Consider the following 57,671-nt stretch of genomic DNA (forward strand, 5'->3'; position numbering starts at 1 on the left):
AGAAGGCGGCTGCTTCGACTGCGCACACCCCATGTGGCGAGGTGTTGCGGGCTATGCGATTGGCTTCCTTGCCGGCCTCACGGGACCGGTATTAAAGGTCGCACCGAGAGTACCAGGAGACCGGACGCGGGACAACCCTACCGTTCGTCACCGGACAGCGGCAGCCGCACCACGAAGGCCGCGCCGCCCAGATCGCTGGGATGAGCGCCCACCCGGCCGCCGTGACGCTCCACGATCTCGCGCACCACCGCCAGGCCGATGCCGAGGCCACCGCTCGCGCGGGTGCGGGCCGGATCCGCGCGCCAGAAGCGCGTGAATACCTTGTCGCGGTCGTCCTCGGCCACACCGATGCCCGAGTCGGCCACCTCTATCACGGCCTCCGCGCCCTCGCGGAGCAGACGTACGCGCACCACACCGCCTTCGGGCGTGTACCGGGCCGCGTTGGAGAGCAGGTTGCCCACCGCCTGGATGAGGCGATCCGCGTCGCCGTGGGCGCGCAGACCGGGAGCCACCGACTCCTCGAGCCGGTGGCCGGTAGACTCCATCAGCGCGCGCGAGTTCTCCACGGCGAGCGCCACCGTGGCCGAGAGGTCGATCGGCGAGAGGGTGAACGGCGCCGCACCCGTCTCCAGACGCGACAGCTCGAGGATCGACTGCGTGAGACGGCCGAGCCTCACGGTCTCGTCGTGGATGAGGGACAGCCGCTCCTCGTCGGTGGGCAGCACGCCGTCCTGCATGGCTTCCACGGTGGCCTGGATCGCCTGGAGCGGCGTCCGAAGCTCGTGGGCCACGTCGGCGGTGAGCTGCTGCTCGAACCGCCGCTCGGCCTCCACCGCGTCGGCCATCTGATCGAAGGTCGCCCCGAGATCCGCCACCGGATCGCCGCCGCTCATGCCCGTGCGTGCCGAGCGGTCGCCGGCCCTGATGCGCTCGGCGGTCCGCGTGACCGCTTCGATGGGGCGTGCGATGCCGCGTGAGTAGAGCGCGCCGGCCACCGACGCAAGCGCCACGGCGATCGCGGCAGCGAGCCCCAGCGCCCAGAGCGACGTCTGACGCAGCCACTCGTCGCGCTCGGTGAAGATGCCGCCGCGGGTACGCTGCGTCACGATCGCGGTGCCCACGACCTCGCCGCTCACCACGATGTCCGCCTCGGCCGTGACCTCGGTCCAACCGGCCGACGGCTCCTCCTCGGCAGACCCGTCCACTGTGCGCGCGATCAGCTCACCCGTGTCGTCGAACAGCTGCACCCGCAGGTCCGCCGAGACGGCCACGTGCAGCAACCCCGTGCTCGCGGCGGTGTCCCAGTCGCCCGCCCTCTCGTACTGCACCGCGAAGTAGTCGGCGATCTCGGCGGCGCGGTCCTGCAATCCGCGCTCGATATAGCGCTCGAACTGGCGCTGCCAGGTGACGGTGAGCACCACCGCCGCGATCACCGCTGTGGCAACGGCCACGGCGGCGAACGCCACCGCCAATCGGAACGGCAGGCTCCTGTGCCTCATCACGCCAGCGCCGGAGGCTCGAAGCGATACCCCACGCCGAAGACGGTGTGGATGAACCGCGGTTCCTTGGGATCGTCGCCGAGCTTGGCCCGGAGGTTCTTCACGTGGGAGTCTATGGCCCGCTCATACCCCTCGAAGTCATAGCCGAGGACCTTCTCCACCAGCTCCATGCGCGAGTAGACCCGGCCCGGGTAGCGTGAGAGCGTCACCAGCAGCTTGTACTCGCTCGCGGTGAGATCGATCTCGGCGCCGTCCACGAACACCTTGTGTCCAGCGAGATCGATGTCGAGCGGGCCGTACTCCAACCGCGAACGCTGCGGCTCCACGTCGGCCTTCGCGCGTCGCAAGAGCGCCCGCAGACGGGCCACCAGCTCGCGGGGCGAGAACGGCTTCACGAGGTAGTCGTCGGCTCCGAGGTCGAGACCGGCGATCCGCTCCTCCTCGGCGCCCTTCGCGGTGAGCATGATGATCGGCACGTCCGACACGTCGCGGATCCGGCGGCAGACCTCCTCACCGGGCACCCTCGGCAGGTTCAGGTCGAGCACGACGCCCTCATAGACGTGCGCGGCGAACGCCTCGAGCGCGGCCGCGCCGTCGGCCACTGCGGTGACCCAGTACCCCTCGCGTTCGAGGTAGGCCTCCACCACCGAGCGCGTCTGCGCCTCATCCTCCACAACGAGTATCCTGCGGGTGTCCGCTGCCATCACGCCTCCTCCATATCACCCACACGATAGCACCGCCCTGCGGGTGCGGCGCGCAGCGGATGTGGAGGTCCCGTGGAGAGTGAGGCTATCCTCCCGGCAGGACGAGCGGCATGACCTCGTCACCCGCCGCGGTCCGTCCCATCGACTCCGGCTGCAACCGGGAGAGCGGCTCGGCCAGGTCGGCGGGCAGCGGATCGAGCAGGTCGATCGTCTCGCCGGTGGCGGGGTGCTCGAACGCTATCCGGTATGCGTGCAGGAACTGCCGCTCCAGGCCGAGGTCGGCCTTCGGCCTTCTCCGCCCGTACATCGGGTCGCCCACCACGGGGTGGTCGATGTAGAGCATGTGCACTCTGATCTGGTGCGTCCGGCCGGTGTAGAGCTTGCATTCCACCAGCGTATAGCCGTCGTCGTGCGTGCCCGCCATGTACCGGTCGAGCACCCGGAAGGTGGTCACCGACTGCTTGGCGTCCGGATGGTCGCTCACCGCCATCCGCAAGCGGTCCTTGGGGTGGCGGGCCAGCGGCGCGTCGATGATGCCGGTATCGGGCGCGATGTAGCCGTGCACCAGGGTCACGTAGCGGCGCTCCACCGAGCGGATCTTGAGCGCCTCGGAAAGCGCGATCTGCGTCTCGTCGGTCTTGGCCACCATCATCAGCCCCGACGTGTCCTTGTCGAGCCGGTGGACGATGCCGGGACGCTCCTCGCCCGCCTGTGTGCCGAGGTCGTCGGTGTGCGCGAGCAACGCGTGCACGAGCGTCCCCGACGTATGGCCGCGAGCGGGATGCACCACGAGCCCCGCGGGCTTCGACAGCACGAGGAGGTGCGCGTCCTCGTACCGGATGTCCAGCGGGATGTCTTCGGCCTCGAGAACGGTCTCTTCCTCAGTCATCACGAAGACCTCGATGCGCTCGCCCGCCCGCACGAGATGGCGCTTGGTGGCGACGTCGCCGTTGACCCGCACGGCTCCCTCGGCCAGAAGACGCTGCGCGGCGGAGCGCGAGTGTGCGAGATCGGCCTGCGCCATCAAGACGTCAAGCCGGGTGCCGGCCTCCTCGGCACGGACGTTATGCGTCAGGCGTTCCGGCATCGTTGCCGAGCACCTCCCGCGACATGTCGGCGCCCGGGACGCTGTCTTCGGTGGCCGCAGCGGACACGGAGAGCGGCCCACGGCCGAACAACAGGACCCCTACGAGGATGGCCACACCCACGTCGAGCGCGATGTCCGCCACGTTGAAGACCGGGAACCAGCCGAGGTCGAAGAAGTCGGTGACCGCACCGGCGCCCGCGCGATCGATCAGGTTGCCGATGGCGCCTCCCGATACGAGAGCGAGCGCGATGCGCGCCCACCCGCTTTCGAGCCGCACGGTCAGCACCACGTAGGCCACGACCGCAAGCATCGCCACCGCGGTGGCGATCAGGAACCACTGCTGGCCCCGGAGCATGCCGAAGGCGGCTCCGGTGTTCTCGATGTGCGTGAGCCAGAGCACACCGTCGATGACCGGGATCTGCTCGTAGACGTCCATGGACGCGCGCACGACCGCTTTGGTCGCCTGGTCGATCGCCACGACAGCCGCGACGATAGCGGCGAACGCCAGCCCCCGACGGACCGTCACTACGCGTTCTCCTCGCGTTCCTTGCAGGCGATGCACAGGTCCGCCTCGGGCATGGCCTCGAGGCGCGCCGGCGCTATCGGCTCGCCGCAGCGGACGCAGATGCCGTACGTCCCGTCCTCGATGCGGGCAAGCGCCCGATCGATCTGCGCGAGCCCCTCGCGTGCCTGGTGCTCGAGGCTCAGATCGAGCTCACGCGAGAAGGTCGCCGAACCCTGGTCGGCCATGTGATCGCGATAGTTGTTCTCGCCGGAGACGTCCGAGAGCGTCTCCGAGTCAGAGCGCTCATACTCGGCGATCTCCTCGAGCACCCGTTCGCGCTCGCGCTCCAGCGACTCCTTCAGCGCGGCGATATCAAGCGCCTTCATCGTCTATCCTCCCTGCGTGCGGGGGTTATACTACGGCGCCTCCCCGCAGGAGGCGCCGGTCAGGTCCACGTTCCCGAGTATATACCACGGGGCTGTGACGCGCCCCGCGCCCGCGGCTCAGCCGAGCTCCGCGACCACTTCCGAGCAGCGCCCACACAACCCGTCCGGACCGAGCGCGCGCAGGTTCCAGCACCGCGGACACTTCTCCCCGGACGCACGCTCCACCCGTACGGAGATCTCCGACGACTCGGCGCCGAGGGCGACCTCTGAGACGATGAAGAGCTCCGCGAGCACGCCGCTGTGACGCGCGCCCAGCACCTCGAGCACCTCGGCCGGGGCGTCGACGACGAGCCGCGCCTCCTGGCTCTTGCCCACCGTCCCGGCGTTCCGCGCTTCCTCGAGCGCCTTGGTGGCAACGTCGCGCACCGCTAGCACGACACCGTACTGCTCCCGCAGGACCGCCGCATCATCGGCAGGAACGTCCACGGCAGGCCAGCCCGCGAGCTGCACGCTCACCACGTCGCCGCGCAGCGCTTCGGGCATGAACTGCCATACCTCCTCGGTGGTGAACGTCAGCACCGGCGCGATCAGGCGCACCAGCGTGGTGAGGATGGTCGCGAGCACCGTCTGCGCGCTCCTGCGGCCCGTGGAGTCGGCGGCGTCGGCGTACAGCCGGTCCTTGAGCACGTCCAGGTAGTACGAGGACAGCTCTGTCACGCAGTAACCATGCACCGCGTGGAACACCTGATGGAACCGCCATCCGTCGTACGCGGCCGTCACTTTGGCCGTGAGGTCCGCGAGCTGCACCAGCGCGAACCGGTCCATCTCCTCCATCTCGCTCCATGCCACCTCGTGCTCCGGGCTGTAGTCGTAGAGGTTCGACAGCAGGAACCGGAAGGTGTTGCGGATGCGGCGATACGCCTCGCCGGTCCTGTCGAGGATCTCGTTGGAGACGTTGATGTCCTGGCCATAGTCTGCCGAGGCGACCCACAGCCTGATGATATCGGCGCCTGACTTCTCGATGACATCGAGCGGCGAGATGGTGTTGCCGAGCGACTTGGACATCTTGCGGCCCTCGCCGTCCACGATGAACCCGTGGGTGAGCACGCGCTCGTAGGGAGCGATACCGTACGCTCCCACGCTCGTGAGCAGCGCCGACTGGAACCATCCGCGGTGCTGGTCGGACCCCTCGAGGTACAGCTCGGCCGGGCGGTGCAACTCATCACGGGCCTCAAGCACCGCGGTGTGCGACACACCCGACTCCCACCACACGTCCACGATATCGTCCTCGGGCTTGAGGTCGTCCACACCCGCGCCGCATCGGCCGCAGACCGTGTCCTGCGGCAGGTAGTCGGCCGGCTTGTGCGTGAACCACGCGTCCGCGCCTTCGGTGCGGAACAGGTCGATCACCGCGTCGAACGTCGCCTCCGTGGCCACGGTCTCTCCGCACTTGGCGCAGGTGAACACGGGTATCGGCACCCCCCATGCGCGCTGGCGGCTGATGCACCAGTCGGGCCGGTCGGCCACCATCGAGGACATCCGGTTGACGCTCCACCCGGGGATCCATTGCACCTCGCCGATCGCACGCATGGCGTTCTCGCGAAGACCGGTCTTCTCCATGCTCACGAACCACTGCTCCGTGGCGCGGAAGATCACCGGCTGCTTGCATCGCCAGCAGTGCGGATAGCTGTGTGAGATCCTCGCCGACGCGACGAGCGTCCCGCGCTCGCCGAGCCATTCGATGATCCTGGGATTGGCGTCCCACACGCGCATCCCCTCGAAGGGACCCCCGCCTGCGTCGAACGTGCCGTCGTCCTGCACGGGCATCGGCATCGGCAGTCCGTGCCGGACGCCCATGATGTAGTCCTCGTCGCCATGGCCCGGCGCGGTATGGACGGCGCCGGTACCTGTGGAGAGCTCCACGTGCTCGCCCGTCACCACAACACCGCTCACGCCCTCGTGGACCGGCTGGGCATAGTGCAGTCCGGCGAGATCGCGCCCTTTCACCCGCGTGTCGAGCACCTCGTAGGACTCCCAACCCGCGGCCCCGGCCACCGATGGCACGAGCACCTCGGCCATCACGAGAACGCGCCCGTCGGGCGTTCTCACGCCCACGTAGTCGGCGTCGTCGGCAAGCGTGACGGCGACGTTGGCCGGAAGCGTCCACGGCGTTGTGGTCCAGATCAGCAGCGACACCGGGCCGGCCGCGTCCCACGGCGTCTCATCCGTGAAGGCGAACGCCACGTAGATGGAGTCCGACGTCTCGTCCGCGTACTCGATCTCCGCCTCGGCGAGAGCGGTGTGGCAACGCACGCACCAGTGGATCGGCTTGGCGCCCTTGTGTATGGCGCCGTCGAGGTACATCGTCTTGAAGATCTCCACGTTGCCGGCCTCGTACTCGTGCGCGAGCGTCAGGTACGGGTCGTCCCAATCCCCGCGCACGCCGAGCCGCTTGAACTCCTCGCGCTGCACGTCCACGAACTTGAGCGCGTAGTCGCGGCACAGTTCGCGCAGCTTGGCCTGACTGATGGCGGCCATCTTCTCCGGGCCGAGGTTCTTCTCCACCTGGTGCTCGATCGGCTGACCGTGGCAGTCCCAGCCCGGCACGTACGGCGAGTAGCAGCCACGCATGCTCTTGTACTTGACGATGAGGTCCTTCAGCACCTTGTTGTAGGCGGTGCCCATGTGGATGTGGCCGTTCGCGTACGGGGGGCCGTCGTGCAGCACGAAGGGCTCGCCATCACGGGTCGCCTCAAGCGAGCGCCGGTAGATGTCGTTCTCCTCCCAGAACCGCAGCCAATCAGGCTCTCGGGTACTGAGGTTCGCGCGCATCGGGAACTCCGTGCGCGGGAGGTTCATCGTGCTCTTGAAGTCCTGCTTCTCGCCCATCCCACCGGTCCTCTCACCGTTGACCATCCATGCCGCGCAACGCAAAGGCGCGCCCGTCCGCGTCTGGGACGAAGCGCGCCTCCATGAGGTCTACTCCGCGGTACCACCCAGCTTGCGCACCTCGGATGAGGCCGCGCCACTCGGTCGCCCGATAACGGGGGCTGCCGTCGACGTCTACTTGTCCCTGCCGGGCCGTTCGGGCCGAGGCTCTAGGGTGATCTTCGGAACCGCCGCGCCACGCGGGCTCCCACTGTCCCCGCTCGCTTGATGAGGCCGGTATCGGTCCTACTCGTCCCTGTCGTCGCCATGGTCGTGCCGGCGAGCCTCCCGGCTCGCGTAGCTGCGATGGTATCCCCCTCGGGCGCGGGGGTCAACGCACGCACGTACTCCTCACGCTCGAAGAACGCGGTGAGCACCTCTACGCATTCGGCGGCCTGCGCTCCCGTCATCCCGGCCCCCAGCCGTATGGCCGAGCGCCATGCGCTGATCTCGATGCGCGGATGCGGACGGCCTTTGGGATGCGCTGGCAACGATCTCGCGCTCTCGATGGCATGGCGGGGGATGTGAAGCCCGATCGGCACCCTGCCCGCCTGACGGCGGACGGTGATCCGGGCCGGATCGATGGTGAGCGTCTCCACACCGCTCCGGGCGTACACCGTGCCCCAGAACGTGAGGAACGCGATGGCGTGCAGCGCGGCAGTCAACAGCATCAGGACCACCCAGATGAGCAGGCGATACCAGAAGCCGTCAGGGAACCCCCAGCCCAGATACCACACGCTCGCGACCACTACGGCCGCCGTCCATGGGGCGCCATACAGGATAGCGGCCGTCCGCCAGCCCGTGTGCGCCGGTGCGGGTGCCACGATGGTGAGCACGTCCTCGCCCACGGTGACCACCGGCCGATCCGGACGGGTGCACCCCGAGTCGTCGCGCTGGACGGTCACCGGACGATGCTTCGCCGACATCTCAGCCGGACCCTTCCGGCGGCCGCCCGAACACCCGGACGACGTCGGCGTCCGTGACACCCTCCACCTCGACCTGCTTGTGACGGCTCGCGCCCCCGCGAATGACGTCCACCGCCGACTTGGGGACTCCTAGTGCCTTGGCGACGGCCGTGCACACCGCCGTGTTCGCCTTGCCGTCTTCCGGCACCGCCCGCACCCGTACAAACAACTCACCCCCACGCCAGCCCGCGACCTCGTCGCGAGCGGACCTGGGGGTGACATGGACCGCGATACGCATGATCCGGCGCCTAGTCGATCTCCTCGATGTCGGTATCGTCCTCGCGTTCACCGAAGCCGAACTCGGCCACGTCGAACTCCACGGTCGCATCGGGCTCGATCTCGGCCTCGCCAAGATCGCCGAGGTGCAGGCTTGCCACGAAACCGCTGCTCGGGGGCTCAGGCGACTCGTCGACGGCGCGCTCCGTCGGCGCGGGCGCCTGTGATGCGGGGGCAACGGCCGGGGCCTCCGGTTCCCGGACCGGAGAGGCCGGGATGTCCCACGACTCCTGCCGGGGTGCGCCGCCCGTCTGGACGTCCTCGGCCGCCTCTTCCACGACAGCCTGGACGTCATCGGGCAAGCCTACCTCGGCAAGCGTGGCAAGGTGCTTCTCGAGCAACGCCCTGAACGACGAACGGAACTCCTCCTCGGCCTGTTTGATGCGGCCGAGCTCGGCTGTCGCCTTCTGCTTGTTGGTGAGCGCCGAGTGGATGATGTCCTTGCCCTTGACCTCGGCTTCCTTGAGTACGGCATCCGCTTCGCGCTGCGCCTTCTGCGTGATCTCGTCTGCCGACTTCTGCGCCGAGAGCAGGGTGTTGTGGAGCGTGCGCTCCATGTCCTGATAGGTGCGCACCTTCTCCTCGAGCGCTTCGATCCTCTCCGAGAGGTCGATGTTCTCCTTGAACAGCCGCTCGAGCTCGTCGGCCACCTGGTCGAGGAACTCGTCGACCTCCGCCTCGTTGTAGCCGCGGAGGGCGTGGTTGAACTCCTTGTGATGTATGTCGAGAGGTGTGAGTCTCATGAAACGATCCTTCCTCGAGACCCGTCTGGTCTACTCCGGCATTCTAACCTAAAGCGTGGTCATCACACGTATCAGGGCGTTGGCGACGAGCCGCAGGACCAGCAACGCCACGATCGGTGAGAAGTCGATCCCGCCCATCGGCGGGATGAACCGCCGGAATATCCCCAGCCACGGCTCGGTGATCGTGCCGAGCACACGGTAGATGTCCAGCAGCATGCCGCTGCTCGGACGGAACCACGACATCAGGATGTAGGCGATGATGAGGATCTCGTAGAACCTCACGAGCTGGCTGAGAAGGGCGGCGAGCGTCACGAGCCCAGCTCCTCGGAGCGGGCCACCGCGGCCGCCACCGCGTCATCGATCGCCGCGCGGAACCCGCCCGACTCGAGCGCCGCGAGGGCGGCGATCGTGGTGCCTCCCGGACTCGCGACCCAGTCGACGAGCTCCTCGGCGTGCATCTCCGTGCGGGAGAAGAGGTCCATCGTGCCCCTGATCGTCTGGACGGCAAGCGCCTGCGCCACGTCATGCGAGAGACCCTGCCGTACTCCGGCACGGGCGAGCGCGCCCACGAACATGGCGGCGTAGGCCGGCCCGGAACCGGAGATCGCCCCGGCCGCATCCTGGGCCTGCTCGGCGATCACCACGGCTTCACCCACCGCCTGGAACACCCCGCGCACGCGCTCCACGTGTTCGTCGGTCGCGGCGGAGCCGCCGCTGATCGCGGCCATACCCTGTCCCACCATCGTGGGGGTGTTCGGCATCACGCGCACCACCGGCGTGCCGGTGGGAAGCAGCGCTTCGAGCCGCGCGGTGGGGACGCCAACGGCGATGGAAACGACCACCGTGCCCTCGCCCACCTCATCGGCGATGTGCGCCACCACGGCATCGATGATCTGCGGCTTCACGGCGAGAAGGAGCATCTCCGCCCGCGACGCCACCTCGTGGCCGTCCACGACCGTGGCGATCCCCTGCCGCTCGAACACCTCGCGCCGCTTCGCCGAGGGCTCGGCCACCACGATCTCATCGGCGGCGAGCTCACCGGCGGCGATGAGACCTGCGGCGATGGCTTCTCCCATCCGCCCGCCACCCACGATGGCGAGCGTGTATGTATCGCTCATCGGCTACCTCACCTCTCGATCCCGAAGAGACCCCTGTCGCGAAGCGCGGCACGCTGAGCGTCACTCACGTCCACGTTGGCCGGAGTGAGCATGAAGACCTTCTCGGACACCTTCTGAAGGCCGCCGTTGAGGCCGTACGTGAGCCCGGACGCGAAGTCGATGAAGCGCTTGGCGAGCTCGGGGTCGGTCATCGTGAGGTTCATGATGACCGGCATCCCGCTCTTGAACTTGTCGGCGATCGACTGAACCTCGGCGTACGCCCGGGGCTCCACGATCTGCATCTTCACCTGAGGGACGGCCTGCACGCCGGGTCCCGGAACCACCGAACCGGCACGCGCTGCGTCGCGCGCACGGTCGACATCGGGCTCGCGCGCCACGCGCCGCACCGACGTCGGCTCTTCATCGTACGGACTGCGGTACTGCGGACGCGCATCGAACTCCGCGCCCTCGTCGACGTCATCGTAATCGTCGTAGTCGTCGTAGTCGTCGCCGAACCCGAGCCTCGCCTTGATGTCACGCCACACGCTCACGGTCTGCTCCTTGCATCGGGTACGCGGGTCCTATCTGCCGAAGATCGCCCGACCGATACGCACGATCGTGGCACCCTCCTCGATGGCGACCTCGAAGTCGTTCGTCATGCCCATCGAGAGCTCGGTCAACTCTACGCCATTGAAACGCATACCGCCGAGGGATTCAAACAGCGTGCGCATGTCGCGGAACACCCAGCGCACGCCCTCGGCGCGCTGCAGCGGTGCGATCGTCATCAACCCCTTCACGCGCACGTTGGGCAGCTCGATCGAGGCGGTGAGCATCTCCTCCACCTCCGAGCGGTCGATACCGTGCTTGGAGGCTTCGTGCGAGATATTCACCTGGAGGAGCACCGGCTGCACGACCCCGCGCGTGCCGGCGATGCGATCTATGCGCTCCAGCAGGCTCAGGGAGTCCACCGAGTGGATCAGCGCCGCCGACCCTACCACGTGCTGCGCCTTGTTGGATTGAAGCGTGCCGATGAAATGCCAGCGCACGTCCGGGAACAACCCGCGCTTGGCAACGAACTCCTGCACGCGGTTCTCGCCGAAGTCGGTCACCCCGGCCGCGATGGCCGCGCGCACCTCGGGCGGACCCACCGTCTTGGCCACGGCGACGATGGTGATATCGTCGGCGTCGCGCCCGGCGCAGTCGGCCGCGTCACGGACGCGGCGGCGGACCGCCTCGTATCGCTCGGCGATCTGGCTCACGCCTCTGGCGACCCCGATTCGTCCCCGAAACCGTCTTCGAACACCTCGAACTCTCCGGTGACCATATACACCAGCCGCTCACCGATATCCACTGCGTGGTCGGCGATCCGCTCCAGATACCGTGAAGCGAGCACCATGCTGCTCACCCACTCGATCTCTTCCTCGTCCTGCAACCTGCTGAGCTCCCGGAAGAACTGCTTGAACAGGTGATCGATGGGTTCGTCCATCTCCTTGAGCTTGTACGCGAGCTCCAGATCCTTCGTCTCGAGCGCCTCCAACATGGCCTCGAGCACGCGGTGCACGAGATTGCCCTGCGCCCGGATCAGGTCGTACATCGTACGGGGGCCCGTGCGGGCCGCCGTGCGGCGGGTCGCCTTGGAAATGTTGACCGCCAGGTCGCCCATACGCTCCATGTGCATGTTGATGTGGCCGAGCGAGTACAGCAGCCGCAGGTCACGACCCACCGGGAACTGCGTGGCGATCGTCTCGATCATCCGCTCCTCGAGCTGGATCGTGCGGCTGTCGAGTTCATCATCGGTGGCGATCACCCGCTCGGCGAGATCGACGTCGCCTTCCACGAGGGACACGGTGGAGTCGCGCGTCATCTCGATGACGAGGCGGCCGATGTCCACGACCTCGGCTTTGATGGCCTTGAGTTCGTTGCGATAGGTCTCACGCATGGTGATCGTCGTCTCCTTCGATGGCCGCCGCGAGCGTGCAGCCAGTATAGCCGTCCCGTACCGGCACACATGTGACGTGTCCGTTACACCGTGCCTACCCGTCTCCCGCCTCGCTCACCCGCGCGTGGACGGACCCTAGCCGAACCGTCCGGTGATGTAATCCTCGGTCCGCCGGTCGTGCGGGCTGGTGAAGATCTCGGCGGTCCGCCCGAACTCGATCAACTCGGCTGGCTCGCCCTGCCTCTCCTGCAGGAAGAACGCGGTCTCATCGGAGACGCGCGCAGCCTGCTGCATGTTGTGCGTGACGATGATGATCGTCACCGAGCTCTTCAGGTCGGCCATGAGGTCTTCGACCTTCTGCACGCTCGTGGGGTCGATCGCCGAGCACGGTTCGTCCATCAGGAGCACGTCGGGCTGCACCGCGAGCACACGTGCGATGCACAGCCGCTGCTGCTGGCCGCCGGAGAGCGTGAGCCCGCCGCGTCCCATGATGTCCTTGACCTCTTTCCACAGGTTCGCGCGCACGAGCGCCTGCTCCACGATCTCATCCAGCTGCCCCTTGTTCTTGATGCCGTGCAAGCGCGGGCCGAATGCGACGTTGTCGTAGATGGACATCGGGAACGGGTTGGGCTGCTGGAAGATCATCCCCACGCGTCGCCGAAGGTCCACCGGATCGACGCCGGGGCCGTAGATGTCCTCATCGTCGAGGGTGATCGTCCCGTCGATGCGCGTTCCCGGAATGAGGTCGTTCATGCGGTTAAGGCACCGCAGGAACGTCGACTTGCCGCAACCCGACGGGCCGATGAACGCGGTGACGGCGTTCTCGCGCACGTCGATAGTGATGCCGGTGAGCGCGTGGAAGTCACCGTAGTAGAAGTCGAGGTCGCGAACGCTGAACTTCGCGGCTCCCGTGAGGGCATCGGTGTGCGCGGGAGCGGGCATTGCTGTCATCCCTTGAGCCTCCTGTTCCGGGCGGCGAGCCACCGGGCGGACAAGTTGAAGATGAGGATCATGACCATCAACAGCAACGCGGTCCCGTAGGCCGCATCCATGTTGATGCCCTCCATCGCAAGCGTGTACAGGTGGACCGTCATGGAGCGACCGGGGTCGAGCGGCACCAGCGGCATGTAGATGGCCTGGCCCATGGTGAAGATCACGACCGCCGTCTCACCAACGGCACGGCCCATCGCAAGGATGAGGCCTGTGAGGATGCGCGGCAGCGCGGCGGGCAGCACGATCCTGCTCACCGTCTGCCACTTGCTGGCGCCGAGTCCGTAGCTGCCCCAGCGGATGAACCGCGGCACTGCGCGGATGGCCTCCTCGGTCGCGCGCATAACGATGGGCAGCATCAGGAACGAGAGCGCCAGCGCGCCCGAGAGCACCGAGAACCCGAGTCCCATCGCCTCGATGAACAGCGCGAAGCCGAAGAGGCCCATAACGATCGACGGCACGCTCGCCAGGGTGTCGGCGGCGAACCGTATCGTGTTCACGAGGCGTCCTTGCACCGCATACTCGGCAAGGTAGACAGCCGCCAACACCGCCACCGGCGTCACGATGAGCATCGCAAGACCCGTCACGTAGATCGTGGCCACGATCGTAGGCCCGATGCCCCCCTCGGCGTTCACACCATGCGGCGCCGTGAAGATGAACTCCGGCGTGATCTGCCCAATTCCCTGCACGAACACATAGACGATCACGGCGCCCAGGACGAGCACGGTGGTGAGGCCGCACAGCCACAGCACCCCTACCGCGATCCTGTTGGTCAACCGCTTTCCCATGACCGCCTACGCCTTCTTCGCGTTCAGCCGGGACAGCGCGCGAACGAGCGCGACGAGCCCCATCGATATCAGGAACAGGATGATCGCAAGACCGAAGAGCGCGGTCTTGTGGGTACCGGTGGCATAACTCATGTCGATGACGATCTGGCTCGTGAGGGTGGCGATCGGCGCCCCGAGACCCTTGAAGAACTGTGGCGCGTTGCCGGCCACCATGACGACCGCCATCGTCTCCCCGATGGCGCGTCCCATGCCCAGGATCGTGGCGTCGATGATGCCGATCTTGGCCGCGGGCAGGAGCACCTTGTAGATGGTCTGCCAGGTGGTGGCCCCCATCGCGTAGCTCGCCTCGCGGATGCCCGGAGGCACCGAGCCCAGCGCATCTTCCGTGAGCGTCGCGATCGTCGGCACGATCATCACCGCCAGGATGATCGAGGCGGTGAGCGTGCCAAAGCCCATACCCCCGGTCATCTCGGCCACGATGGGCCGCAGGATCACGAGCCCGAAGAAGCCGTATACCACCGAGGGCACGCCTGCCAGCATCTCCACGGCCGGACGCACGATCGCCCGCATCCTCGGCGATGCGATCTCCGAGAGGAAGACCGCTGTACCGATGGCGAGCGGAGCGCCCAGCACGAGCGACCCGATGGTGATGGCGAGCGTGCCCACCACCAGCGGCATGATGCCGAACCGCCCGAGCGTGGCCGACCACTCGCTCCCGCCGAGGAACGCGACCAGACCGGGGTCCTTCACGACCTCCCACCCGCGGGCCATGGTGAAGACGAAGATGAGCGCCACGGCGGCCACGGCCACCACGGCGCAGACCAGGAACAGGTTCTTGAGGAGCGCCTCCCGGAGGTAAGTGGCACGGGACATCATCTTCAGGCCGCTGGCCGCGGCCGGTGCGTCCGTGCCCCTCCCGGCGTCAGGGGTCTGTCCGGGCTCAGCCACCGAGACCCTCCTTCGCCGTGATCGGGATGAAACCGGCTTCGCGCACTATCGTATCCTGCACCGCCGGGGACAGCACATAGTCGATGTACTCCCGCGCCACGCCCTCAGGCTCTCCGTCGGTGAAGAAGTGCAGCACGCGCTGCACGGGATAGTCGCCCGAGACGACCGTCTCCTCGGTGGGCTCTACACCATCGATGGCCACGGCCCGCACGTCGTCGGTCACGAAGCCGAGCGAGATGTACCCCACGGCGCCTTTCACATCGGCGATGACCGACCGGACCTGACCGGTGCCTGGAAGCACCACCGCACCCCGGTCGAACTGCGCGTCGTCCATGACGATCTTCAGGAACGCCTCACGGGTCCCGGATGCTTCGTCGCGGTTCACGATGCCGATCTCAAGGTCAGGACCACCCACCTCGCTCCAGTTCGTGATCACGCCGGCGAATATCGCGCGCACCTCCATCGTGGTGAGATCGCGGACCGGATTGTCAGGATGCACGATCACCGCGATGGCGTCGTAGGCCACCGGGGTATCCACGAGCCCCAGCTCGAACTCGTTCTCTTTAAGCTCGCGCGATGACGTCCCGATATCGGAGGAGCCGGTGGACACGCTCTCGATACCTGCCGAGGAGCCCATGCCCGAGACGAGCACCGTCGTGCCCTCGTGCTCCTCGGAGAACATCTCCCCTGAGACCTCGGTGATGGGCAGCAGCGTAGTCGATCCCGTGACGATCACCTCGGTGCGCCCCGTTCCCCCACCGGTGCACCCCGACGCGGTCAGCGCCATCATGAACGACAACACAAGAAGGGTCAGATGATGACCGCGAGCGCGCCGTGCCGTCCGGTCGGGCCTTCGGCGCGGTGCGAGTAGAAGCGATCCGTGTTGTGTGCGGTGCAGATACCCAGGTGCCACTGGCGCCCTTCCGGGATTCCTGATCGCTCGAGCGCGTCCGCGATGACCGCCCCCAGGTCCAGGCGGCTAGAAGCCGCGGTAATCGTAACAAACGAGTTATCGAAATGCGACACGCAGTCGGCCCCGACTTCGTAACAACACCCGCCGATATGGGGACCCACGAACGCCTCCATGTCGTCCGGCCCCGGCAGCGCATCCAAAGCGGCCACCGCCGACTCGACCACGCCGGCGGCGGCGCCGCGCCATCCCGCGTGCACCACAGCGACAGCGGGAACCGACGGCCGCACCAGCACCACAGGCACGCAGTCGGCGAACATCAGCAGCAGCGGGATGCCTCGCTCGCGCGTCAAGAGCGCGTCGGCTCCGGGCACGGGTCCCGCTCCACCCGTGACGAAAGCTCCCGATCCGCTCTCGGCTGTCGTCACCTCGCTGACGACAGCGCCGTGTACCTGTTCCGCGGTCGTCAGCGCACTCCGGAGCGCATCGATGCCTATCGAGCCGAGCAGACGGGTCCGGTTCATGTCCACGAGCGCCGGCTCGTCCCCCACGTGGCCGGCGAGGTCGAGTGACGCGTACGCCCCCTTGCTCACGCCTCCGCCGCGCTCGGAGAAGGCGATGCCGACCCCGCACCGGGCGAACAGGTCTGGCACCGTATGGATCGCGATACCGTCCCGTTCGACGCGTTCGAACACCGTTCGTACCCCTTCCCGGCCGCACGTCGGTCGCACAGCCCCGCGCGACCCTTTTCGGCTAGTCAAACCGTCACCTATCCGTCACACTCTATCGCAGGACGCGGGCCGCACACCCGTCTCCTGCACGATAGTCTATGACTGCTCGCCGAGGGGGGTGATGCATATGAAGCGGTCATTCTCGTTTTCCGCGGCACTTGGAACCGCTGCCTACGTTCTCACTATGGCGGCACCGGCTCTCGCACAGGACTACTACAGCAGCGGTGAGGACGCGGCCGCAGGCGCTGTCGCGTGCGGTATCTGGGCATGCATCATGATCCCGGCGGTCCTTCTTGGCGTCTTCAACATCTGGATGCTCATCGACGCCATCCTCCGCCAGGAGCACGAGTACCCCAACTCCACCGGCAACTCCAAGCTGATCTGGATCCTGCTGCTCGTGTTCGTCGGCTTCATCGCGGCCGTCGTCTACTACTTCATGGTCTTCAAGAAGATCAAGCGTGGTAAGGGCGGACAGCCTCCTATGGCAGGGCCCACCGGCGGCTACCAGCCCCCGGCTCCCCCCGCGGCACCTCCGGCGCCTCCGGCGGCTCCCACGCCGCCCCCGGCGCCAGCGCCCCCCGCTCCGCCGGCGCCTCCCGCGCCGCCAGCACCTCCCGCGGAGTAAGGGACGAACGTCGTCTCCCGTCCGGCACGGACTCGCGCCGGACGAGCGAAGGCCCCGCCCGGCATCGGGCGGGGCCTTCGACGTAGACGGCAGCATGACCACCCTCGTCGCCTGTAACGGGGGCCGCCGTGTGACGAGCGCTCGACTCGTCACACGGCGGCCTGAACATCACGGGTCGTGCTCGTGCACGGCCCGGGTGTCTCTAGTAACTCCGGCGCTTCAGGAACGCGGGGATATCGAGATCGTCCTCCTGTGCGCTCGCGGGCAGGTCGAACGTCGGGATGCGTGGTCCTTCATCCTCGGTCAGCGCGTTCTCGAACTCCATCGTCTCCTGCTTCTTGCGCTGGCCGAAGCCGGTGGCGATGACCGTCACTCGGATCTCATCCATCATCGAGTCGTCGATCACGGCGCCGAAGATGATGTTCGCATCAGGGTGCGCCGCGGCCTGCACGACCTCGGCCGCCTCGTTGACCTCGAACAGTCCAAGGTCGCTGCCGCCCGAGATGGACAGAAGCACGCCGTTCGCTCCCTCGATGCTCGACTCCAGGAGCGGGCTGGCGATGGCCGCCTTCGCGGCCTCGTGAGCTCGGTTGTCCCCAGTGGCCACTCCGATGCCCATGAGCGCCGTCCCGGCATCCTTCATGATGGTCCGAACATCAGCGAAGTCGAGGTTGATCAGACCGGGAACCGTGATCAGGTCGGTGATGCCCTGGCAGCCCTGACGGAGGACGTCGTCCGCGATCCGGAACGCATCCAGGATGGACGTCTTCTTCTCCGCAACCTGGAGCAGCCGGTCGTTGGGGATGATGATCAGCGTGTCTACGTGATCCCGGAGGCGCTTGATGCCTTCCTCGGCCTGGATCGCACGCTTGCGGCCCTCGAACGCGAACGGCCTCGTCACAACGGCCACGGTGAGGGCGCCGATCTCCTCCTTGGCGATCTCGGCGATCACCGGCGCCGCACCCGTACCCGTACCGCCACCTTCACCAGCGGTGATGAAGACCATGTCGGCGCCCTGCAGCGCTTCCTTGATCTCCCCGCGATTCTCCTCCGCGGCGTTGAGGCCCACGTCGGGATCCGCTCCGGCGCCCAGCCCCTTGGTGAGGCCCACACCCACGTGAACGGTGTAGTCGGCATCGGACATCAACAGGGCCTGCATGTCAGTGTTCACCGCGATGAACTCGACACCCTTGACCCCGGCCTCGACCATCCGGTTGACGGCGTTCGTCCCGCCACCACCCACGCCGACGACCTTGATGACCGCCAGGTAGTTCGCCCCCGTCTCAAGCATCATGAGCCTCCTGAGCTGCCCGTTCTTCCTATAGCCTAAGCCTATACTTGACGTTTACTGTATCTGGGCAAAGGTCAATCTTCACACGAACCTTATACTAAACGCAAGGGGTTTGCAACGAGAATCTTCGTCATCTCGGGCCGCATCCCGCACGCGGACAGGATCTCGCCAACCCACGCTCGTACGCTCAGTCGGTGATGCCCCGTGAGATCGGACGCTCGAGCGAACGGACATCGATGAACACCACGCCGCTCCCCTGCTCTCGCATGATCTGCAGAGCGAGCGCCGACTTCTCGGTGAGCTGTTCGGCCCGCCCCAGCATCACCTCCACGTTCGCCTCCGTGAGCAGCGCGGTCTCCTCGGGGCTGGGGGCCGAGACCATGGCCGTCATCTCGAGCAGCTCCGGCGATATGCCCTTCAAGATCGCGAGTGCGTTCTTCACCGCTTCGGAGCCGGTCACCTCACCGGCAACCGGCTCGAACTGCACCACGTCGCGTATCACCGGCAACGACGTTCCGGTGTCCGGGATAGACTCGCCCAGCACTCGCCCCGCGCGATCGACCGACCAGAACGTCACGCCTGCGTCCACCATGGCGAACCGCTCGCGCTCCTCTACGCTGATCAGGAGCGTCGAGGGAAAGAGCCGCATGATATCCGCCTCGGCTACCCATGGCACCTGTCTCAGTCGCTCTATGACACCGTCCGCGTCGATGTTCAGGAGTGTCGCGTCCTCATCCACAGCGGCGATGGCGACCACCTCCTGCTCGGAGAGCTCGCTGATCCCCTCGACCCGGATCTCCTCGATGGTGAAGGATGGCGAGTTGAGCAAAGCCACCCACGATCCGACCACCACGACGAGTGCCGCCGCCACCAGCGCGGCGCGCTTCAGAGCGGAGCGCTGACGCGCGATCTTCCGCCGCTCCCGCTCCACCTTCTTCGCGTTGACGTGCGGCGGTAACGCAGAATCACGCACCCGCCCACCGCGCTGCCCTGCGTCTCGCTTCGACTTCGAATCCCGAGCAGGTCCTCGTGCTTTGGTGGAGGCTTTGCGTGACTTAGTCTCAGCATCTACTTTAGGGTGAGTGCTTGTCACTCGGCGCGCCGACTCCTGCCCGAGCACCACTCGCTTACGGGGTTTCGAAGTCTCCGAGGAGTCTGATCTCTGGTGTGAGTTCGATGCCATGTATGTCCCTGATCGTCATCTGGATCTTCCGCACCAGTCCGAGCACGTCGGCAGCGGTCGCATCCCCTTCGTTCACGATAAAGTTCGCATGTACCTGTGATACCCGCGCGCCGCCGAGGCGCGTCCCCTTCAGCCCTGCGGATTCGATCAACCGTCCCGCCGACTCCCCTGGCGGGTTCTTGAACACGCTTCCCGCGCATGGCACGCCCATCGGCTGACTGCGCTTCCGGCGCTCCAGGCTGTCGTCCATCGCCCGGCGGATCGTGTCCTGGTCCGCGTCTTTCAGGCGCAACACGGTCTCCACGACGATCGCGCCAGCTGGCAGCCCCGCCGCGCGATACCTCCAGTCGATCTCGTCGCCCCGTAACCGCTCAAGGCCGACACCGGGAAGATGCATCGTCACCGATGCGGCCACCGACTGCATCCATGTCTCGCCCGTGCCCGCGTTCATCGCGATAGCCCCGCCGACGGTGCCAGGTATGCCCACGGCGAACTCCATGCCGCCGAGGCCACGCGAATACGCGTCTCTCACCACATAGGCGAGCGCGCACGCCGCCCCGGTCTCTATGTCGCGTCCGTGCACCCGATGCCTCTTGAACTCCTCGCCGAGGACCACGATCGCCCCACGGTAACCGGTATCTGCCACCAGCAGGTTCGAGCCCTTGCCGATGACGGTCCAGTCCACGCCGTCCTCCTCGCAGATGCGCACGGCCTCCGCGAGATCCGCAATGGTATCGCACGTCACGAAGAGGTCTGCGGGACCCCCGATCCGATAGGTCGTGTGCTTCGCCAGCGGTTCGCGTGCACGGACCTCCCCCTTCAGGGCCGAGCGCAGACGGCGCTCTGTGGAAGAGCCTGGCATCAGGCGGTCACCCCGTGCCGCTCACCGATCGCGCGCACGATACCCGGGCCGAGCGTCGTGACGTCCCCCGCCCCCATCGTCATCACCAGGTCGCCGTCCCTCACACGATCGGCGATGTATGCGTCGATATCGTCGCGGTGCGGGAAGTAGGCGAGATGGGTGCGCGGGGCGCTCCGCAGCGTCTCGGTCACCACGGTCTTGCCGGAGACCCCGGGGATCGGCGGCTCGCCGGCGCTGTACACGTCCATCAGCACCACATGATCGGCGTCACGGAACGCCTCGCCGAACTCGCGGCCCAGCGCGGCAGTCCTGCTGTAGCGGTGTGGCTGGAACACCACCCACACCCGCCGGAACCCGGCGCCGCGGGCGGCTGCGAGCGTCGCCTTTATCTCCGTGGGATGGTGCGCGTAGTCATCGACCACCGTGATGCCGGCCACTTCGCCCACGCGGTCGAACCGCCGACGGACGCCTTTGAATGACGTGAGCGCTGAGGCGGCGCGGCCGGTATCCAGAGCAAGCCCCCATGCGGCCGCAAGCACTCCGGTCGCATTGATCACGTTATGGACCCCGGGCACCGTGATGGTCACTGGACTCACGGAACCGTCGGGGAACGTCACAGAGAACCGGTGACCGAGGCCGACACGCTCCAGGTCGTCACAGCGGACATCGGCCGCCTCAACGGCCCCGTACGTCACCACCCTGGCCCGCGACCGCTCTTTGGCGAGACGTACGAGCGCCTCATCGTCGGCACAGACCACCACCGCGCCCTCGGGCGGCACGCTCTCGATGAACCGCCCGAAGGTCTCCACCACCGCCTCGAACGATCCGTAGTGATCCAGGTGGTCGGCCTCCACGTTCGTGATGATCGCCACCGTAGGCGTGAGGTGCAGGAACGACCCGTCGCTCTCGTCCGCCTCCACCACGCAGTAGCCGCCGCCGCCGCATCGCGCGTTCGCGCCCATGTCGTTGAGCTCTCCGCCGATGAGGAACGTCGGGTCCAGCCCGATGCCGTCCAGCACCGTGGTCATCATCGAACTGGTGGTCGTCTTTCCATGCGTGCCAGCCACCGCCACTCCGATGTCCTGGCCGACGATGTGCGCCAGCATCTTCGCGCGCGGCCACACCGGGATGCCGCGCTCTCGTGCGGCGGCGAGTTCGGGGTTCATCTCAGGTATGGCGGACGACACCACGACCACCTCGGGATCGCCGAGGTTGTCGGCCGCATGTCCCACGTGGACGAGGATCCCCGCCTCCTGCAGAGCCGTCGCGTACCGCGACGCCTTCAGGTCGGACCCCGTCACGACGATGCCGCGGTCGTGCAGGACGCGGGCGAGACCGCTCATCCCGGCGCCACCGATACCTATGAAGTGTGCGTACGCGGCAGATGTCACCGCTTCTCCTCTCCTGCCGCGACCGCAAGGGCGGCGACCCGTACATCGGCATCACGCCGCCCCAGCGAAGCGGCAGAGGATGCCATCGCCGTCCGGCGGGGCTCATCCTCAAGCAATTCCAGCACGGACGCCACGAACGCCTCGTCGTCGAGCGCGGCGTCGGGCACCACCACCGCGCCACCGGCCTCGGCCACCGCACGGGCGTTGAGCGTCTGGTGATCGTCTGTCGCATACGGATACGGCACGAGGATCGAGGCCCGCCCGATGGTGGTGATCTCAGCGATCGACGTGGCGCCAGCCCGGGCGACCACCAGGTCCGCCGCCGCGATCGCATCGCCCATCTCGTCGATGTAGTCGAGTACGTTGTACCCCTGCCACGATCCATCCACCGTCGAGGCCACTCGCTCGGCCACTGAAGCGGCCTCAATCCTACCCGCCACATGCACCACCTGCAACGCAGCGACGGTCGACAGTCTGGGCGCAAGCGACGCGAACGTGTCATTCAGGTGCCGCGCGCCCCTGCTCCCGCCGAACACCAACAGCACGACGGCGTCCGGGTCGAGGCCGAGCATCCGGCGCCCGCGTTCCCGGTCGGCTTCAAGGACGGCCCCGCGAACCGGATTACCGGTCACAACGGCGCGCCCGGGGTTGCGCAGGTGGTCCGCCGAGCCCTCGTAGGTCACCCCTACCGAAACGGCCCAGCGGGACAACACCCTGTTCGCGAGACCGGGAACGGAGTTCTGCTCGTGCAGCACGAGCGGTACGCGCCGGGTGCGCGCCGCAAGACCCACCGGGAGCGAGACGTACCCACCGAACCCGAGCACCACGTCGGGTCTCCACGAACCGATCAGACGACGCGCCCTGAGCGTCGACCCGGCCATCAGGAGCGACGAGGTCACCAGCGTGTGCGGCCGCGCCCGATCGAACCCCCGGGCCGGCACGCCGAAGAACACGACGCCCGCCTCTGCCGCCAGTCGGGCCTCGAGTCCGTCAGGCGTTCCGACGAACGCTACCTCATGCCCCTCGGCGCGCAGTCGGTCGGCCACCGTCAACGCCGGATAGATGTGTCCGGCCGTCCCGCCGCCGCTCAACAGAACCCGCACTCTTCGACCCCCTGGTCCTCCCGGGGCGGACCAGCCGCACCCGTGCTTGTCCTCCATAACGCGACACCGCCAATATCAACCCTACGCACGCGAGCGTGAGCGTGAGGGAAGAACCACCGGCGCTCACCAACGGCAGCGGGATGCCGGTGATCGGCATGAGCCCTGTCACCGCCGCCATGTTCATCAACGCCTGCACGACGATCATCGCGGTCAGGCCACCTGCAAGGAGCTTGCCGAACAGGTCACGGCTCTCCCACGCGACCCGGAATCCCGCGTACGCGAAGATCCCGAAGGCGATGACGATTGCGAGCGATCCGATCAGCCCCATCTCCTCGCCGATGACCGCGAAGATGAAGTCGGTGTGCGCGGCGGGCAGATAGAAGTACTTCTGCCGCGAGAGACCCAGCCCGATGCCATCGATCCCGCCGCTGCCGAACGCATACAGCGACTGGATGATCTGGTAGCCGCCGTCGCTGGGATCCGCCCACGGATCGAGGAAGGACGTCACGCGCTCCATCCGGTAGCCGGCAGCCCACACAAGCGCGAATGCGACCGTGGCTCCCCCGACCGCCGATGGAACGAGCCACCGCGCCGGCAGACCGCCCAGCACCAACAGAAGGAACACGCCCACCACGAGCGAGACGGTGGTGCCCATGTCGGGCTGCATCATGATCAGAACCACAGTGGGAACGACGGCGGCGGCCAACCACCCGAGGAACGGCCCGGTGTCGAGCGCCCCCTTGCGCCAGGCCACCACCAACACCGCGGTTACCAGCAAGCACCCGAGCTTGGCGTACTCGGACGGTTGGACGTACGCGAACCCGAGGTCGATCGAGCGCGTCGCGCCCCATTTGCCCACACCCATGATCTCCACCATGAGCAGCCCCACGAAGGCGACCGCCCACACGCCCCAGGCGACGACATCAGGACGTCGTGGATCGAGTTCGCCCCGACGCGAACGGAAGTCCCAGAACGATGCGATGAGAAGCGCAACGAAGCCGATCGCGGCGAACAACGCCTGCTTCTTCAGGTGGAAGGCGCTGTCCCCGTATGCCACGTAGTCGGCCACCGAAGATGCCGAGTACACCATCAGTATGCCTGCGAGCACCAGGGCGACGGTCGACCCCAGCAGCCAATATCCCGATCGTGTGAGCGTTCTGGGACGACGGGTCATGCGCTCTCCACCATCCGTCCCACGATCTCCTTGAACCTGCGGCCGCGCTCCTCGTAGCCGATGAACTCATCGAACGATGTGCAGCCCGGCGAGAGCAGCACCACCCCACCCGGGCGTGCGAGGGTTCGCGCGGCATCCACCGCCTCCTCGAGCCCACGCGCGGACACGACGTGAAGAGCGACCTCATGGAACGCGTCAGCGATCTCAGCGGCCGCCTCACCGAACACCACGACCGAGTCCGTACGAACCTTCACGGCGGCAGCCAGTGGCCTCATGTCGACGCCCTTGTTCCGTCCGCCCAGGAGCACCACCAGCGGTCGTTCACCGAAAGCGGTGAGCGCCTTGAGCACGGCGTCCGGATTGGTGGCCTTCGAATCATTGAAGTACTCGGCGCCGTCCACGGTGCGGACCGGCTCGAGGCGATGCTCGATCGGCCTGAACGACATCAGCCCGCTCCGGATCGCTTCGATCCCCGCACCGGCGGCGCGAGCGCAGGCGGCGGCGGCGAGGGCGTTGCTCACGTTGTGCTCGCCCATGATGCGCAGGTCGGAGACGTCCACCAGTGGATGCTCCACGCCACGCTCCTCGAGCACCAATGTCGTACCGTGGAGGTATGCGCCATCGGCAGGCGTGCTTGTCCGGCTCACGCGACAGACCGTCACGCCCCGCTCGGCCACCGGGTCCGCAAGGGCGCGCGACCCTTCGTCATCAACGTCGATGATCGCGGTGTCGCCTGAGACCTGCCTGGCGAACACCTTGGCCTTCTCGGCCGCGTACGCTTCGAGCGAGCCATGGTAGTCGATGTGGTCGGGAGTGATGTTGAGGAGCGCGGCCACCCGGGGGTGGAAGGTGTCCGTCAGGGACAGCTGGAAACTCGAGACCTCGGCGACGATGATCCCCGCCTCGCCCACCTCACCGGCGACACGCACGGCGGCGGGCCCGATGTTGCCCGCGGGCTCGGCAACGAACCCGGCTTCGCGCAACAGATGGGTCACGAGAGCGGTGGTGGTCGTCTTGCCGTTGGTGCCGGTGATGGCGATCCACGGCGCACGGGAGATGCGGTACGCCAGTTCGATCTCCGAGATGACCGGGGCCCCCAAGGCACGTGCGCTGAGCATCAGCGGAGCGGTCGGGCGTATACCCGGGGACGCGACGACGATATCGCCGCTCTTGACGTGATCCACGCCGAAGCGCACCTCCGCGCCACGCTCCCGAAGCGACTCCGCACATTCGACGACCGCGTCGCCGGTGCCCGAGTCGAGCACCGTCACCCGCACGCCGTCGCGCGCACGCGACAGGCCCCACTCGGCGGCCGCGCGACCCGAGGCGCCGAGGCCGAGCACCACGAGGTGTCCGGTCCAGTCGCGCACCTCAGAACCTCGCTCTCGTGACGAACCAGAGGGCGAAGCCCACGCCCGCAAGCGCGCCGGTCACGATCCAGAAGCGGACCATCACCTTCGTCTCGCTCCAGCCCTTCATCTCGAAGTGGTGATGAAGCGGGGCCATCCGGAAGATGCGCTTGCCTGTCAGCTTGAACGAGGTCACCTGCAGGATGACCGACAGACCCTCGGCCACGTAGATGCCGCCGAGGATCGGGGCGAGCAGCTCGGTCTTGGTCACCACGGCCAGCGCCGCTATGACCGCACCCAGGCCGAGCGACCCCGTGTCGCCCATGAAGATGTCCGCGGGATAGCTGTTGTACCAGAGGAAGCCGAGGCACGCCCCGGCGACAGCGGCGGCGAACAGAGCGAGCTCCAGGTTGTCCTGCGCGAACGCGATCGCCACGAACGCAAGCATCACGATCATCACGGTGCCCGCGGCCAGACCATCCAGCCCATCTGTGAGGTTCACGGTGTTCGAGAACGACAACACCATGAAGAACACGAGACCCAGATAGAGCCAGGGCAGCTCGAGGGAGAATCCCCCCACCGAGACCGACGACTGCCATACACCGAGGTCGATCGTCCCCACGAAGGGGATCACCACTTCCGGGCTCACGTGCGCCCAGTTGACCGCGAGCACGCCGACGGTGCTCGCCACCACGGCCTGACCAGCGATCTTCATCTTCGCCGTCAGTCCGAGCGACCGCGCCTTCATGACCTTGGCGTAGTCATCGATGAAGCCGAGCATGCCACAGCCGAGCAGCGCGACGAGCGATATGACGCCGGCGCGTCCCACCTCGCCCAGACTGAGGTACACCAAGGACACTACGAGCAGGATGAGCACGCCACCCATCGTGGGCGTCCCTTGCTTCACCAGGTGCCCCTGCGGACCGTCGGCACGCACCTGCTGCCCGATGTTCCGGAACTTCAGAAGTCTGATCCATACGGGGAACAGCACGATGGCAAGCAGCAGCGCCAGAACCATGGCGACAAGGATCTGGTAAGTGGGATAGCGAGCTATCTCAGGAAGCAGGCTGAACACGCGGGTCCATCATCCCCTCGACTACCGTCTCCAACCCCATGACGCGCGACGCCTTCACGAGCACGGTGTCACCGGGCTCGACGACGTCGTCTATCACTTCCGACGCCTCGTCGGCGTTCGCGCAGGGACGCACCACGTCTTCCGGCATCCCGGCCGCCTTCGCTCCGTCGGCGATGCGTCTGCCGAGCTCCCCCACGCTCACGAGGACATCGACCGCAGACCGCGCGACCTCTTCGCCCAACTCGAAGTGGGCCAGCTCGGTGAGCGTGCCCAGCTCGGCCATGTCGCCCAGCACCGCTATGCGGCGGCCGCGCGTTGGAAGGTCCTGCAGCGCCCCGATGGCGGCGCGCATGGATGTCGGATTCGCGTTGTACGCGTCGTTGATCACCGTCACACCGCTCGCCGACACGAACGTCTCCATCCGCCAGCGGGAGAACGTGGCTCCCTCGAGCCCTCTCACGATCTCGATGAGCGGAACGCCCAGATAGCGACCTACCGCGGCCGCCGCGAGCGCATTGTAGACGTTGTGCTTGCCCGGCACCGCAAGCGTGACCCCGGCGGCGCCCTCGGGCATGGCCAGCGTGAACGACGGCATCCCCGCCGGCGTGACGACGACATCGCACGCCGTGATGTCGGCATCGCTTCCGAGCCCGTAGGTGATGACCTCGGCGGAAGCGGTCGCGGCGAGGGTGGCCGACCAGGCATCGTCGCCGTTCACGAACACCTGCCCGTCAGCCGGGATCGCCTGCACCAACTCGCCCTTCGCCGACGCGATGGCTTCCTGGCTCCCGAGCACCTCCATGTGACTCACGCCCACGTTGGTCACGAGGCCCGCGGTGGGGCGCGCCACGTCGCAGAGGTGTGCGATCTGGCCAGCGCCGCGCATCGCCATCTCCACCACCAGAGCCTCCGTGTCGGCGCCAGCATCCATGACGGTGAGAGGCACACCCAGCTCATTGTTCCTGTTGCCGCTGGTGGCGACGACCCGCATCGTCGTGCCGAGCACGCTCCGCACGAAGTCCTTCGTGGTGGTCTTGCCGGTGGATCCCGTGATACCGATGACCGGACAGGTGAGCCTGTCCCGGTGCCACGCCGCCAACGCCTCGATCGCCGCATATGCATCATCGACCGCCACCAGGGCGGTCTCCCCGCGACCATGGGCGGCGACCGCCTCACGGACCTCATCCGCGTCCCTGGTCACCACGACCACCCGTGCGCCCCTGTCGAGCGCGTCGGGGACGAAGCGATGGCCGTCGGTGCGCTCCCCCACGAAGGCCACGAACGCCGACCCGGGTTCCACCTCGCGGGAGTCGATCGCGAGACCGTTGATCATCGTCTCCGGCGTACCGCTGATCAGCTCGCCGCCCGTGAGTTCCACCAGTGTCTCGACCGAGAGCCTCAGCATCGTGCTCTCAGCTCCTCACGAGCGACCTCTCGATCGTCGAAGTGGATCGTGCGGTCGGCGAATATCTGGTAGTCCTCGTGCCCTTTTCCGGCGATCAGGACGGCGTCCCCTTCACGCGCGATGGCGAACGCGCGCGCGATGGCGGTGCGGCGATCCACTTCCACCTCATACTCGCACGGCGTCCCCTTGAGACCGTCCTCCGTGCGCAGGATGATCCCCACAGGATCCTCGCTCCTCGGGTTGTCGCTCGTCACCACCGCTATGTCCGAGTTCTCCCCGGCGGCCTTGCCCATTAGCGGCCGCTTCTCCGGGTCCCGGTCGCCACCGCAACCGAACACGGTGATCACCCGCCCCGGCGTGATGTCGCGCACGGCGGCGATCGCCTTGGCGAGACTGTCCGGTGTGTGCGCGTAGTCCACGAGCACCACGAACGGTTGCCCTTCGTCGATCCCCTCGAGGCGACCGGGAACCTGAGGCGCCGACTCCAGACCGCGCACGACGATATCCAACCCGATACCCATCGCAAGCGCGCTTCCGGCGGCAACCAACGCGTTGCTCACGTTGTACGCACCCGCAAGCGGGAGCGTGACCTCGGCTTCGCCCTCAGGCGTCACGAGGTGGAAGGTCGTCGAATCCGCGGCCGGCCGCTCGTTCTCTGCCCGCACCATCGCCCCGGCGGCCCGCCCCACGGTCCAGACATCGTCGAGCGCGGCACCCAGCCCCGCTCCACGCGGGTCGTCGATGTTCACAACGCGCGCACCCACTTCAAGGTCGGTGAAGAGTCGTCGCTTGACCGACCAGTACTCGTCGAGCGTCCGGTGATAATCGAGATGGTCCTGCGTGAGGTTCGTGAATGCAGCGACGGCGAACCGCAGCGCATCTACCCGGTGAAGGTCGATGGCGTGCGACGAGACCTCCATGGAGACCGCCTCGACGCCCGCCTCCACCATGCGCGCGAGCAGGGCCTGCAGGTCCGCCGACTCGGGTGTCGTACGCGACGATGACTGACGCTCGCCGGCGACACGCGTCTCCACGGTGCCGATGAGGCCGGTCGTCCGACCCGCCTGTCTCAAGATGCTGTCCATGATGTAGGTCGTGGTGGTCTTGCCGTTGGTGCCGGTGATCCCCACGACATCCATGCGGCCCGACGGGTGGTCGTGGAACGCAGCTGAAGCGAGCGCGAGAGCGCGCCTCGCGTCGTCCACCACGATCTCCCACGCGGCAGTGCCGAGCGGCCGTTCGCAGACGATGGCCACCGCACCCCGCGACAGCGCATCGGCCGCGAAATCGTGCCCGTCGTGACGGTGTCCCGGTATGCAGAAGAAGACGTCTCCCGGACGCACCGCGTCGGAGCGATACGCGATCCCGGAGACGTCTGTGCCGGCGTGTCCATCCATCGACCCCGCCGCACCGCCTACAAGCTGTGAAAGCGTCCTCGTATCCACCGGTTCCCGTCGTCTCTCCGTCGAGTCATTCTACCATCGGACATGCGGTCGGCCTCACTGGCCATCCCCCTGTGACGCACCCGTTACCGGGCTTCCCGGGGGTATCTTCAGGTGGTCGACACAGTAAGCCGCGATGCGTGCGAACGTGGGCGCTGCTACCGTTCCGCCGTAGATCGCCTCACTCGGCTCATCGATGTTCACGATGATCAGCACGCGGGGGTCATCGGCAGGCAGAAAGCCCGAGAACGACGCGACGTACTTGCCCTTGGCGTAGCCTGCGACCCCGTCCGTGCGCGCCTTCTGCGCCGTCCCCGTCTTGCCCGCCACCTGATAACCAGGCACCGCAGCCGCCGCGCCTGTGCCCTCGTTCACCACGTCGGCGAGCACCACGCGCATGGCCTCAGCGGTCTCCGCGTTGATCGCGCGCTCGGTCTCCAGGACAGGACCTTCCTCCACCTCACCGCGCGTCTCCTTCAGGAAGTGCGGCGTCACGAGATAGCCGTCGTTCGCGATCGCGCTCAGCGCCCGCGCAAGTTGCAGCGGAGTCACTGAGATACCCTGGCCGAAGGTGATCGTCGCGAGCGAGGATGGCGACCACTGGTCGGTCGTGGGCAGCCATCCCTTGACCTCGCCCGGGTAGTCGACCCCTGTGACAGCGGTGAGACCGAAACGGGCGAAGTAGTCGTATAGCCCGTCTTCACCAAGGGTGAGACCGAGCTTGACGGCGCCCACGTTGGATGACTGCGTGACGATGTCGGTGAGCGACCACGTGACCGTCTCGCGTTCGTGCGATTCGTGTATCGTCCGCCCTCCCGCCTCGATGGTGGGCGGCAACTCGAAGGTGGAGTCTGGACTGTGTAGGCCCGCATCGATGACCGCCGCCGCGGTGAGCGACTTGATTGTGGAGCCCGGCTCGTACGTGTCGACGATCGAACGCGCGCGGTAGGCCTCTCCCGCCGCCTCGCTGAAGCGGTTGGGGTTGAACTGAGGGACCGAGGCCATCGCCAAGATCTCGCCGTTGCGCGGGTCCATCACGATCACGGACCCGGCCTTCGCGCCCCACTCCTCTACCGCCTCGGCGAGCGCCACCTGCGCCTGGTACTGGATGTCCTTGTCGATGGTGAGCACGATGTCCTGCCCGTCCACCGCCTCTTCCTCGTACGTGACGCCTCCCGGTATGGGGCGGCCCCTGTTGTCGCGCTCGGCGATCAACCGACCGGGCGTGCCCGCCAGGAGGTCGTCGTAGTAGAGCTCCAGGCCGGAGAGACCCTCGTCGTCGACACCGACGAACCCGAGGACCTGGCAGGCCAGCTCGTTGCTCGGGTAGACGCGCCGCGAGTCCTCGATGAACCCGAGACCCTCGACCTCATGCTCTCTCAGCGTATCCGCGAGCGCGACATCCACCTTGCGCGCGATGTAGACGAAACCCGTGTCCCGGGAGAGCTTCTCTTCGTACGACGCCGGGTCACCACCGATCGCCGATGCGATCATCTCTGCAGCCCCCGCCTTGTCGGCAACCGCGTCGGGAACGGCATAGATGGTGCGCGCCTCCATCGACTCGGCCAGGACCTCGCCTTCCCGGTCGAAGATGAAGCCGCGCTCGGGGCTGATGGTGATGTCCCGCGTGCGCTGCTCGGTAGCCGCGGCAGCATACTCGGGACCCTTGACGACCTGGATGTAGATGAGTCGGCCACCCACTGCCACGAGCATCGCCAACAGGAGGCTCAGAAGCCACAAGAAGCGCCCGGCAGATAGCGGGCGCTCCGGGCCGGCTCCGCGTCGCCGACGTCCTGTGGCGGGCGGCGCACTCATCGCAACGTACCAAGCCCCATGTCGCCGACGAGCAGCACCTCGGCCTCGCTGGCCGCAAGATCCGCCAGCGTAGCGACCACACGCTGAGCCGCCTCACGCACCGGCGCGGGCTCGGTGTCGACATCGTCGACCAGCGCGTCCTCTCCCGGGGACGCCGCAACGGCGGCCGCGGGCATCTCCAGGTAGCACACCTGGGCGGGTCTGGTCATGTTGAGCGTCTGACAGGCGAGATCCTCGATGCGCGACGGCGATGCCAGGGCGCTCCTGTCGGCTTCGAGCGTCCTGCCGACCTGGCGCTCGGCCTTCACCTCGCTCCGCAGTTCCCATGCGTCGATCGACGCCTCGGCGGCGCTCGCCGCAAGCGAGACCCGAACGACTCCTGCCGTCATGAGGATCACCATGCACGTGGCGACCAGCCTGAACGTGCCGATGGCCGCTGCACGCGTGCGGGTACGACGAGACCCACCGCGCACGACCTTGAGTGCCGGTCGCGCCGGTGCCGCGGTGCGCGTGATCTTGCGTGCCGCTGCGCCCACGGAGGTGGGCCTCCTTCCCGCTCGTCTTCCCGCCCGCAGGCGGGACCCCTTGGTGCCTTAGCGCTTCTCCGCGATCCTGAGCTTCGCGCTCCGAGACCGCGGGTTACGATCGATCTCCTCGGCCGAAGGCGTGATCGGCCGCTTGGTGACTATCCGGACTACCGGCTCCCTGCCGCACCTGCACACCGGCAGGTCTGGCGGACAGATACACCCCTGAGCGCTGTCGCGGAACACATCGCGGACGATTCCGTCCTCGAGCGAGTGGTAGCTGATGACCGCGATGCGCCCTTTCGGCGCGAGCCATGCGATCGCGCTACGGACGCCTCGCTCGAGCTGCTCCAGCTCGTGGTTGACCTCGATGCGCAGCGCCTGGAAGGTGCGCCGTGCGGGATGGCCCCCGGTCCGCCGTGCGGAAGCCGGGATGGCCGCCTTGACCACCTCCACCAGCTTGCTCGTGCTGGTGATCGGATGGGCGCCCCGCGCGGCTACGATGAAGGCTGCGATGCGCGAGGCCCACCGCTCCTCGCCGTACTCGCGGATGATGCGCGCGAGCTCGGCCTCGGAGTACGTATTGACGATGTCAGCCGCGGTAGGCTGCGACGACGAGGGATCCATCCGCATGTCCAGCGGAGCATCCTCCTGGTAGGTGAAACCGCGGCCGACATGGTCGAGCTGGGGAGATGAGACGCCAAGATCCATCAGGAACCCGTCAACATACGGGACCCTCGCCTCGAGCAACAGCTCGTCGAGGTCCCCGAAGTTCCCCTTGAGGAGCACGATCGTGGGAAGTTCCTGCTGGCCGAGGCGGAGTGTGTCTGCTGCTGCGGTGAGTGCGGCGTCATCTTGATCGATGCCCACCAGTATCCCGGTGGGTGCTATAAGCTGTGCGATCCGCTTCGTGTGTCCTGCCCCGCCTAAGGTACAGTCAACGAAGATGGAGCCGTCGTGTAAGGTCAGCTGCTGCGTGACCTCGGCCAGCAAAACTGGGGTGTGCCGGTATTCCATTCTCAAGGACCTTAGAGAATGCCGAGTTCAGCGAGTGAACTCGTCACTTCCTCGATGCGCCCTTCCGCCTCGCCGTTGTAGTCCGCCCACGCCGACGAGTCCCAGATCTCTATACGGTCGCCGTTGCCGATGACCGTGACGTCGCGTTCGAGCTTGGCGTACTCGCGAAGGTTCGCGGGTATGCTGATGCGTCCTGCCGAGTCGAGATCGTCTTCCTTGGCGCCCGCCGTGAAGAAACGCCGCACCTGGCGGAAGTCCTTGCCGAAGTCCCCCCGCTCCATCAGCTGCGCGAGGAACGCCTCGAACTCGGCGGGAGAGAACACGTACAAGCACTTCTCGATGCCCTTGACGACGACGTAGCTGCCCGCCATCTGGCTTCGGAACTTGGCAGGGAGCGACAGCCGCCCCTTGGCGTCCAGCGTGTGCTGGTGTTCGCCGAGAAACATCCGTCCTCCCCACTCCGCTGCTCATTCGGGCACCACGGTGGCGCTCCGATGTCACAACTGTATGCCACACTATCCCACTTTGCAACACTTTTGTGGTCTTTTGCTCCACTTGACACCTCTCACGCCACACACCGCTCCCCCGAACGCGCGCGAACCACACCGCCGCGGTATGCGTCTTAGTGGGTGACAGGCAGGATTCGGACCCTGACAGTGGAAGAACACGTGTGACGGGCACATCGCCCGTGCGTGTTGCCCGGTAAGGTGGGCAGCGCTAGAATCGAGGCAACACACAGGTGCGATGGAGGTGAACAGCCCCTATGTACGGATGGTTCCTGCTCGGACACAACGTCCCCGGCACCTACTACAACGTGCTCATGATCTCGTTCATCCTGGTGATCGCTGTCGCGATCGGCTTCCTCGTCTATGCGGCGAAGCAGATGAAGAAAGAAGCTGAAGCTTCGGAGAACATCGACACGAAGTAGCGCACCGCTTCCACTGTCTTGTCCGAACGCCCTGGATCCTGTCATAGCAGGTGAAAGGGCGTTCGCGTCATCACGGGTGCGAACGCGGATGAGAGGAGCTCGACGATGATCACGCTCCACCACACACGTCGATGGATGACCGTCGGCGTCGCCCTGGCGGCCATCGCCCTGCTCGCCGCCGGCTGCGGCGGCGGATCCGACATGGCCGTGGAGGAATCGGTCCGCGGTGAGTACGCGGTGACCGACTCAGCGGCGGCGCCACCCGGGGCTGATGACGGCTACTACGCGGCCGAGCAGGAGGCCGCTGCGGGCAAGGACGTGGGGGCCGACAGCGAACGCATGATCATCCGCTCGAAGACCCTCAGGCTCGAGGTCGAGAGCACCACCGAGGCGATCGACGATCTTCGCGCGTTGGTCAAGACGCACAACGGCATGATCCAGGACCTTCAGGTGGCGACCGACACCGACGACTGGCTCTACCGGTACGACGAATACGGCTCGGTCGCGGGTGACGGTGCGGCCCTCCGCGGCTGGGTCACCGTACGCATCCCCGCCGACTCGTTCGACGCCTTCATCGACCAGGCCATCGACCTCGGCGAGGTGAAGTTCCAGGCCGAGGACTCGCAGGATGTCACGCAACAGCATGTGGACATGTCGGCGCGTCTGACGAACCTCCGCGCGGAAGAGGAGCGGCTGCGCGAGTTCTTCGACGCGGCGAAGGACGTGGAGGACATGCTCGCCATCGAGACCGAGCTCAACCGCGTGCGGCAGGAGATCGAAAGCCTCGACGCGCAGGTCAAGTACCTGGAGCGGCAGGCCGCCATGGCCACCGTGACGATCGAGCTCACCGAGCCGCGCCCGGTGGTGCGGCCGCAGGGCGATGACTGGGGTTTCGCCGACGCGATCACCTCGGGCATCCGAGGAGCAGCGGACGTGCTGACGTTCCTGATCGCATTCGTCATCGGTTCCGCCCCGCTGTGGATCGGCGGACTGATCGTCTTCTTCATCGTGCGCGCCATCATCAGGAGCCGGAAGAAGAAGCGGGTCGCCGCGCAGGCGCCGACGGACGATCGGCAGGCGTGATCGACCCGTGATGCCGCGCCTCCGGATCCCGCTGTGGGCGGCGGTCGCCATTCCGGCCGCCGCCTACGCGATCCGATCGATCGTGAGAGGTTCGCTCGCCCTCGATCTACCCGAGGACGCCGTCGTGGCCGTCGTCCTCGTCGCGCTCCTGTCGCTGGCGGCGCTTCGTCGCCGCACCTCGCACGAACGCGGCGACGACTTGCCCCCCGAGATGCACGGCGGTGACGACCCCGAAGGCGGCAAGCGGTAGCGCGACGAGGTCGGATCCCGGCTCGAGCCCGCCGGTCCCGGGCGCCCCGGCTCCGCCCACGAGCGTCAGCCATCCCCCGAGCCCAACACCCAACGCGGCGCCAAGCCCCCATGAGACGGCCCAGAACAGGGCGTCGCCCGGATGTAGCCGACCGTCGTTCACCACGGGTCCCATCCCATCAGCCCTTCTTGTACGGCACCCCTACGGCCGCCGGTCCGACCGCTCTGCCGATCACACCCGCGAGCACCACCACCGTGACCACGTACGGCACCATCAGGAAGAACTCGGGCGGAAGGTCGATGACATCGCGGAACGGCTGCAGCTTGATCTGAAGCGCGTCCGCGAAGCCGAAGAGCAGAGAAGCGAGATACGAGCCCACCGGCGTCCAACGCCCGAAGATGTTGGCCGCGAGCGCGATATACCCTCGGCCATTCGTGAAACCTTCCTGGAACACCCCGACCTGCTCGATGCTCAGGTTCGCTCCCGCGAGACCGCCCAGCGCGCCGCTCATGAGCACGGCCACCCACCGGCCGCGCGCGACGCTCACGCCAGCGGTGTCCACGGCTCTCGGATGTTCCCCGAGCCCACGCAGACGCAATCCCCAACGCGTGTGATACATCGCCCACTGGGCGACGAGCGCTATGGCGATCGCAAGGTACACGAGCGGGGTGTGTGACAGGAACACCCCGTTGATCCATCTCCACACCTCACCGATGAACCCCTCGCCCATCGCCCCGAAGCTGAACACCGGCGGGAGCGTCTCGATAGGCTGGGTCGTCCCCGGGTGCCCGTACCAGAGTTCCATCAGGAACCCGGTCAGCCCCAACGCCAGCAGGTTGATGGCGGTGCCTGAGACCACCTGGTCGGCACGCAGGTTGACCGACGCGACGGCGTGCACCGCGGAGATCGCGACACCGCTGACCAGGGCGACGAGGACACCGAGCCACGGACTGCCTGTCGCCAGCACGGTGGCGGTCCCGAAGAACGCCCCCACCAGCATGATCCCCTCGAGCGCGATGTTCACGATGCCCGAGCGCTCGCAGATCGTCCCGCCTATGGCCGCGAGCGCCAACGGAGTGGCGATACGGAGTGCTGCCGCGAACAGGTCAGGCGTGATGACGTCACTCAGCACCGCCGGTCGCCTCCTTCTGACGCTTGCGGATGAACCAGTTCACGAGCCCCTCGGCGGCGACGAAGAAGATGACGAGCGCCTGGATGATCAGGATGATCTTCTGCGACACGCCCGCTTCAAGCTGCATCGTCCCGCTCCCGGCCGACAACGCACCGAACAACAGAGCGGCCGGGATGATCCCGAGCGGATGATTCTTCGCCAGCAGCGCGACCGCGATCCCCGTGAAGCCCACGCCTGCGGAGAACTGGTCGAAGATCCGATGGTGGAGCCCCATGACCTCGACGGCCCCGGCAAGGCCGGCAAGCCCACCGGATATGCACAGCGCCTTGACCGTGGTCCACTGCACGGAGACGCCGGCCGTCTCGGCCGCCCACGGGCTCAGTCCGACCGCGCGGTTCTCGTACCCGAGCGTGGTGTATCGCAGCACCAACCACACACCCACGGCGACCACGATCGCGATCAGGATGCCGACATGCGCGCGTCCCATATCCAGGAAGGGCAACGCCTCGAGAACCCCCTCCGGGAAGATCGACTGGAACCTCGGGATCTGCGCTGACGTCGTGAGCGTCTCGGTCTGAGGTATCTGACCCGGCGCCTTGAGCGGACCGGCAGTGAGCCACGAGACCACGTACCGCGCGACATGGGAGAGCATCATCGTGGTGATGACTTCGTGAGCGCCGACGCGTGCCTTGAGTATGGCCGGCACGAAAGCCCACGCCGCGCCGGCGAACGAGGCGAAGACAAGCAACACCGGTACGGTGATCAGCGGCGAGACCCCGGCCATCTGGACGCCGAGCCAGGCGGTAAGAAGACCGCCCATCATCAACTGACCCTCTGCCCCGATATTGAAGAGACCTGCCCGGAAGCCGTAGCCAACCGCCAGCCCCGCGAGTATGAGCGGCGTCGCCCTCAGTACGGTCTCCCCGACCTGCTTCGGACCGCCGAAGGCTCCCTTGAACAAGGCTGCGAACGCGGCGACCGGATCGTATCCGGAGATCCAGATGATGAGCGAGCCGACGGCGATGGCGAGGACGGCGGAGATGATCGGGGTGCCGATCTTCTGAACAGCCTCCATCCACGCACGTTGGGCGGTCACGGCATCCCTCGAGCCGCTCATGCGTCCGCCCCCGATCCGGCGGCCTGTGCGTCTCCGGCGTCATCCACCAGCTTCGCTCCTCCGCCTCCGGTCATGTAGTAGCCGAGCGTCTCCGCGTTGGCTTCATCGGCGCTGAACTCCTTGACTATCCGGCCCTCGTACATCACGAGCACGCGGTCGGCAAGCGATAAGACCTCCTCGAGCTCGAGGCTCACGAGAAGGATCCCCTTGCCTGCCTGACGCTCGGCGAGTATCTGTCTATGCACGAACTCGATCGCACCCACGTCCAGCCCGCGCGTCGGCTGAGCCGCGACCAGGAACTCGGGATCGCGACCTATCTCGCGAGCGACAACAACCTTCTGCTGGTTGCCTCCGGACAGGCTCGACGCGATGACCTTCTCCGATGGCGTACGGATGTCATAGTCGGCGATGCGCTTCTTCGCCATGGCCGTGATCTCCCGGGGGTGCATGATGCCCTTTGTGGCATAGGGCTCCACCCTATGATCGCCCAGCACCATGTTCTCGGCGAGGTTGAACGGAAGCACGAGCCCGCGCCGGTGCCTGTCTTCGGGGATGTGTGACACCCCCGCCTCGATCGTGGATCGGGCATCGGACTTCGTCAGATCCGTGCCCTTGAGCGCTATGCTGCCCGACTCGGCGTCCCGCAGGCCCACCAGTGCCTCGACGAGTTCCGTCTGGCCGTTCCCGCTGACACCGGCGACGGCGACGATCTCTCCGCCGCAGACGTTGAAAGAGATGCCTGACACGGCCTTGAGGCCGCGGTCGTCCTTCACGGTCAGATCGCGGACGTCGAGCACCGTGTCGCCGCACGAGACCGGCTCCTTGTCGATCCGAAGGACCACGTCACGGCCGACCATCATGCGTGCCAGACCGACCTCGTCGGTCTCCGACGGCCTCACCTCACCCACGACCGCGCCGCGGCGCATAACGACGATGCGATCGGCGACCGCCATGACCTCCTCGAGCTTGTGCGTGATGAAGACGACGGACAAACCCTCGTCCACGAGGGATCGAACCACCGCGAAGAGCTCGCGGACCTCCTGCGGAGTAAGGACCGCGGTAGGCTCGTCGAGGATGAGCACGCGAGCACCCTGGTAGAGCGCCTTGAGGATCTCGACCCTCTGCTGCAGCCCTACCTCGAGATCCATGACCCGGGCGTCAGGGTCGATATGCAAGCCGTAACGCTTCGAGATCTCGGCGACACGTGCCCGGGCCGCCTTCATATCGATGACCCCGAAACGTCCGGGCTCCCTGCCGAGCACGATGTTCTCGGTGACCGTCAGCGGTTCCACCAACATGAAGTGCTGATGCACCATGCCGATCCCGAGATCGATGGCCTGTCTGGAGGATCGGATCCTCACCGGCTCCCCGTCGACCAGGATCTCCCCTTCGTCCGCGGACAAGAGGCCGTACACGATGTTCATCAAGGTGGACTTGCCGGCGCCGTTCTCACCGAGCAATGCGACGATCTCGCGTTCCTCGAGCGCGAGCGACACGCTATCGTTGGCGACCACGCCCGGGAAGACCTTCGTGACGTCGCGCAACTCGAGCACCGGCATCGGCGTTCCTCTCCAACGATCGGACACCTGGTACGCGGGAGGGGCGACCCGCTCTCGCCGGTCGCCCCTCAAGTGTAGCGTATCGGACACTGCGCGGGTCTCCCGTCGCAGGTCGGTAACGCCGTCCTAGAGCTCTTCCGGAACGACCACCGCACCGCTGATGATGTCGTCCGTGGCCTTCTCTACCGCATCCTTGATCGACTGCGGGACCTTGGACTCGAAATCGTGCCACGGCGCAAGGCCTACGCCGCCTTCCTCCAGGCCGAACGTCTGCATCGTCCCGGCCGGGAAGTCTCCGTCGACCGCGGCTTTAATGAGATCGAACACCACGACGTCGATGTTCTTCATCATCGAGGTCAGCATGACGTCGCCGGAGTTCGCGATGGTGTTGTACTGGTCGGCGTCGACACCGATGAACAGTGCGCCCTTCTCCTGGCACGCACGCACCGTGCCCTCGCCGCATCCACCAGCGGCGGCGTAGATGACATCCGCGCCCTGCTCGATGAGAGACAGGCCGAGCTCCTTGCCCTTGGCTACGTCATCCCAGCTACCGGTGTACAGTCCGATGACCTCGATGTCCGGGTTCACCGACTTCGCGCCAGCCTCGAATCCTGCCTGGAACTTCCGGATCAGCGGGACGTCCATACCGCCGACGAAGCCGATGACGTTCGCGTCGTTCAGGCGCTCATCGAAACTGTCCTGCGTCGCAAGACCCGCGACCACGCCCGCCAGGTAGCTGCCCTCGTGCTCCTTGAAGCCGACGCCCACCACGTTGTCGGGAACCGGATCGAAGAAGCCGTCGATGTTGATGAACATCGTATCGGGATACTGTGGCGCGATCTTCGAAACGGTGTCGGTCAACAGGAACCCTGTGGCCACCAGCGGACTGTAGCCCGCCTGCGCCAATTGCTCGAGGTTCGGCTCGTAGTCGTTGATGGTCGCCGACTCGAGAGCCCTCACCTCGACGTTGAGCTCGGACTCGGCACGCTCGAAGCCCTGCCACGTCAGATCGTTGAACGACTTGTCGCCCAGGCCCGCCGTGTCGGTGATCATCGCGGTCTTCAGAGCGGGCTCTTCAGCGACCGGCTCCTCCTGCTCGCTCACCGGCTCGTCGGTCTCGGGCTCCTCCTCGGCCGCACAGCCGGGCACGAATGCCACCACGAGCATCAGTGCCAGGAGCAGGGTCAGGATCCTACTCGTCTTCCCGTTCACGCTGCGATCCGCCTCCTTATGCAGAAACTGGGTACGCCAGATTCATTCTACCCTCCGGCAAGGCGCTCTACCATGCCAGCGGGGGCTATTTCCTGAATCTGCGTGAACGGGACACACGGGGGTGTGAGGTCATCGCGGGGTCACGCGGAGAACCCGGCGGGAGCCGCCGCATGCAGGGCAGCGCGCGGGAGTGGAATGCGTACGGAGTGGCGCTAGCGGAGCCGGGCGCGTGGGTGGGTCGTGAGATACTCCTCACGCACATGCGTACGGTCGACGTGCGTGTACACCTGCGTGGTGCTGATGTCCGCATGACCGAGCATCTCCTGGAGGGCCCGCAGTTCAGCTCCGCCCTGCAGCATGTGAGTGGCGAACGAGTGGCGCAGCGTGTGTGGATGCAGCTGCAACCCTACCCTGGCGCCGTAGTCGCGGACGATGCCGAAGACCGCCTGTCTTGTGAGGCGTCCACCCCGGACATTGAGGAACATCGCCGACGGATCCTGGCGCGTGCTGGCCTTCTTCGCCCGCAGGTACGGACGCCCGTGACGCAGATACTCCTCGATCGCCGTGACGGCCGCGCTCCCTACAGGCACGAGCCGCTCCTTGCTCCCCTTGCCGAAGACCCGCAGGAACCCTGCCTCGGTATCGATGTGCCCGAGGTCGAGCCCGGTCAGCTCGCTTACACGGAGACCACACCCGTAAAGCGTCTCCAGCACCGCACGATCGCGGTGACCTACAGGTCCTTCAGGGAACGGCTGAGACAGCAGACGCTCGGCGTCCTCCACGGAGATCACGTCGGGAAGCCGCTCCGGCACCTTCGGCAACGTGACATCGAGGGTGGGGTGGTTGTCGGTGAGCCCCTCGCGGACGAGGTACGCATGGAAGCTCTTCACCGCGGCGACCTTGCGCTCGACGGTGCTCGCCGCCATCCCTTTCTCCTGGAGCATCGACATGAATGCGATCACGTCGTCCCGCGATGCCTCCAGCGGCTTTGTCGCGCGCCGCTCAAGATGAGCGAAGTATGCGTTCAGGTCGCCCCTATATGCGCTTATGGTGTGACTCGATGCACCTCGCTCAACCGCGAGGTAGCCGAGGAAGTCGTCGAGCAGCGTCGTATCCATGCGGGAACAATACCATACTTTCGGAGCGAACGGCCGCTGTATGAAGATGAGCGGAAGGTTCCCGTACGGGGGATTCGAGGGCGCCTCCACCACATCCAGGTCCGGCGTCAGGGGGTCCCGTACCCGCCGTCCGGATGCACGCCCACGACCCCCGCGGCCGCTGCGGCAAGGAAGAACGCGGGGTCGTCGTCGTACGCCCTGCCCATCGTCCGCACCTCCACGCCGCGCATGTCGGGCATCGCGCGCACATCCACGTCACGCCGCTCGTGAAGACGCCATACCGAAGCGTTGCCGAGCGCTTCATCCACGGACGTGGCCATCGCCGGGTCGAGCGCAGGCACCGGCACCACTGCGGACGCAAGCGCCACAGACGCGAGCGCAGTAAGCGACTGGTGGCTCACGGGAACGTGCCGTGGCCGCGGATCGGCGAACGACAGACGGAGCACCGCTATCGGCCTGCCGCCGAGCGCGGCGGCCGCGTTCACCGCCTGCCCCTGCGCGACGCCGCTGTGCCCGTACGGCGTGGACGTCCCCGGGATGCCGGGTCCGATCGCGACGATCGCGACGTCAGCAGCCGCCACAGCCCGAGCGGCCAGCAGTCCTGAGTACAGGTTCACGGCTTCCAGTCCGCCGCCGAAGGCCTGCCCGCAGGTGACCGTCTCATCCACGAGCCCCGCATCCCGCATTCGCGGTACCAGCCGTGAGAGCGCGATCGGCAACGCGGATTCATCGGTCATCACGTACACGACGCGCGCACGGGGCGACCGTTCCTTCACGGCCGCCGCCACCACCGGGACCTGGCTGTGCAGTCCGCAGCAGACCACCGGCAGGCCACCGAGATCGCGCGCCTCGGACATCGTGGCGTGGTGTTCGCTGGCCGGCTCCTCCACGCTCAGGACGTCCCGCTGCAGCGGTGTGTAGCGCAGTTTCATGATGTGGCCCAGCGACGGATCGTCGAGCACGACGCCCGTGCCGGCACGCGCGACCACGAAGTGCTCGCCACCGGTGCCGAGACCCAGGTCCACGGCGGTCGTGTTGCACAAGACCCGCTCGCCGGGCCGGCAGACCCCCGTGAGAGAACCGTACGCCACTGCGGCCGCCCCCGCCGTGTCACCGTCGAGACGGACGCGAAGACGCTGTGCGCCGCTCTCCGACGATCCAGCGCTCTCGACAGTGCCCCAGACGAGCCGCATCGGACTACTCCCCTGCCGTGCGAGCCATCGCCACGAGGAGATCGGCCAACCGCTCGAGTTCGACGACAGCGAGCGACTCATCGGTCGAGTGCACGTCGGTCATGCCCGACCCGAGAACGAGCGTCGGGGTACCGTGCGACGCGAACACGTTGGCGTCGCTGCCTCCGCCGGTCGCGTAGCAGCGCGGCGTCACGCCGATCGACACGCATGCCGACTCCACCGCCCGGACCGCGGGAGCGCCGTCCGGGACCGAGAACCCCACGTAAGCGAGCGTCCATTCAACGCTCACGCTGCCGCCGTGCTCCGCCGCGGCCTCCCGCATCGCCGCATCCATCGCGTCTCGCACCTTCTCGGCCATCGCACGATCGAGCGACCGGCACTCGCCAGTGAGGGTGCATTCCGGAGCGACCACGTTGGTGGCGCTCCCGCCGGCAATGGTGCCGACGTTCGCCGTCGTCTGCGGGTCGAGGCGCCCGAGGTCCATCCGCTGCACCGCAGACGCCGCCATCCGGATCGCCGAGACGCCCTTCTCCGGCTCGACACCCGCATGCGCGGCGCGTCCGCTGAAGACCGCCTTGAACGTGTGATGGCTCGGAGCGGCGGTCACGATACCGCCCACCGGACCATCGGCATCCAGCACGAGACAGAGCCCGGCGCTGGCGTCCTCGGAAGAGAGAGCCTTGGCGCCGAGCAGCCCGTCTTCCTCGGACACCGTGAGAAGGACCTTGAGCGAGCGATGCTCCCCGCCCTCCTCGGCCAGACGGCGGGCCGCCTCGATGATCGCGGCGACACCCACCTTGTCGTCGCCGCCCAGCACGGTCTCGCCGGCGCTCCGTACGACACCGTCGGCCACCACCGGTTCGACGCCCTCACACGGCTGGACGCAGTCCATGTGCGCCGAGAACGCGAGCACGCCGCCCGGCAACGTGCCGGGGAGGGTCGCGATCAGATTGCCGCTGTCCGACCCGGTGACGGCCATCGTGTCGTCGAATCGCACGTCGAATCCTGCTGCCGTCAGCGCCTCGGCCGCATACGCGGCCACTACGGCCTCCCGCCCCGTGGGGCTGGAGATGCGCGCCAGATCGAGGAAGGTCTCGAGTACCCGGCTCATCAGCGGTCCTGCCGCGCAGTCTGATGCGCCACTGCCGCGCCGATGAAGTCCCTGAACAGGGGGGCCGGCCGCGTGGGCCTGCTCTTGAACTCCGGATGTCCCTGCATACCCAGGAACCAGGGGTGGTCCGGCAACTCCACCATCTCGACGAGCCGCTCGTCAGGCGACAGGCCCGAGATCACCAACCCGGCGTCGGTCAGCTGCTGGCGGTAGGCGTTGTTCACCTCGAAGCGATGCCGATGGCGCTCGTAGACCACGGCCTCGCCGTATGCGTCGTATCCCTTGGTCTCCGGGAGCACCTTGCACGGGTACGCACCCAGCCGCATCGTGCCTCCCATATCATGCACGTCGTGCTGTTCACGCATCAGATCGATCACAGGATGTGGCGTCACCGGGTCGAACTCTGCCGAGTTGGCGTCTTCAAGTCCGGCCACATGGCGGGCGAACTCCACGACAGCGACCTGCATCCCGAGACAGACGCCCAGGTACGGCACGCCCTGCTCGCGAGCCCATCGCGCGGCCCTGACCTTGCCCTCGATGCCGCGCACCCCGAAACCGCCGGGCACGAGGATGCCGTCGAAGTCGGCAAGCCGGCCTTCGACCTCGTCGGGAGAGAGGCTCTCGGCATCCAGCCAGTGGATGTTCACCTTGCGATCGTGGAAGACCCCCGCGTGGTCGAGCGCCTCGTTGACCGACAGGTACGCGTCGGGAAGCGCGACGTACTTGCCCACCAGTGCGATGTCCACCGTCTGCTTCAGCGAGCGACGGTGCTCCACGAACCCGCGCCACTCGCCGACGTCGAGCTCCCCGCAGTCGAGATCGAGCCGGTCGATGACCATCGCATCGAGCCCTTGCTCGTGCACGGTAAGGGGCACCTCGTAGATCGACGGCGCATCCTCGCACGAGATGACGGCCTTCGTGTCGACGTCGCAGAAGAGCGCGATCTTGCGGCGGATGCCCGCGTCGATCGGTCGGTCGGACCGACAGACGATGAAGTCAGGCTGGATGCCGATGCTGCGGAGCTCCTTCACCGAGTGCTGGGTGGGCTTGGTCTTGAGCTCACCCGATGCCGCGATGTACGGCACGAGGCTCACGTGTATGTAGCACACGTTGTCGCGTCCAACGTCCTTGCGCAGCTGACGGATGGCCTCGAGGAACGGCAGCGACTCGATGTCACCCACGGTGCCGCCGACCTCGGTGATCACCACGTCGGCCTGCGTCTGCTCGGCGAGCCTGATGACCCTGCCCTTGATCTCGTTGGTGATGTGCGGGATGACCTGCACGGTACCGCCGAGGAAATCGCCCTTGCGCTCCTTGGTGAGGACCGCCTGGTAGATCGAACCGGCGGTGACGCTGCAGTCGCGCGTGAGGGATTCGTCGATGAAGCGCTCGTAGTGGCCAAGGTCGAGGTCGGTCTCGCCGCCATCGTCGGTCACGAAGACCTCGCCGTGCTGGAAGGGGCTCATCGTTCCCGGGTCCACGTTCAGATAGGGGTCGAGCTTCTGGATGGTGACCTTGAGACCACGCCCCTTGAGCAGCCGTCCGAGCGATGCGGCGGTGATCCCTTTGCCGAGTCCGGAAACGACACCGCCTGTCACGAAGATGTGCTTTGTCATGCTCGCTGCCCCAGTCCTCTCGCTCGTCGTCCGTATCGCATCGTACCGCACCCTCGCCGTGCCCCGTCAGCCGGACCTTCACAGCGTCCAGCCACCATCTCCCCCTCCATCCCCGCTCCCCGCATCGGAGGGCATGCGGCCGAGCCGGTCGATCGCCCGCAGCGGCGCCACCCTGTCCACGATCGCGCTGAACGAGACCCGCTCGGAGAGCAGGTTGAGCGCAAGCAGCACCGTAGCGGCCACGGCGAGCCAGGGCAGCGGAAGCGCAGATGCGAGCAGATAGCCCACCACGGCGCCCATCGCGTTGCTGCCGGCATCCCCGAGCATACCCTCTTCGCCGAGGTCGAAGCGCCATACCGCCACAACCGGACCCAGCAGGACGCACGCCATCAACACGACCGAGACCGCCGAATCGAGGGCGCTCCATGCGGTGACGCCCAACTCCGCGAACGATGCCGCATAAGACACGTACCCCTCGACCGCGTCCAGCACGAACACGGGCGCAGCCACGAGCGCCAGTGCCGAGTACGTCTTGAGCGCGCGACCGGGGCGCAGATCGGTGAGGTTGATGAGGTTGGCGGCGGCGGCGATCGTGAGCGTGGCAAGGACCCACACGCCGAACGTCTCGCCCAACCCGACAGCTCCGCGCGACCATGCGATGTGCCAGCCGTAGACCGCTGAGGCGGCCCCGATGCCAAGCAGCTTCAGCCCTCCCGTGGTGAGCCTCCCGCGCACGAGCGCGGAGAGGTGGCCCTTGAACCCCTTGTCGGTGTGAGAGCCGAACACGTCGTCGGCCAGTCCGAACAGCACCGAGACGGTGACGAGCATCAGGGGGACGCCGTAGAGCGGAAGCGTGAGCGGTCCGTCGTACAGCGCGAGAGCGTGACCCGATGCAGGGTCTCCGGCCGCTGTCGCGATGACCTCCATCACCACGCTCATGAAGAGCAGCGACACCGACCACACGACCCACACGACGCCCAGGCCCACATGCACGCTACGGCCCCGGTAGTTCGTGGAGAGTCGGCCGGACGACGCCAGAGCCGGGGACAACGCGCGCATGGCAAGGAACGGCACGAGCGCCCCCGCGACCAGGCACGCGGCCGCCGCGATCGCGTAGGCGAGCGTGGCGCTCACGTGACGCCTTTGGGCCGGGCGATGAACGACGACAGCATCAGATGCAGGAGGCTGCCGGTGATGTAGAGCATCACGAGCGCAGGGATGACGATGCCGGAATCCTCGGTGAAGTACCCCACAAGGCTGCCCCACAGCGCCGCCGTGACCGCCACACCGAAGGCGGGGTATGCGGCGAGCGTCTCGGCGAAGATCCCGTGCGGGCGCCACCTCATGTATCCAAGGAACGCCAGGATCGCGATCATCAGGATCGACCAGTTGGTGGCACGAAGCACCCGCCAGTTCGTCTCAGCCTTCCGGACGACGATCCGCCACAACTCCTCGAGCCCACCCGCGTCGGCGCTCTGCCACGCACGGCCAAGGTGCGTCTGGGTTGCGCCGTCGGAGAGGTCGTAGAGGGAGAAGGCGGCCACGAAGGCCACCGCGATCGCAACGCCAAGAAGGAGCCAGCCGACCGTCATACGCCTGCCATTCAGGCCGAGCCACAGGATGCCGAACGCGGCGGTCCCCCACGCCACCAGACCGACGTTGGCTCCGAGGAACGGTGCAGCCGTGATGAGCACGATCGCAAAGCCGGCGATAGCGGGCCCCCATGCCCGCAGATGGTGGGCCCACCGCGCCTCACGCCTGGCGTCCGCGAGCAGGGCGAGTCCCGCGAGCGCCCCACCTACCACGATGCTCGCGCCCTCGTTTCCGATACCGTAGTAGCGCGCTCCGAGCAGCGGCGAATAGCTGAAGAGGCCCGAATACGAAAGCGGCGCCCCGAGGAGCTGGTCTGTGAGCAGCACGCCTGCGGTGCCGAGCCCCACCACGGCAAGCGCCATGGCCGCACCCCACCGCCGCTCGATGAGCAGGGCGAACACCCACACGACGGCCGACGTCAGGAGGAACAGCCCTACCACCGCACCGGTCGAATCGGGACGCGGCACGATCAGGAACATCACCGTGGCGGCAAGGGGCATCGACAGCAGCAGCAGGATCACATGACGGAACACCGTGCTAAGCCTGCCTCCCCATGACTCGCTGAAGCGGCGCATCCGCCCGAGCAGCGCCGCACACGCCAGCAGGACCGCCACGGTGACACCGATGTATCCCGTCTGGATCGCAAGGCGTACCGTGTCCACCGCAACGGCCGTGTCATTCATCGCCACGAGACGTTCGACCCGTGTCTCGAAGGGGTCATCCGTACGAGCACCGGTGACGGCGTTACCGCGAATGGAGACCGGCCTGTCGATCCCGAGGAGCGAGAGCACCGTCGCCGAGACGTCGAGGTCGGTCATCAGGCCCTCGCGATGGGTGGATGAGGACGACACGAGTCCCGCGGGGAGACCCGGGCCGCCGATCAGCACCGGCCCGAACCCGCTCGGCCCGCTTGCCGGCCGACGCTGAGCGTTGGATAGGACCATCAGCACGCCGTCATCGGGAAGACCGGCGAGAGCCGTCTCCACAACGGCGTCGAGCGTCCGCAGAGCGGCCGTCCGCTGTGCCTCCGCGACATGGGGGGCGACGTCAGGGGCGTACCGGTACGCCCGTTCGGCGTCACCAGCATCGAGGACCACCAGCCCCGGCCCGTTCGCGACCGCGGGCTGGCGCATCACACGCTGGTACTCGGCGGCGATGCTCTCGACGTCCGCCCTGATGCCGAACGGAGCGTTCACGTCTTCCTCGATCACGTTGATGGAGACATCGCCATAGCGGACGAGGCCGCGAGCGTCCATCGCGAGTATCGCGGCCGGACGGCTGCGTATCGGATCGCCTCCCGCCACTCCCCCATCGGAGTTGCCGATAGCGGCCGTCACGCCGCCCGCGTTGACGACAGCCTGTCCCAGCGCTCCGGGGATCGTCTCAAGCGTTGCGATGTCGTTGGCGCGGATCGTCCTTGGAAGACCGAGGTAGACCACCTCGGCGTTGCCCGTAGACGACCCCATCAGCCGCCGGTAGACCTCGCTCGCGGTCGCGGAGCCATGCATCGCCGATACTCCGAAGGCGGCGGGCGCCGACGCGTCCCAGGCCGCCGGAGCCCCGGCGGACATCGTCAGCGCCACGTGTGATGGCGTGAGTTCCCGCGCATAGCGCGAGCTGCTGCGGATGTTCATGTCACCAAGCGCCGCGGCCTCGGCGAACGCCCGGGTGTGCGGCATCTCACCGCTCGTCACGTCATCCCAGGTCACATACGGCGCCAGGACGACGACGACGGTGCGCGCCGACGACTCCGCGCCGAACGCCGGGACACACGTGATGAGCAGCGCCACCAGCAGCGCTCCTGCGATCCGGCGTCCCATCCGTGTCATGGTGGCTCCTCGGCGTTTCAGGGCATGGCAAGACATGCGTGCGTGTCAGGGGGAACATGAGCGAATCGAACCGTAGGTCGACCCGGTCCGGAGTGCCCGTCGCTCAGTATACCGAAACGTGACACCGCTACGGTAACAGCCTGTCGTCGGCTACACTTGGCCGAGACCGGCCGTCCCGAGGAGGGCACCCATCGCTCAACCATCGATAGCGCGATCCACAGCGTTGATGTCAGCCTCGACGCTGGTGTCGCGTCTCACGGGTTTCGTGCGCACGTGGGCCATGGCGTTCGCCCTCGGCGTAACGGCCATAGCCGACTCGTACGACATCGCCAACAACCTCCCTAACATGCTCTTCGAGCTTCTCGCCGGCGGCGTGCTCTCGAGCGTCTTCATCCCGATGTTCATGGAGCGGCTGCAGAAGCACAGCGAGGAGGATGCCTGGCGGTTCGCCAGCTACGTCCTCAACATCATCATCGTAGGTCTCGGGGCGGTGGCGCTGCTGGCGACCGTCTGGCCGCAGCCGTTCGTGCGTTCGCAGACCCTCACGATCCCTCCCGAGCAGGCGGAGATGGCCACCTGGTTCTTCCGCTTCTTCGCCGTCCAGATCATCTTCTACGGCGCACAGCTCGTCTTTGCGGGCGTGCTCAACTCGTACCGCAAGTTCCTCGCTCCAGCGGTGGCGCCCATCTTCAACAACCTGGTCGTCACCGTGACGCTCCTGGGCTTTTACGTGCCGTTCCGCGAAACCGCCCCATCGCTCGCGCTGACGGGTCTGGCGGTAGGCACCACGCTCGGTGTGGTCACGATGGCGCTCGTGCAGATCCCCAGCATCATCAGGCTCGGCGGGCGATACACGATGCGCATCGACTGGCGTCACCCCGCCTTGCGGACGGTCGCGGTCAAGATGGTCCCCATCCTGATCTATGTGATCACCAACCTCGTCGCGGTCACGTTCCGCACGAACATCGCAGTGGCCACCGGTGAAGGCGGACAGGCCGCCCTCCGTTACGCCTGGCAGTTCTATCAGCTCCCGTACGGCATCTTCGCGGTGGCCCTGGCGACGGCCATCTTCCCCGAACTCACCGAACGGGCGAACGCCATCGATATGGGGGGCTTCAAGCGGATGTTCACCCGTGGCCTGCGGTCCACCATGGTGCTCATCATGCCGCTAGCCGCGCTCCTCGCGACCCTTGCCACACCCGTGATCACGATGTACCGCGCAGGACGGTTCACCGCCAGCGATGTCCCGGTGGTCGCCGACGTGCTGATGTGGTGGGCGCTCGGCCTGACCTTCTACGCGGGCTACATGTACGTGCTCAAGTCGTTCTACTCGCTGCAGGATACGAAGACGCCGATGCTGACCAACATAGTCGCCACCACGCTTCACGTAGGACTCTACGCGTTGCTCGCAACGGGAGCCGGACTGTGGGAAGGACTGGGCATCATCGGCGTGCCGATCGCCGACGGCATCTTCTTCTTCCTGCACATGACCGCGCTCCTCATCATCCTGAGACGCCGAGTCGGCTCGTTCGACGGTCGCTCCTCGCTCAAGACCTTCCTTGTCGTCGCGCTCGCCTCTGCCGGCGGCGCCGCGGTGGCATGGGTGGTCGCGCGCGTGAGCGCCGATGTACTGGCGCTTCCCGGTGGCTTCCTGATACAGCTGTTCATCGCTGGCGCCCTCGGACTCCTCGCCGCATACGGGATCATGGCCGCGCTCCGCGTACCGGAGCTGACGGACGTGTTCGAGCCGCTCGCACGGCGGCTCAAGCGGGGACGGAGACGTCCGTGAGCGTGATAGCGCTGATACCGGCCCATGACGAGGCCGACCGGATCGCGGACACGGTGCAAGCTGCACGCTCGGTGGGCACGATCGACCGGGTGATCGTGATCGATGACGCCTCCACGGATGGGACCGGCGACGTCGCAAGAGAAGCGGGGGCCCAGGTGCTCGCGCTGGACGTCAACCACGGCAAGGGAGGAGCGCTCCAGGCAGGCCTCGATGCGGTGGCCGACTCAGCGGACGTGATCGTGCTCCTCGACGGCGATCTTGGCACGACCGCGGACCAGGCCGGCCTGTTGCTCGAGCCGGTGCTCGCCGGTGCCGCCGACATGACCATCGCGACCCTTCCCCGGCCTGCGGGATCCGGCGGCTTCGGACTGGTGAAGGGATTGGCGCGTACCGGGATCAAAGCGCTCTCAGGCTACGAACCCACGGCGCCGCTCTCGGGACAGCGCGCCCTCTCACGGGCGGCCTGGCAGGCAGCCACGCCCTTCGCCCAAGGCTACGGCGTTGAGGTAGGCCTTACGGTGAGAGCCGCGCGGGCAGGACTACGACTCATGGAGGTTCCCACCACCATGGGCCATGCGGCGACCGGCCGCGACGTTGCGGGGTTCGTGCATCGCGGACGTCAGTTCGTGCAGGTAGCTGCCGCGCTGGCCCGCCTGGCGTCCGGCCGGGACCTCTAGGCGCACGGCACCGGCACAGGTCCTACGGGGTCATCGCCGGATAGTACCCGTCTGCACCATCGCCCGTGCCGTAGTATCCGCTCGCCCTTCCTGCCAGCAGGTATACGAGCGAGAGACGACCCTGCGGGGTCTCAAGATGATCGACGGCCGACACCCCTTCCCCGTCGCACACGCTGGCGACACCACCCGGAGTCTCCGAGAGTTCGGCCGCGGCAGCATGCTCACCGTCGGCGATGATCCGCTGTGCAAGGGACAAGGAGAACGGGTCGCAGCCCTCTGATCCGGTGCCTGCGATCACGACGGCGTCGACCGTGAACGTGCCGGTGAGGCTCTCCGTCGCCATCCGACCGGTCGAGACGAGCAGCTCGGTGAGCGGACGTTCGCCGCCTGCGCGCCACTCGGCATACAGCAGCTCCGCGACCTGCTCACGAAGCGCCTCGCCGGGCTCGGCCATCTCGATCCCCTCGCCGAAGAGGAGTCCCGCAAGACCCTCCGGCTCCGTCTGGTCAAGACCGAGCGCCGGCGTGTTGAGCGTGACCACATAGGCCGCTCCTCCCGCCGACTGCACGGTCTCGCGGACCGCCTCCACGCTGTGCGCCTGACCGGCGGTAGCGAGCACCGCAACGTCGGCGTCGCTCAGGAGGCCGTCAACGAGCGGACCTACGACGTCCTCGGCGAATGCACGATCCCTCTCCAGACCCAGCGAGAGCGTCTCGTTCTCGGCGGAGATCTCATCGAACCGGGCCTGGAGCTCCCGCACCACTTCGACGCCTTGATCGTCGAGCATGCCGCGTTCCGCGACCACGGTGCCGAGCAGAAGGCCGAGGGCCAGCGCGAAGAACACGGCCACCAGCGACGCGATGTGATATCGCAGGTTGTACATCGTGACGAGCCTCCTAGAGTCCGATCAGTGTCCGGAGCTGCAGCAACATCAGGTTGAGGAACGCGCGCGTACCGGGCGAGATGATGACGGCGACAGAGAGGACCGCCAGGCCCGCGAACGAGAGCACCAGCAACTGCATCGGGCTTACCGATGCACGATACAACCTGCTCACGCCTTTCGCGTCAACCAGGCGCGGTCCCACCCTGAGCCGAACAAGGAACGTCGATGCCATACCCTTGCGGCCCTTGTCGAGCTGCTCCAGCAGGTTCCAGTGGGTACCGACAGCGACTATGAGTTCGGCGCCCGACTCGCTCGCCAGCATCAGCGCGAGATCCTCGCTCATCCCCGCGCTGCGCCACTCGGTACCCGTGAGCCCCGCAGATTGCAGCCGTTCACGCCCGGGACATCGCCCATCGACGTATGCGTGGACGACCAGGTCTCGTGCCTTTGTGAGAGCCTCATCGCTCACCGAATCCATGTCGCCGATGATGATGTCCGGCTTGAGCCCGATCTCGAGCAGCGCGTCGGCGCCACCATCCACCCCGATGAGGACCGGCTTCATCTCACGGATGTAGGGCACGAGCGTGCGCAGGTCGTTCTTGTAGTCGTATCCGCGAACCACGACGAGTGCGTGCCGGCCCTCGATATGCGTGCGCAGATGCGGCACGGCGACCGGACCGGTCAGCAGGTCGCGCTCCTTGTCGATGAACTCGATCGTGTTCCGTGCGAACGCGTCGAGTTGCTCATCCAGACGCGCGGTGGCCTCGGTCATGGCCGCCTCGACGCCCTCGATGGTAAGCCTCGTACCGGAAGCCACCGCTTCACCATCGCGATAGACCGTGCCGCGTGATACCTCTATCCGATCGCCTTCGGTCACCCCTTCGAAGACCTCCGGACCCACCGCGTCAAGGATCTCCACGCCTCCGCGCAGAAGCAGCAACGGGCCCAGGTTCGGGTAGCTGCCGGAGATCGACGGCGAGGCGTTGATCACCAACTCAACGCCGGACTCGAGGAGCGACTCCGCGCTGAGGCGATCCATGTCGACGTGATCGATGATGGCGATGTCGCCATGCTCGAGCCGTTTGACGAGGTCCTTCGTGCGATGGTCCAGTCGTGCGGTCCCATATACGTACATCTCTGGCTACCCTCTCACCATGTCAGCGACCTGCGCGGAGAGCAGCTCGCGCGCGTGTGCGATACCCGCCTCAGAGGTGCCGCCCGAGAGCATTCGGGCCACCTCGGCAACGCGCTCATCGCCGGTGACGCTCCGGACGGTGGTCACCGTACGGCCATCGTGCTCCTGCTTCTCCACGACCATCTGGACGTCGGCACACGCGGCTACCTGGGCAAGATGCGTCACCACGAGCACTTGGTGGCTCCGGGCGAGTCTCGCCAGCCGCTCCCCGACCGCGTGTGCAGTGGCGCCGCCTATCCCGGCGTCCACCTCGTCGAACACCAGGACCGGCACCGCGTCGGCCTCCCCCAGCACGCCCTTGAGGGCGAGCATCACCCGCGAGACCTCTCCGCCCGACGCGATCTTGGCAAGCGGCCGGAGCTGTTCTCCGGCAGCGGACGTGAACAGGAACTCCACCCGCTCGGGGCCGTCCGACGTCCATGACTCGAACGGCAACGCCGTCCGCTCGACGCCGAACTGCGCATGCGCGAGCGCCAGATCGGAAGCGGCTTCGCCCAGCCGTGCCACGAACGGCGCGGTGGCGGCATCACGGACGGCGCGAAGGGACTCCGCGGCCTCACACAGGACGGCCGCCGCTTCCTCAGCATGCCGCTCGGCATCCGCCAACCCCGCCTCACCCGCCTCGAGGACGTCGAGTTCCTCCGAGGCGCTCTCCCGCATGGCGATCACGGCCGCCACGGTCCCACCGTACTTGCGGGTGAGCCCCTCTATGCGGTGCAGCCTCGCTTCAGCGGCATCCAGAGCTTCCGCATCGTGGTCGATGCTCTCCGCATACTCAAGGACCTGTGCCGCGAGCTCCTGCAGCTCGATGTCCAGTCGGGAGACCGTCTCCGCGAAGCCGTCGAGCGCGGGATCCAGGCCTCGGACACCGCCAAGCGCCGCGAGCGCGGCCGAGAGGCCGTCCGAGGCGCCCCGCTCCTCTTTCAGCGCCTGCCATGCCGCGTATGACGCCTCCGCCAGCCGCTCACCATACCTGAGCCGAGGCAGCAGCGCCGTCAACTCCTCGTCTTCACCCGTCTGCGGCTCAACGGCATCGATGTCCCCGATGACGAAGCGGAGGTAATCGGCCCGCTGCTCCCGGTCGGCGAGCGCCCCACGAAGCTCATCCAGACGCGCGACCGCCTCCCTGGCCGTCCGCCGGGCTTCCCGATATCGCGCGAGCGCCTCCGCGGCCTCCTCGCCGATGTAGCGATCGAGATAGCCGGCGTGACGGGCCGGCGACAGCAACGCCTGGTGCTCGTGCTGGCCGTGGAGATCCACCATCGGGCCGAGTGTGTCCGCGAGCATCGCCACCGTTGCCATCTCGCCGTCTATGGAGCAGCGCGACCGCCCCTCGGCGCTGATGCGGCGACGAGCGACGATGTCACGACCGTCGATCACGAACCGCCCCTCCACCACCGCCTCGGCAGCTCCTTGCCGCACCATCGCCGAATCGGCGCGTTCGCCCAGAAGCAGCTTCAGCGCGGACACGAGCACGGTCTTGCCTGCGCCGGTCTCCCCCGATAGCACCGTGAGGCCGGGGCCGAGCTCCAGCCACACGTCCTCTATCAGTGCGAGATCCCGCACATGCAGCTCTGCCAGCACGTCAGACTCCAAAGAAGGTCGTACCGAGGGACGAGTAGAACCCGCGCCCGTTGGCGCGGACGAGGCGCACGTCCTGATCGCTCACGCGTATCCGCACGCTGTCGAGCGTCGTACGGCATGGGACCTGGTCGCCGTCCACGGAGACACATGCATCAGCCCGCGCGAGCGTGGGGCACCGGAGCGTGAGAACGTCGCCAGGCGCGGAGACCACCGGCCGCGCCGCAACGGTATGGGGCGCGACGGGAACGGTCACGATGCCGCGTACCCCCGGCGCCACAGCGGGTCCACCGGCCGAGAGCGCGTACGCGGTGGAACCAGTGGGGGTTGCGGCGATGACCCCGTCGCACAGATATCGTCCGATGACGGAGCCGTTCACATCGACCTCGAGCTCGATCGACCGCGATGTCGCCCCTCGGCCGACGAACACCTCGTTCAGCGCCCGATACGATCCCGCCTCACGCCCACCCGCCATGACGGTGGCCTCGATCGTCTGCCTCCGCTCGATCGAGACGTCGCCCGCGAGCGCCGATGAGACGGCCTCGAGCACGTCCTCGCCACGCGCGCCGGAGAGGAATCCAAGGCGGCCCAGATTCACGCCGAGGATCGGCACGTCGAGCTGCCCAAGGATGTGGACCGCCTTCAGGATGGTGCCGTCTCCTCCGAGGGCGACTGCGAGCTCAGGTGTCCCGATGTCAGCGCGTGCCACGGGGATGGCATCCACACCGCTGAGGTCGACGTCCTCGGCGATCATCACCGGCTCGTAACCTCCGGACCGCAGGTACTCCACCACTCCGCGGGACGCATCGATGGAGCGAGGGTTCATCGGGTTTGGAACGAGCAGTACACGCACGCTAGCCTCCCAATGCGGCATGCGCCGCCTCTACGATCGCATCGACATCCACCTTGACCGGCTCGCCTTCCGGTCTGAGACACACCCAGAACTCGATATTACCTTCCGGGCCCGTGATGGGCGACCAGCCAAGGCCGCACACTGCCCACCCGTCCTGCTCCGCAGTGGCCAGCACCGAGCCGAGAACATCACGATGGACCGCTGGATCGCGCACCACACCTTTCTTACCGATACGTCCTTTACCGGCTTCGAACTGAGGCTTAACCAGAGCGAGACAGACGGCGTCATCGGCCAGGATCGTACGCACCGCCGGCAGGACCTTGCACAAGCCGATGAACGACACGTCTATGACCGCCATGTCGTACGGTCCTCCGAGCCGCTCCGGATCGGCAGTGCGGATGTTCGTGCGTTCCAGCACGTGGACACGAGGATCGTTGCGGAGCGACCAGGCGAGTTGCCCGTAGCCGACGTCAACGGCCGTCACGGAGCGTGCGCCCCGCTGCAGCAGACAATCGGTGAAGCCGCCTGTGGAGGCTCCCACGTCGACGGCGCACACGCCTGAAGGGTCGACGCCGAAGGAGTCAAGCGCCCCCGCCAGCTTGTGGCCGCCGCGCGATACGTACTGGGGCCGCTCGACCACGAGGATCTCAGCGTCAGGCTCCACGGGCGCACCAGCCTTTGACACCGTCACGCCGTCGACGCTCACATCACCGGCGAGGATGACACCCCGGGCCTGCTCTCGCGATCGCGCAAGACCCCTGCTAACGAGCTCGACGTCGAGCCTGCGCGCCGTCATCTAAGATCGCACCTTCCGCTTCGCGCAGAGCCGCCAGCCTCCGCAGGATCGCATCGGTCACCGACTCAGGCGTGAGTCCGACCTCTTCGAGCAGGATGCTCGTCTTCCCGTGCGTCACGAAGCAATCGGGGATCGCGATCTTCATGACGGGGACTGTGATCGCCTCTTCAGCGAGGGTCTCCATCACGGCGCCGCCGAAGCCGCCTTCACCGGTGTTCTCCTCCAGGGTCACGATGAGCGGCCTGTCGGCAGCTCTCCTAACCGCATCGCGGTCGAGAGGCTTCACCCAGCGCATGTCCACCACTTCAGCCGTGACGCCGTGCGCAGCGAGCGACTCGGCCGCACGCTCGGCGGTCTCGACCATCCGCCCGATGGCCAGTAGGGCGACGTCCTCCCCCTGACGCACCGTCTCGGAGACACCGGGGGTGAGCATCCGCCGCTCAGCGGGCAGCGCCACTCCGCGACCAGCGCCTCTCGGATACCTGATCGCCACCGGGCCGTCCATGGCGAGTGCCGTATGCAACATGTCCGCCAGCTCGGCCTCGTTGGACGGCGCCATCACGGCGAGACCGGGAACGGCCCGCAGGAACGTGAGGTCGAAGACGCCGTGGTGCGTAGGGCCGTCCTCGCCCACCAGGCCCGCTCGGTCGAGGCAGAAGACCACGTGGAGACCCTGGAGAGCGGCGTCCATGATCACCTGGTCGTAAGCGCGCTGGATGAAGGTCGAGTAGATCGCTACCACGGGTATCTGGCCGCCGTGTGCGAGCCCAGCGGCCAGACCCACCGCGTGCTGCTCGGCTATGCCTACGTCGAAGAACCGGTCCGGAAAGCGCTCCGCAAACGCCGTGAGGCCCGTTCCCGCCGGCATGGCCGCCGTGATGGCGACGATGCGCTGATCGCGCTCGGCCTCGGTCACGATCGCATCGCCGAAGACTTGCGTGTAGCTGAGCGGTTTGGGGCCGCCGCCGTTCGCACGGCCCGTCTCCACGGAGAACGGGCTCACGCCATGGAACTCGTCGGGGCGGTCCTCAGCGTGCGTGTATCCCATGCCCTTGCGCGTGACCGCATGCACAAGCACGGGACCGTCGGCGCTCTTGGCCCAGGTTATCGCGTTCTGCACCTGGGCGATGTCATGACCGTCGATGGGGCCGACGTACTGGATGCCGAGCTCCTCGAAGAGCATCCCCGGCACGATAAGCTGCTTCACCGACTCCTTGGCGGCCTCGCCGGCAGCCACCATCGCCGCACCGACCCTTGTGCGAGCGAGCGCCGACTCGACATCATCTCTGAGGCGACGGTATCGGCGGTCGAGCCTCACGCGCGCCAGGTAGCTCGACAGGGCCCCCACGTTGGGCGCGATCGACATCTCGTTGTCGTTCAGGAGCACGATGAGCCGCGAGCCCA

55 protein-coding genes (1 of these 55 only partly in view) are annotated in these 57,671 nt (G+C 66.9%); 5 read left to right on the forward strand and 50 right to left on the reverse strand.

The features are described from left to right. Nucleotides 1-137 precede the first annotated feature (137 nt). From MSB02_RS02295 to MSB02_RS02385, 19 genes are all read right to left on the reverse strand, one after another. Nucleotides 138-1,499, reverse strand: coding sequence for a sensor histidine kinase (locus tag MSB02_RS02295; protein ID WP_267193595.1), 1,362 nt, complete (start codon nt 1,497-1,499; stop codon nt 138-140). Further along, nucleotides 1,499-2,203 (reverse strand): response regulator transcription factor, encoded by a 705-nt coding sequence (locus MSB02_RS02300; protein WP_267193596.1) that lies wholly within the window; start codon nt 2,201-2,203, stop codon nt 1,499-1,501. The genes MSB02_RS02295 and MSB02_RS02300 overlap by 1 nt, the downstream gene beginning before the upstream one ends. Nucleotides 2,204-2,288: 85 nt before the next feature. Further along, entirely contained in the window at nt 2,289-3,290 is a 1,002-nt protein-coding gene (locus MSB02_RS02305) for an RluA family pseudouridine synthase (protein WP_267193597.1), read from the reverse strand. After that, nucleotides 3,268-3,816: a signal peptidase II gene (lspA, locus tag MSB02_RS02310; protein WP_267193598.1), complete on the reverse strand. Its 549-nt coding sequence runs from the start codon at nt 3,814-3,816 to the stop codon at nt 3,268-3,270. The genes MSB02_RS02305 and lspA overlap by 23 nt, the downstream gene beginning before the upstream one ends. Beyond that, the gene (locus MSB02_RS02315; RefSeq protein WP_267193599.1) at nt 3,816-4,181 is read right to left on the reverse strand and encodes a TraR/DksA family transcriptional regulator; all 366 of its coding nucleotides are present in this window, start codon (nt 4,179-4,181) and stop codon (nt 3,816-3,818) included. The genes lspA and MSB02_RS02315 overlap by 1 nt, the downstream gene beginning before the upstream one ends. Before the next feature lie 117 nt (nt 4,182-4,298). Then, on the reverse strand, nt 4,299-7,070 hold the full coding sequence (gene ileS, locus MSB02_RS02320; protein WP_267193600.1) for an isoleucine--tRNA ligase: 2,772 nt from the start codon (nt 7,068-7,070) through the stop codon (nt 4,299-4,301). Between the two features lie 209 nt (nt 7,071-7,279). Next, on the reverse strand, nt 7,280-8,035 hold the full coding sequence (locus tag MSB02_RS02325) for a hypothetical protein (protein WP_267193601.1): 756 nt from the start codon (nt 8,033-8,035) through the stop codon (nt 7,280-7,282). A 1-nt stretch (nt 8,036) separates the two neighbouring features. After that, nucleotides 8,037-8,312, reverse strand: coding sequence for a DUF167 domain-containing protein (locus tag MSB02_RS02330; protein ID WP_267193602.1), 276 nt, complete (start codon nt 8,310-8,312; stop codon nt 8,037-8,039). 10 nt (nt 8,313-8,322) lie between these two features. Next, nucleotides 8,323-9,093, reverse strand: coding sequence for a DivIVA domain-containing protein (locus MSB02_RS02335; protein ID WP_267193603.1), 771 nt, complete (start codon nt 9,091-9,093; stop codon nt 8,323-8,325). A 48-nt stretch (nt 9,094-9,141) separates the two neighbouring features. Further along, nucleotides 9,142-9,405 carry a YggT family protein gene (locus MSB02_RS02340; RefSeq protein WP_267193604.1) on the reverse strand — a complete coding sequence of 88 codons (264 nt, stop codon included), beginning with the start codon at nt 9,403-9,405 and terminating at the stop codon, nt 9,142-9,144. After that, nucleotides 9,402-10,211, reverse strand: a complete 810-nt coding sequence (proC, locus tag MSB02_RS02345) for a pyrroline-5-carboxylate reductase (RefSeq protein ID WP_267193605.1) — start codon at nt 10,209-10,211, stop codon at nt 9,402-9,404. The genes MSB02_RS02340 and proC overlap by 4 nt, the downstream gene beginning before the upstream one ends. An 8-nt stretch (nt 10,212-10,219) precedes the next feature. After that, nucleotides 10,220-10,741 carry a cell division protein SepF gene (locus tag MSB02_RS02350; protein WP_267193606.1) on the reverse strand — a complete coding sequence of 174 codons (522 nt, stop codon included), beginning with the start codon at nt 10,739-10,741 and terminating at the stop codon, nt 10,220-10,222. Nucleotides 10,742-10,771: 30 nt separating this feature from the next. After that, nucleotides 10,772-11,449: a YggS family pyridoxal phosphate-dependent enzyme gene (locus MSB02_RS02355; RefSeq protein ID WP_267193607.1), complete on the reverse strand. Its 678-nt coding sequence runs from the start codon at nt 11,447-11,449 to the stop codon at nt 10,772-10,774. Beyond that, on the reverse strand, nt 11,446-12,129 hold the full coding sequence (phoU, locus tag MSB02_RS02360) for a phosphate signaling complex protein PhoU (RefSeq protein WP_267193608.1): 684 nt from the start codon (nt 12,127-12,129) through the stop codon (nt 11,446-11,448). The genes MSB02_RS02355 and phoU overlap by 4 nt, the downstream gene beginning before the upstream one ends. Before the next feature lie 135 nt (nt 12,130-12,264). Further along, nucleotides 12,265-13,080, reverse strand: coding sequence for a phosphate ABC transporter ATP-binding protein PstB (gene pstB / locus MSB02_RS02365; RefSeq protein ID WP_267193609.1), 816 nt, complete (start codon nt 13,078-13,080; stop codon nt 12,265-12,267). Next, complete coding sequence (pstA, locus tag MSB02_RS02370; protein WP_267193610.1) at nt 13,077-13,907, reverse strand: phosphate ABC transporter permease PstA; 831 nt, start codon at nt 13,905-13,907, stop codon at nt 13,077-13,079. The genes pstB and pstA overlap by 4 nt, the downstream gene beginning before the upstream one ends. A gap of 6 nt (nt 13,908-13,913) precedes the next feature. Beyond that, nucleotides 13,914-14,855 (reverse strand): phosphate ABC transporter permease subunit PstC, encoded by a 942-nt coding sequence (gene pstC, locus MSB02_RS02375; protein ID WP_267193611.1) that lies wholly within the window; start codon nt 14,853-14,855, stop codon nt 13,914-13,916. Next, nucleotides 14,848-15,645, reverse strand: coding sequence for a phosphate ABC transporter substrate-binding protein (locus MSB02_RS02380; protein WP_267193612.1), 798 nt, complete (start codon nt 15,643-15,645; stop codon nt 14,848-14,850). The genes pstC and MSB02_RS02380 overlap by 8 nt, the downstream gene beginning before the upstream one ends. Nucleotides 15,646-15,665: 20 nt before the next feature. Beyond that, nucleotides 15,666-16,460 carry a polyphenol oxidase family protein gene (locus MSB02_RS02385; protein ID WP_267193613.1) on the reverse strand — a complete coding sequence of 265 codons (795 nt, stop codon included), beginning with the start codon at nt 16,458-16,460 and terminating at the stop codon, nt 15,666-15,668. Nucleotides 16,461-16,680: 220 nt separating this feature from the next. Here MSB02_RS02385 and MSB02_RS02390 point away from each other — a divergent pair, with 220 nt between their 5' ends. After that, nucleotides 16,681-17,121, forward strand: a complete 441-nt coding sequence (locus tag MSB02_RS02390; RefSeq protein ID WP_267193614.1) for a PLD nuclease N-terminal domain-containing protein — start codon at nt 16,681-16,683, stop codon at nt 17,119-17,121. Nucleotides 17,122-17,323: 202 nt separating this feature from the next. Here MSB02_RS02390 and ftsZ read toward each other — a convergent pair whose 3' ends face one another. The 14 genes from ftsZ to mraZ form a co-directional block, all read right to left on the reverse strand. Continuing rightward, nucleotides 17,324-18,412 carry a cell division protein FtsZ gene (gene ftsZ / locus MSB02_RS02395; RefSeq protein WP_267193615.1) on the reverse strand — a complete coding sequence of 363 codons (1,089 nt, stop codon included), beginning with the start codon at nt 18,410-18,412 and terminating at the stop codon, nt 17,324-17,326. A 187-nt stretch (nt 18,413-18,599) separates the two neighbouring features. Then, the gene (locus tag MSB02_RS02400) at nt 18,600-19,385 is read right to left on the reverse strand and encodes a cell division protein FtsQ/DivIB (protein ID WP_267193616.1); all 786 of its coding nucleotides are present in this window, start codon (nt 19,383-19,385) and stop codon (nt 18,600-18,602) included. A gap of 154 nt (nt 19,386-19,539) precedes the next feature. Then, nucleotides 19,540-20,457 (reverse strand): UDP-N-acetylmuramate dehydrogenase, encoded by a 918-nt coding sequence (gene murB / locus MSB02_RS02405; protein WP_267193617.1) that lies wholly within the window; start codon nt 20,455-20,457, stop codon nt 19,540-19,542. Further along, nucleotides 20,457-21,848, reverse strand: coding sequence for a UDP-N-acetylmuramate--L-alanine ligase (gene murC / locus MSB02_RS02410; RefSeq protein WP_267193618.1), 1,392 nt, complete (start codon nt 21,846-21,848; stop codon nt 20,457-20,459). The genes murB and murC overlap by 1 nt, the downstream gene beginning before the upstream one ends. Next, nucleotides 21,845-22,894 carry an undecaprenyldiphospho-muramoylpentapeptide beta-N-acetylglucosaminyltransferase gene (gene murG, locus MSB02_RS02415; RefSeq protein ID WP_267193619.1) on the reverse strand — a complete coding sequence of 350 codons (1,050 nt, stop codon included), beginning with the start codon at nt 22,892-22,894 and terminating at the stop codon, nt 21,845-21,847. The genes murC and murG overlap by 4 nt, the downstream gene beginning before the upstream one ends. Then, nucleotides 22,863-24,125, reverse strand: coding sequence for an FtsW/RodA/SpoVE family cell cycle protein (locus MSB02_RS02420; protein WP_267193620.1), 1,263 nt, complete (start codon nt 24,123-24,125; stop codon nt 22,863-22,865). Before MSB02_RS02420 ends, murG begins: the two co-directional genes overlap by 32 nt. Further along, nucleotides 24,122-25,495 (reverse strand): UDP-N-acetylmuramoyl-L-alanine--D-glutamate ligase, encoded by a 1,374-nt coding sequence (gene murD / locus MSB02_RS02425; RefSeq protein ID WP_267193621.1) that lies wholly within the window; start codon nt 25,493-25,495, stop codon nt 24,122-24,124. Before murD ends, MSB02_RS02420 begins: the two co-directional genes overlap by 4 nt. A 1-nt stretch (nt 25,496) precedes the next feature. Next, on the reverse strand, nt 25,497-26,540 hold the full coding sequence (mraY, locus tag MSB02_RS02430) for a phospho-N-acetylmuramoyl-pentapeptide-transferase (protein ID WP_407653147.1): 1,044 nt from the start codon (nt 26,538-26,540) through the stop codon (nt 25,497-25,499). Next, a complete protein-coding gene (locus MSB02_RS02435; RefSeq protein WP_267193622.1) occupies nt 26,530-27,954 on the reverse strand; it encodes a UDP-N-acetylmuramoyl-tripeptide--D-alanyl-D-alanine ligase in 1,425 nt (474 codons plus the stop codon). The genes mraY and MSB02_RS02435 overlap by 11 nt, the downstream gene beginning before the upstream one ends. Further along, nucleotides 27,948-29,351, reverse strand: a complete 1,404-nt coding sequence (locus tag MSB02_RS02440) for a UDP-N-acetylmuramoyl-L-alanyl-D-glutamate--2,6-diaminopimelate ligase (protein ID WP_267193623.1) — start codon at nt 29,349-29,351, stop codon at nt 27,948-27,950. The genes MSB02_RS02435 and MSB02_RS02440 overlap by 7 nt, the downstream gene beginning before the upstream one ends. A 102-nt stretch (nt 29,352-29,453) precedes the next feature. Next, nucleotides 29,454-31,136: a peptidoglycan D,D-transpeptidase FtsI family protein gene (locus MSB02_RS02445; protein WP_267193624.1), complete on the reverse strand. Its 1,683-nt coding sequence runs from the start codon at nt 31,134-31,136 to the stop codon at nt 29,454-29,456. A gap of 71 nt (nt 31,137-31,207) precedes the next feature. Then, on the reverse strand, nt 31,208-31,747 hold the full coding sequence (locus MSB02_RS02450) for a hypothetical protein (RefSeq protein ID WP_267193625.1): 540 nt from the start codon (nt 31,745-31,747) through the stop codon (nt 31,208-31,210). 57 nt (nt 31,748-31,804) lie between these two features. Further along, complete coding sequence (rsmH, locus tag MSB02_RS02455; RefSeq protein WP_267193626.1) at nt 31,805-32,752, reverse strand: 16S rRNA (cytosine(1402)-N(4))-methyltransferase RsmH; 948 nt, start codon at nt 32,750-32,752, stop codon at nt 31,805-31,807. A gap of 11 nt (nt 32,753-32,763) precedes the next feature. After that, the gene (mraZ, locus tag MSB02_RS02460; RefSeq protein WP_267193627.1) at nt 32,764-33,198 is read right to left on the reverse strand and encodes a division/cell wall cluster transcriptional repressor MraZ; all 435 of its coding nucleotides are present in this window, start codon (nt 33,196-33,198) and stop codon (nt 32,764-32,766) included. 317 nt (nt 33,199-33,515) lie between these two features. On the opposite strand from mraZ, the gene MSB02_RS02465 reads away from it, so the two are divergent. Further along, nucleotides 33,516-33,680, forward strand: coding sequence for a hypothetical protein (locus MSB02_RS02465; protein ID WP_267193628.1), 165 nt, complete (start codon nt 33,516-33,518; stop codon nt 33,678-33,680). 105 nt (nt 33,681-33,785) lie between these two features. After that, a complete protein-coding gene (locus tag MSB02_RS02470) occupies nt 33,786-34,763 on the forward strand; it encodes a DUF4349 domain-containing protein (RefSeq protein ID WP_267193629.1) in 978 nt (325 codons plus the stop codon). 106 nt (nt 34,764-34,869) lie between these two features. Here MSB02_RS02470 and MSB02_RS02475 read toward each other — a convergent pair whose 3' ends face one another. The 11 genes from MSB02_RS02475 to MSB02_RS02525 all read right to left on the reverse strand — a co-directional run bounded on the left by MSB02_RS02475 (nt 34,870) and on the right by MSB02_RS02525 (nt 48,493). Continuing rightward, the gene (locus tag MSB02_RS02475; RefSeq protein WP_267193630.1) at nt 34,870-35,187 is read right to left on the reverse strand and encodes a hypothetical protein; all 318 of its coding nucleotides are present in this window, start codon (nt 35,185-35,187) and stop codon (nt 34,870-34,872) included. Nucleotides 35,188-35,191: 4 nt separating this feature from the next. After that, nucleotides 35,192-36,145, reverse strand: a complete 954-nt coding sequence (locus tag MSB02_RS02480; protein ID WP_267193631.1) for an ABC transporter permease — start codon at nt 36,143-36,145, stop codon at nt 35,192-35,194. Further along, nucleotides 36,135-37,262, reverse strand: coding sequence for an ABC transporter permease (locus MSB02_RS02485; protein WP_267193632.1), 1,128 nt, complete (start codon nt 37,260-37,262; stop codon nt 36,135-36,137). The genes MSB02_RS02480 and MSB02_RS02485 overlap by 11 nt, the downstream gene beginning before the upstream one ends. Then, nucleotides 37,259-38,821 carry an ABC transporter ATP-binding protein gene (locus tag MSB02_RS02490; RefSeq protein WP_267193633.1) on the reverse strand — a complete coding sequence of 521 codons (1,563 nt, stop codon included), beginning with the start codon at nt 38,819-38,821 and terminating at the stop codon, nt 37,259-37,261. Before MSB02_RS02490 ends, MSB02_RS02485 begins: the two co-directional genes overlap by 4 nt. A gap of 126 nt (nt 38,822-38,947) precedes the next feature. Next, a complete protein-coding gene (locus MSB02_RS02495) occupies nt 38,948-40,033 on the reverse strand; it encodes a BMP family lipoprotein (protein WP_267193634.1) in 1,086 nt (361 codons plus the stop codon). A gap of 212 nt (nt 40,034-40,245) precedes the next feature. Next, nucleotides 40,246-41,151, reverse strand: coding sequence for a site-specific tyrosine recombinase XerD (gene xerD / locus MSB02_RS02500; RefSeq protein WP_267193635.1), 906 nt, complete (start codon nt 41,149-41,151; stop codon nt 40,246-40,248). Nucleotides 41,152-41,258: 107 nt separating this feature from the next. Beyond that, the gene (locus MSB02_RS02505) at nt 41,259-42,344 is read right to left on the reverse strand and encodes a DUF3866 family protein (RefSeq protein ID WP_267193636.1); all 1,086 of its coding nucleotides are present in this window, start codon (nt 42,342-42,344) and stop codon (nt 41,259-41,261) included. Nucleotides 42,345-42,348: 4 nt separating this feature from the next. Then, on the reverse strand, nt 42,349-43,455 hold the full coding sequence (locus tag MSB02_RS02510; RefSeq protein WP_267193637.1) for a M20/M25/M40 family metallo-hydrolase: 1,107 nt from the start codon (nt 43,453-43,455) through the stop codon (nt 42,349-42,351). Further along, a complete protein-coding gene (locus tag MSB02_RS02515; RefSeq protein WP_267193638.1) occupies nt 43,455-45,071 on the reverse strand; it encodes a CTP synthase in 1,617 nt (538 codons plus the stop codon). Before MSB02_RS02515 ends, MSB02_RS02510 begins: the two co-directional genes overlap by 1 nt. Nucleotides 45,072-45,149: 78 nt before the next feature. Then, nucleotides 45,150-46,205: a hypothetical protein gene (locus MSB02_RS02520; protein WP_267193639.1), complete on the reverse strand. Its 1,056-nt coding sequence runs from the start codon at nt 46,203-46,205 to the stop codon at nt 45,150-45,152. Then, nucleotides 46,202-48,493: a hypothetical protein gene (locus MSB02_RS02525; protein ID WP_267193640.1), complete on the reverse strand. Its 2,292-nt coding sequence runs from the start codon at nt 48,491-48,493 to the stop codon at nt 46,202-46,204. Before MSB02_RS02525 ends, MSB02_RS02520 begins: the two co-directional genes overlap by 4 nt. A 205-nt stretch (nt 48,494-48,698) precedes the next feature. Between MSB02_RS02525 and murJ the strand changes: the two genes are divergently transcribed. Together murJ and MSB02_RS02535 are read left to right on the forward strand one after the other, a co-directional pair. After that, nucleotides 48,699-50,282 carry a murein biosynthesis integral membrane protein MurJ gene (gene murJ, locus MSB02_RS02530; protein WP_267194109.1) on the forward strand — a complete coding sequence of 528 codons (1,584 nt, stop codon included), beginning with the start codon at nt 48,699-48,701 and terminating at the stop codon, nt 50,280-50,282. Next, nucleotides 50,279-50,959 carry a glycosyltransferase family 2 protein gene (locus tag MSB02_RS02535; RefSeq protein WP_323748485.1) on the forward strand — a complete coding sequence of 227 codons (681 nt, stop codon included), beginning with the start codon at nt 50,279-50,281 and terminating at the stop codon, nt 50,957-50,959. Before murJ ends, MSB02_RS02535 begins: the two co-directional genes overlap by 4 nt. 22 nt (nt 50,960-50,981) lie before the next feature. On the opposite strand, the gene MSB02_RS02540 is transcribed toward MSB02_RS02535, so the two are convergent. The 6 genes in view from MSB02_RS02540 to dxs are tightly spaced (at most 13 nt apart) and all read right to left on the reverse strand, a layout consistent with a single transcriptional unit that may run on beyond the window. Then, nucleotides 50,982-51,842, reverse strand: coding sequence for a copper transporter (locus MSB02_RS02540; protein ID WP_267193641.1), 861 nt, complete (start codon nt 51,840-51,842; stop codon nt 50,982-50,984). 13 nt (nt 51,843-51,855) lie between these two features. Next, entirely contained in the window at nt 51,856-52,977 is a 1,122-nt protein-coding gene (steA, locus tag MSB02_RS02545) for a putative cytokinetic ring protein SteA (RefSeq protein ID WP_267193642.1), read from the reverse strand. A gap of 6 nt (nt 52,978-52,983) precedes the next feature. After that, complete coding sequence (recN, locus tag MSB02_RS02550; RefSeq protein WP_267193643.1) at nt 52,984-54,621, reverse strand: DNA repair protein RecN; 1,638 nt, start codon at nt 54,619-54,621, stop codon at nt 52,984-52,986. 1 nt (nt 54,622) lies between these two features. Then, on the reverse strand, nt 54,623-55,471 hold the full coding sequence (locus tag MSB02_RS02555; protein ID WP_267193644.1) for an NAD(+)/NADH kinase: 849 nt from the start codon (nt 55,469-55,471) through the stop codon (nt 54,623-54,625). A gap of 1 nt (nt 55,472) precedes the next feature. Next, on the reverse strand, nt 55,473-56,267 hold the full coding sequence (locus tag MSB02_RS02560) for a TlyA family RNA methyltransferase (RefSeq protein WP_267193645.1): 795 nt from the start codon (nt 56,265-56,267) through the stop codon (nt 55,473-55,475). Next, a protein-coding gene (gene dxs, locus MSB02_RS02565) for a 1-deoxy-D-xylulose-5-phosphate synthase (protein WP_267193646.1) crosses the window boundary here: on the reverse strand, nt 56,233-57,671 show its 3' portion. Its footprint extends 496 nt past the window's final position; only the last 1,439 of its 1,935 coding nucleotides appear in the window; its start codon lies off the right edge, out of view; its stop codon occupies nt 56,233-56,235. The genes MSB02_RS02560 and dxs overlap by 35 nt, the downstream gene beginning before the upstream one ends.

It is taken from the genome of Anaerosoma tenue (assembly GCF_023161965.1).
Classification (GTDB): Bacteria; Actinomycetota; Coriobacteriia; order Anaerosomatales; family Anaerosomataceae; genus Anaerosoma; species Anaerosoma tenue.

Coding starts and splice junctions, on each gene's coding strand:
- MSB02_RS02295 (WP_267193595.1), bottom strand. CDS start 1,499: ATGAGGCACAGGAGCCTGCCGTTCCGATTGGCGGTGGCGTTCGCCGCC.
- MSB02_RS02300 (WP_267193596.1), bottom strand. CDS start 2,203: ATGGCAGCGGACACCCGCAGGATACTCGTTGTGGAGGATGAGGCGCAG.
- MSB02_RS02305 (WP_267193597.1), bottom strand. CDS start 3,290: ATGCCGGAACGCCTGACGCATAACGTCCGTGCCGAGGAGGCCGGCACC.
- MSB02_RS02315 (WP_267193599.1), bottom strand. CDS start 4,181: ATGAAGGCGCTTGATATCGCCGCGCTGAAGGAGTCGCTGGAGCGCGAG.
- ileS (WP_267193600.1), bottom strand. CDS start 7,070: ATGGGCGAGAAGCAGGACTTCAAGAGCACGATGAACCTCCCGCGCACG.
- MSB02_RS02325 (WP_267193601.1), bottom strand. CDS start 8,035: ATGTCGGCGAAGCATCGTCCGGTGACCGTCCAGCGCGACGACTCGGGG.
- MSB02_RS02330 (WP_267193602.1), bottom strand. CDS start 8,312: ATGCGTATCGCGGTCCATGTCACCCCCAGGTCCGCTCGCGACGAGGTC.
- MSB02_RS02335 (WP_267193603.1), bottom strand. CDS start 9,093: ATGAGACTCACACCTCTCGACATACATCACAAGGAGTTCAACCACGCC.
- proC (WP_267193605.1), bottom strand. CDS start 10,211: ATGAGCGATACATACACGCTCGCCATCGTGGGTGGCGGGCGGATGGGA.
- phoU (WP_267193608.1), bottom strand. CDS start 12,129: ATGCGTGAGACCTATCGCAACGAACTCAAGGCCATCAAAGCCGAGGTC.
- pstB (WP_267193609.1), bottom strand. CDS start 13,080: ATGACAGCAATGCCCGCTCCCGCGCACACCGATGCCCTCACGGGAGCC.
- pstA (WP_267193610.1), bottom strand. CDS start 13,907: ATGGGAAAGCGGTTGACCAACAGGATCGCGGTAGGGGTGCTGTGGCTG.
- MSB02_RS02380 (WP_267193612.1), bottom strand. CDS start 15,645: ATGATGGCGCTGACCGCGTCGGGGTGCACCGGTGGGGGAACGGGGCGC.
- MSB02_RS02390 (WP_267193614.1), top strand. CDS start 16,681: ATGGCGGCACCGGCTCTCGCACAGGACTACTACAGCAGCGGTGAGGAC.
- ftsZ (WP_267193615.1), bottom strand. CDS start 18,412: ATGCTTGAGACGGGGGCGAACTACCTGGCGGTCATCAAGGTCGTCGGC.
- murB (WP_267193617.1), bottom strand. CDS start 20,457: ATGCCAGGCTCTTCCACAGAGCGCCGTCTGCGCTCGGCCCTGAAGGGG.
- MSB02_RS02420 (WP_267193620.1), bottom strand. CDS start 24,125: ATGACCCGTCGTCCCAGAACGCTCACACGATCGGGATATTGGCTGCTG.
- MSB02_RS02435 (WP_267193622.1), bottom strand. CDS start 27,954: ATGCTGAGGCTCTCGGTCGAGACACTGGTGGAACTCACGGGCGGCGAG.
- MSB02_RS02440 (WP_267193623.1), bottom strand. CDS start 29,351: ATGGATGGACACGCCGGCACAGACGTCTCCGGGATCGCGTATCGCTCC.
- rsmH (WP_267193626.1), bottom strand. CDS start 32,752: ATGGAATACCGGCACACCCCAGTTTTGCTGGCCGAGGTCACGCAGCAG.
- mraZ (WP_267193627.1), bottom strand. CDS start 33,198: ATGTTTCTCGGCGAACACCAGCACACGCTGGACGCCAAGGGGCGGCTG.
- MSB02_RS02465 (WP_267193628.1), top strand. CDS start 33,516: ATGTACGGATGGTTCCTGCTCGGACACAACGTCCCCGGCACCTACTAC.
- MSB02_RS02470 (WP_267193629.1), top strand. CDS start 33,786: ATGATCACGCTCCACCACACACGTCGATGGATGACCGTCGGCGTCGCC.
- MSB02_RS02475 (WP_267193630.1), bottom strand. CDS start 35,187: ATGGGACCCGTGGTGAACGACGGTCGGCTACATCCGGGCGACGCCCTG.
- MSB02_RS02485 (WP_267193632.1), bottom strand. CDS start 37,262: ATGAGCGGCTCGAGGGATGCCGTGACCGCCCAACGTGCGTGGATGGAG.
- MSB02_RS02490 (WP_267193633.1), bottom strand. CDS start 38,821: ATGCCGGTGCTCGAGTTGCGCGACGTCACGAAGGTCTTCCCGGGCGTG.
- xerD (WP_267193635.1), bottom strand. CDS start 41,151: ATGGATACGACGCTGCTCGACGACTTCCTCGGCTACCTCGCGGTTGAG.
- MSB02_RS02505 (WP_267193636.1), bottom strand. CDS start 42,344: ATGCGGCTCGTCTGGGGCACTGTCGAGAGCGCTGGATCGTCGGAGAGC.
- MSB02_RS02510 (WP_267193637.1), bottom strand. CDS start 43,455: ATGAGCCGGGTACTCGAGACCTTCCTCGATCTGGCGCGCATCTCCAGC.
- MSB02_RS02515 (WP_267193638.1), bottom strand. CDS start 45,071: ATGACAAAGCACATCTTCGTGACAGGCGGTGTCGTTTCCGGACTCGGC.
- MSB02_RS02525 (WP_267193640.1), bottom strand. CDS start 48,493: ATGACACGGATGGGACGCCGGATCGCAGGAGCGCTGCTGGTGGCGCTG.
- MSB02_RS02540 (WP_267193641.1), bottom strand. CDS start 51,842: ATGTACAACCTGCGATATCACATCGCGTCGCTGGTGGCCGTGTTCTTC.
- steA (WP_267193642.1), bottom strand. CDS start 52,977: ATGTACGTATATGGGACCGCACGACTGGACCATCGCACGAAGGACCTC.
- MSB02_RS02560 (WP_267193645.1), bottom strand. CDS start 56,267: ATGACGGCGCGCAGGCTCGACGTCGAGCTCGTTAGCAGGGGTCTTGCG.